The following is a 56,970-nucleotide window of genomic DNA, read 5'->3' on the forward strand; positions in this document are numbered from 1 at the left end:
TTTTCCAGGACATGAATGCCGCACTGCCCTCCCCTGCCCTTTCCTAACTTTCACTTCACCTAAACTCAAACACAGAAATAGGATCATGGAATACAGACAACTTGGCGGATCAGGCTTCAAAGTACCAGCACTGACCTTTGGCACGGGGACCTTCGGCGGCGGCACGGAGTTCTTCAAAGAATGGGGCGCATCGGATGTTTCCGAGGCCTCGCGACTGGTGGACATCTGCCTGGAGCATGGGCTGAACATGTTTGATACAGCGGACATTTACTCCATGGGCATGGCAGAGGAGATCCTCGGCGTGGCCATCAAAGGCCGGCGGGATGAAGTTCTCATTTCCACCAAAGGCACCTTCCGTTTTGGTGAAGGGCCTAACAACGTGGGGTCCTCCCGCTGGCACCTCACACGCTCCGTGGAAGCCAGCCTGAAGCGCCTGGGCACGGACTACATCGACCTTTACCAGCTTCACGGATACGATGCCATGACGCCCGTGGAAGAGGTGATGAACACCCTGGATCACCTCGTGCGTGCGGGGAAGATCCGGTACATCGGAGTATCCAATTTTTCCGGCTGGCACCTCATGAAAGCCCAGGCCTATGCGGACAAGCACGGCCTGACCCGGTATGTGGCCAACCAGACTTATTACTCGCTCATCGGGCGGGATTATGAATGGGAGCTCATGCCCCTCGGTCTGGATCAAAAGGTGGGCGCGGTGGTGTGGAGTCCGTTGGGCTGGGGGCGGCTGACCGGCAAGATCCGGCGCAATCAGCCACGGCCAGAAACCAGCCGCCTCAATCACAAACTCAGCAATCAAATGGGTCCGCAGGTGGACGATGAGTATCTTTACAAAGTGGTGGATGCCCTGGATGAAGTGGCGGCAGAGACCGGCAAAAGCGTGCCGCAGGTGGCGTTGAACTGGCTGCTTCAAAGGCCGACCGTCTCCACCGTCATCATCGGTGCCCGCACAGAGGAGCAACTGCGACAAAACCTGGGTGCGGTGGGGTGGAACCTGACTGTGGAGCAGGTGGCCAAGCTGGATGCCGCGAGTGACAAACCGAAGGCCTATCCTTACTGGCACCAGGCGGGATTTGAGGAGAGGAATCCGTTCCCGGCGGGGTGAGCCCATGCCGGAATTTGATGGCCACGCCTGAAAGGGCGTGGCTTTTTTGTTTATGCGCCCCTAACGAGTACCAAATAAAACAGCCGGGGCTTTCGCTCCGGCTGTTTCAGGTTTTGGGGATTAAGTTGTCTGGAGATTAAGCGGCAGCTTTGACCTGCTCGTTCTTTTTCTCGATGGCGGCCTTGGCCTGATTGGCGAGGGCGGCGAAAGCGGCTTCGTCCTGGATGGCGATGTCGGAAAGGACCTTGCGGTCGATTTCGATGCCGGCAAACTTCAGGCCTTCCATCAGGCGGCTGTAGGTGATGCCGACGTTACGCGCAGCAGCGTTGATACGCTGGATCCACAAGTTGCGGAAGGTGCGCTTGCGGACCTTGCGGTCGCGGTAGTTATACGTCATCGCCTTGCGGACAGCGTCCTTGGCGTAACGGAAATGGGTGGATCGGAACCCGCGGAAGCCCTTGGCTTTCGCGAGTGTGCGCTTGCGGCGTTTGCGGCTAGCGGGTGCGTTGGTGGCTCTTGGCATTTTCTATTTCTGTGAACAGGCTGTTGTTAAGGAGACGATGACCGGCCTCACCTGATCTGAGGCCTTCACGTGAGTGAAGCCAGACCGGAGCATCGGGGTCCCGCTAGGGGACCGTGGATTAACCGCGATGGGAGAACGGCATGTTGGCCAGGACTCCTGCTTTATCCACTTCTGCCACAAGGGCGACTTTACCGAGGTTGCGCTTCCGTTTGCGGCTCTTGTTCTGCAAGATGTGGCGCTTGCCTTGTTTGCGGCGAAGCACCTTACCTGTTGCAGTTACTTTGAACCGTTTAGAGTAAGCTTTTCTCGTTTTGGCTATACCAGCGTTTTTGGACATAGGGGCCGCGAAGGTGGCGGCAAATGAATAAACGGCAAGGCTTTTTTAGAGGAAGAGTGAATATCCTGGCAGAAAACGGGCAGTTTTGTCAAAGATGGGCATTCAGGTTGCCAGTTCCGCCGCCTCCTTTAGGGTCTGCCCCTCCTTTTCTCCCGAATCCATGCTCATTAAAACCAAAGCCTATGCCCGCGCCGGACTGGTGGGCAACCCTTCGGACGGCTATTTTGGCAAGACGATCTCGTTCATCATCCGCAACTTCGCGGCGGAAATCACGCTTTTTGAAAGCCCTGAGTTGACGATTGAGCCTAATCAGCGGGATCATTCCGCATTTTGCAGCATCGAAGAGCTGGTCCGGGATGTGCGGCAGAACGGCTATTACGGAGGGATCCGCCTGTTGAAGGCGAGTGTGAAGCGATTCTTTGAATATTGCACGAAAGAAGGCCTGGAACTGCATGGGCGTAATTTCACCCTGCGCTATCACAGCGACGTACCTCCGCAGGTGGGTATGGCAGGAAGCAGCGCGATCATCACGGCCTGCTGGCGGGCGCTGATGCAATTTTATCAAGTGGAGATCCCCACTCATATTCTGCCGGGCCTGGTGCTGAGCGTAGAAAATGATGAGCTTTGCATCCCGGCGGGCCTGCAGGACCGGGTGATCCAGGCCTATGAGGGAGTGGTTTTCATGGATTTCAACCGGGCTTCCATTGAGAAGCTGGGTTATGGCATTTATGAACCGCTGGACCCGGCCCTGATGCCGCCAGTGTATGTGGCCTATACCTCCAAGCTCAGCGAGGGAACGGAGGTTTTTCACAACGACATCCGGGGCCGCTGGAACCGGGGCGACCGGGAGATTGTGAGCGCGATGTACCAGTGGGCAAATCTGGCCCAGCGGGTGCGCGACCTGATGCTGGAAAAGCGAGGCCACGAGATGGGGCCCCTGCTGAATGAGAACTTTGACCTGCGGCGGCGCTTGTACAAGCTGAGCCAGGGGAATCTGGACATGGTGGATGCAGCGCGGGACTGCGGAGCAAGTGCCAAATTCACGGGAAGTGGCGGCGCCATCGTGGGCACTTACGAGGATGAGGCGATGTTTGAGCGGCTGAAGGCAGCTCTGGAGCCGATGCATGTCACGGTGATCAAACCGCAGATTTTACCGGAGACTTGAGATACGGATCATAGCAGAACTTCCACGGCAGAGCTTTCTGGCACCTGCTGATCCGGCTCCAGGCGCAGCAGGGCATTGGCCTGGCTGAGGGCAAAGAGGGCGTGGCTTTGCTGCAGGCCCGTGACCGTGAACTGGCCATTTTTGAGGATTCCACGCAGGTAGTGCGGGCGGTCGCCGTCGTTATGGAGGGCCTTGGTCGTCATGGCAGGAGTACGGACGAGATCCAACTCCTGGGCTCCCATCCATTTGAGCAGAGCAGGACGGACGAATAGCTGATAGGTGATGTAGCTGGAAACAGGATTACCGGGCAGGCCGAAGATGCATTTGCCTTCATGCCGGGCGAAGAGGAAGGGCTTGCCGGGTTTCACTTTGACCCGCCAGAGATCCGGGGTGATGCCGAGGGCGTGCAGGGCGGGTTTGATCTGGTCGTGATCACCCACGGAGACTCCTCCGCTGAGGAGGATGACATCGTATGAGGCCAGGAGCTGGCGAAGGGTGGCGATGGTGGATTCCAGATCGTCTGCGCAATGGACGGCAGTGGTCTCGTGGATCCCCTGCCCTGCCAGGAGGGCCTGAAGCATGAGGCCGTTGCTATTGTAAATCTGCCCAGGGGCCAGGGGCTGCCCGGCGGGGACGAGTTCATCCCCGGTGCTCAATACGGCGACGCGCGGCGCTCTGTGCACCTGCACGCTGGCAAGGCCTTGGGAGGCAAGCACGCCGAGGCGACCTGGGGTGAATTTTTCCCCCTGGCGCAGGATGATCTGGCCAGTGCAGAGATCGGCACCGGCGCGGCGGATGTTTTCGCCAGGAAGCACGGGTTCGCGGCAACGGATGCCATCCCCATCGCGCTCCACATCCTCCTGCATGATGACGGCATCCGCCCCGGCGGGCATGGGGGCACCGGTGAAAATGCGGATGGCCTCGCCAGGGGCACAGTGAAGCTGGCGGTCTTTTCCGGCGGGCTGCTCATCGGCCACACGGATAACAGAGTCAGAATCTGTTGTGTCCGCTGCACGCACCGCATAGCCATCCATCATGGAATTGTCGAAGCCAGGCAGCGGCACGGTGGCAAGAACGTCCGCTGCGGAATAAAGACCCAAGGCATTTAATAAAGGAACCTTTACGGCAGGGCCAGGAGAGATGGCCGCAAGGACGCGGGTGCGGGCTTCAGTTTCGGAGATCATTGCGCCGGTGGCGGGGATTCAGAAGGTGAAGAAAAAGGCAAGGGGGCCAAAGAAGGCAACGTTGGCTGCAAAGGCGACGGCGGAGAAGCCAGCGGATCCAGGGGGATGGGTGCGATGGCCGGGACGGTGGGGATGGGATCCGGAGCGAAGGGGGTGTTTACAGGCGCATCCCCAGTAGTGCGATGCATGACAAAACTGCCCACTTTGGGCTGCCCGGATTTGATATCGGCGGTGAGATAGCGGCCTTTGCGCTCTGGTGTGAGCCGGATGGAGGACTCGCCACCCGCAGGATCCACGGCGACCAGCTCGGTGCCGGTGGGGAGCAGCGGCGGCTGCTCACACCGGATAAGCACATAACTCTGCTCTGGATTCACCATTTCGACGACACCGATGAGCGTAGTCTTTGGTCCAGTGGGGGCGGGCTTTTCTTCTTTCTTAAACAGGCCGCAACCTGGCAGCAGAAGGCCCAGGACCAGGAAGAAAAGAATGCATTTTGACTGCCTCATGGGGTGATCCTAAAGCAGACCGGGGCAGAATGCCAAGATTGCCGAAGAGTTTCGCCAAAATCTGTTCGCCTCGCCTGCGACACACGCTAGCATTGAGTCGTGAGTTATCAGGTCTTCGCCCGCAAGTATCGCCCCAAAACCTTTGCCGACGTGCTCGGCCAGGAACATGTTGTCCGCACGCTGCGCAATGCCATCGCGCAGAACCGGCTGGCACACGCCTATCTTTTTGTGGGCCCCCGTGGGACGGGCAAAACCTCCACGGCCCGTATCTTTGCCAAAGCACTGAACTGCCCGAATGGCCCCAGCGTGGACTTTGACCCGGAGGATGAGCTGTGCCGGGAGATCGCTGAGGGTCGCAGCCTGGATGTGCTGGAAATTGACGGTGCCAGCAACAACGGCGTGGACCAGGTGCGAGACCTGCGGGAAAGCGTGAAGTATGCGCCATCCCGCTGCCGCTATAAAATTTATTACATTGATGAGGTGCACATGCTGTCCACGGCAGCCTTCAATGCACTGCTGAAGACGCTCGAGGAGCCGCCGGATCATGTGAAGTTTATTTTCGCCACCACGGAGGCGAACAAGATCCTGCCGACGATCATCAGCCGCTGCCAGCGCTTTGACCTGCGTCGTATCCCGAACACGATCATCGCCAAGCATCTGCTGCACATCGCCATGCTGGAAAAGGTGGATCTGGATGAGAAAGCGGCCTTCGCCATCGCCAAAGGTGCCGATGGAGGGATGCGGGATGCGCAGTCCATGCTGGACCAGCTTGTGGCCTTCTGCGGTGACAAAATCCGCGAAAATGACGTGCTGGAGATTTTTGGTTTCACCGCCGTGCAATCCGTCAGCCAGATGGTGCAGCACATCCTGGAAAGCGACACCGTTAACGCCCTCCGCCTGGTCCACGATACGAGCGAAGCCGGCAAGGACCTGGGCCGCATGCTGGGAGATCTGATCCAGCATTTCCGCACGCTTTTAGTCAGCCAGGCAGATCCAGATGCAGCCGCAGAAGATCTGGAACCGGAAATTGCGGACCAGGTGAGCATCCAGTCGCAAATGGCCAGCACGGAACAGCTTCTGCGCATTGTGGACGGTCTGGCCGAGGTGGATGCCCGCATGCGCTGGGCCACGAACAAGCGGCTGCACTTTGAGCTGGGCGTGATCCAGGCCGTGCAGCATTACAATGAGATCAGCATCAGCGATGTGATCGAAGCGCTGGATGGCGGCGGTGCCGCCTCCCTGCCTCGCCCGGCCCCGCGCCCGCAGCCCACGCCAGTCGCCCGGCGCGCAGCCCCGGTGACCCTGGCAGCGCCAGAACCGATTCAAGCTCCGGTGGCAAAACCACAGCCAGCTCCGGCTCCTGCCCCCGAGCCAGAACCGACGCTAAAAGTGGCAGTGGCGGAAGCCAGCCCGGAGCCGTCACTGCTGATGGAAGAGCTGGAACCTGAGCCTGCATCGCCACCACCTGCACCCGATCCTGATCCAGAGCCCGAACCTCCTCCGGCTCCAGCACCCGAACCGCCGCCTGAACCTGAACCGGCCCCCCAAGCTGCGCCCGTTGTCAGGCCGCAGCCGCTGCCCGAGCCTGCGCCTCCCACCGCCCCCTCCCTGACCAATGAGGAATTCCGACTGGAACTGGTGAATTTGGTGAAGCAAAAGCGACCGCTGGCCGTGTCCTGGCTGGAGCCAACGACGGTGTTGTCCATGGCTAGGGGGATCATCAAACTGGGCTTCCCCACGAGCGAGAGCCACGCCAAAGAAAGCCTGGACCGCGACAACCAGCGCACCTTTTTGGAAGGCCTGGCCAATGAGATCCTTGGCACCCCGATGCGCTTTGAGATGGTGGTGGACCCCAGCTTGAAACCGCCTCCAGCAGCGGAGCTTTTTGCGGGTTTTGACCTGCCCGTTTCTGCACCACCCACCGCCCCCAAACCCGCCACGGCCCCGGTGCCGGTCTCCGAGCGGGCGGCCATTTCATCTACAGTGAAGGCAGCCCCGGAAAATGAAGCGCCCCCGGCACCGACGCCGGACAGCATCACCGAAGATTTCCAGAATGATCCGCTGATCAAAAGCGCCATCGAAAAATTCAAGCTCAAGCTGGCCGCCAGCGGTGCGCCCCAGGCCTGAGCCCAGTTTAACCTAACCAACTATTCTTTTATTTCATGAACATCCAGAAGATGATGAAGCAGGTGCAGGACATGCAGAGCCAGATGCAGAAGTCCCAGGCCCAGCTCGGCTCGCAGGTTTTTGAATCAACCGTCGCCGGTGGCAAGATTGTGGTGACCGCGAACGGTCATGGCGACATCCAGAGCCTGAAGATCGCCAAAGAAGTGGTGGATCCTGAGGATGTGGACATGCTGCAGGACCTGATCCTTTCCGCCGTGCAACAGGTGCAGAAGAAAGTGAAGGACACCCAGGCTGCCGAGATGAGCAAGATGACCGGTGGGCTTGGCCTGCCGCCCGGACTTGGGTTTTAAGCGCAGTCTTCATTACTCAGCACCCTTGCCATCATACGCCACCCGCCAGATGCGGTTCCCTGAGTCATCGCTGACCAGCAAAGCGCCGTCTTTGGCGACGGTGACGCCGACGGGGCGGCCCCAGACATCCCCTTCATCGGTAACGAAGCCGGTGAGAAAGTCCACGTATTCGCCAGTAGCCTTGCCATCCTTTGTGGGGATGTGGATGACTTTATAGCCGGTGCGGCGGCTGCGGTTCCATGAGCCATGCTCGGCGGCGAAGGCGTTGTTACGGTATTCTTCAGGGAACTGCTTGCCGTCATAAAAGACCATGTCCAGGGAGGCGGAGTGAGCCTGGATAAGGACATCAGGCGTGATGACCTTGTCTTTCAGTTCCGGCTTGGCACCCTGGTGGCGGGGGTCCTGGTGACCGCCCATGTAGTACCAGGGCCAGCCATAAAAACCGCCTTCGGTCACACGGGTGACATAATCAGGCACGAGGTCGTCACCGATGGCATCACGCTCATTGACGGAGGTCCAGAGATCACCCGTGATGGGATGAATGGCCAGACCGACGGGGTTGCGGACACCCCAAGCATAAACGCGCTTGTCCTGCCCCTCCGGACCAGTTTCAAAAATACGTGCCCGGTCTTCCTCCTCTTTGGTCCAATCCACGTTCGATTTGGAACCGATGGCGATGTAGAGCTTTTTGCCGTCTTTGGAAAAAACAATGTCGCGGGTCCAATGGCCACCGCCAGTAAGCTGACCACCTTCGGAAAGGGGCACCAGTTCGTCAGGCTTGCCCTCGGCCTTGGTCTGGCCGTTTTGATAAGGCATACGGACCACTGCATCAGTATTGCCGATGTAGATGTGGGTGGGATTATCTCCGGGAGGATAAAAGGCGATTCCGAAGGGCTGGTTGAGGCCGTCGGCGAAGACCTCGTTCAGCTCGGGTTTGCCGTCACCATCGGCATCCCGCAAGATGGTGATCTGGTCAGACTTGCTCTCGGCCACAAAGATGTCGCCATTTGGCGCGGTGACGATGACACGCGGCTTTTTCAGGTCAGCGGCGAATTCGGTGACGGTAAATCCTTTGGGGGCCTTGGGCCAGGCACCTTCGGGTTGTTTGACCTCTTTGGGCTTGTTGGTGACGGATTCCTTTTCGTTAGGTGGCGGCAGGTCGCCCACACGGAGATGCCGGCGGACACCCGGCGCATCGGTAGTCCAGTCGCCCATGGCGGCTTTACCGGTCAGGAGCTCCTGGGCTGAGGAGAGGGTGACGAAGGCTGCGAAGGAGAGCCAGGCAATCTGTATCGTTTTCATCCATCGCATTCGAATGAGGCCTGCCATCTGCGGGCACAAAAAAGCTCCGGCCGGTGAAGGACGCGGAGCATTTTTAGTGGTGCCCAGGGAGGGATTCGAACCCACGACCAATTGGTTAAGAGCCAACTGCTCTACCACTGAGCTACCTGGGCATTGAAACTGACATCCACAAGGTGGTGCGCGGGGTGGGATTCGAACCCACGACCAATTGGTTAAAAGCCAACTGCTCTACCACTGAGCTACCCGCGCTTGTGGGGCGGATTACCTACCCTTTACAGCGCTGTGCGCAAGCTTGAATTTGCCTGTGAACGGACTTTTTCCACAAAATGCATCAGGTTCCGCCCTGGACGGTCCACCGCAAACGCCTGCCAGCCAGAGTTTTCAGCGCCCTGGACATCGCAGCGCAGGTCATCACCCACATGCCAGCTTGTGGCGGCATCGGCATTCATGAGATGCAAAGCCGTATCGAACATGCGGGGCTGCGGCTTGGAAGCACCGACCTCGCTGGAAAGAATGATGTGCTCAAAAAAGCTGTCCAGGCCATGCCCGCTGAGAACGCTGCGCAGTCTCCGGTCAAAGTTGGACAGCACGCAGAGGCGGTGATCACGCGACAGATCGGTGAGCGCAGGCAAGACATCATCAAAAACTATCCAGGCATCTGGGCGGGCAAAGTGCGCATAAAGCTCATCGAACAGCGGATCGAGAGTTGAGTCCGGCACAGCATCATCAGCGGCCAGGGTGAAGACTTCGCCCACCAGCCCCCGCCACCAGGAGCGGTCATCATCGGGTGAGCGCTGCCCTTCCGGCCAAAAGGGGACATTCAGGCCGCCCCAGACCCTGCGGAAGGCCTGCTTGAGCGCGACTTCCTCCACCACGATGCCGTGCTGGCTGGCAAATTGGGCATAGGTTTTACCCACCGGCTCCCGAACCTGGATGAGAGTGCCTGCGGCATCGAAGGAAATGAGTGGAAGGAGCATGATCTAAAAGAGAGGAGGCTTGATCCCATAAGAATCAAGCCTCCGTCGCTGAGCAGGGAGCAAATCTCAGATGGCGCGTGCTTTAGCGCGGGGTCTTTTGACAGGTTTCGGAGTGGTAGTAGGACGGAAAGCTTCGCCAAAGAGATATTGGCGAGCGCTGTCCACCTGGCCCATCACGCGGTTCATCCACTTGGTGAAGTCTTTGCCGAAGTGGTCATCCGCTTCTGGATCCAGCAGTGCCTCATTCAGGCTGGCGTGCTGGCTGCGCAGCTCGATCTCAAGCTGGAAGCCGATCTCGGGAATGTAGAGTTCCACAGCTTCAAACATGTCCATCACGCGGGCGGCGTAGCTGGTGTCCCAGACCTTGTCATCATCCTCGTAGCTGCTGGTGATGAGATGGGCGATGGTGTATTCAGCGTGGTCAGAATAAACCTCGGCGGCTTCCAAGACGGAATCAAAGCTGTCATGCTCGCTGGTGACGGGGATCACCACGGAGAGGCTGACGCTGGCCTCAGTGAAGACGAGGTCCAACTGTTCCATCTGGTACAGTTTTTCAAAAAATTCCCCCATGCCGGTGGCGATCTCCAGGATGGTGACATGACTCTCATCCAGGCGGTCCAGAAGACTGTCGGTGGTGAGGGTGGAGGCATCAAAGACCCGGCCAGAGGCGTCCTCGCCAGCATCTTCCACCAGGGAAAGAAGCTGATGGGGGGCACCATACTGCGTGAGATAACGGGCGCAGCAATGAGCCAGCGTGCTCTTGCCAGTGGAAGGATAGTCGTTCTGGATGAGGATCAGCTTTTTCATAATTTAATAAGGATGCATTGATATTTTATGAATTATTCAAATTATTGCAAGCATAATTAACATAATTTCTATAATTCATTGGTTTTTGTCGCTGAGTTTCCTGCTCCAGAAAGGACCTTCCCCGTATGCAAAAGGGATACGCGGCGTTTATGATCAGCGACATGAAATGCTTTATCTTCCTCTGGGTGCTGAGTGCCGGTCTCTATGCACAAACACCCCCACCGCCCCCTGCCCTGCAGGAATACCAGGGCCGGGTGATCGCCCAGACCATGCACTGGCAGGGAGCCGGCTGGCTGATCCGCAACAAGCGTGACCGCGAAGAAGCGACGCTGCGGATGCGCGAGGAATTAAAGCTGAAGCCAGGAATGGCCGTGTGTGACATGGGCAGCGGCAATGGCTACCACACCCTCCCCATCGCCGAGGCCGTGGGCAAAGACGGCAAGGTCTATGCCGTGGAAGTGCAGCCGGAGATGATCGCCATGCTAAAAAAGCGCGCAGAGGCAAAAGGCATCACCCACATTGAAAGCATCATTGGTGAGCCGCATGATCCAAAGCTCCCCCCGGCCTCCTGTGACATGATCCTGCTGGTGGATGTGTATCATGAATTTTCCCACCCGGAAGAGATGCTGGCCGGAATGCGGCAGGCGCTGAAGCCCGAAGGCGTGATCGTGATGGTGGAATACCGGGCGGAGGATGACAGCGTGCCGATCAAGCCAGAACACAAGATGACCAAGGAGCAGATCAACAAGGAGCTGACCAGCAATGGCTTTAAACTGGTGCGTGAATTTGATGAACTGCCCTGGCAGCACATGATGTTTTTCGGCCTGGCGGAAAACCAGTAGTTCAGTTGGGCTCCAACTGAGGTTCCCGAAACAGTTCCGCATTGGCTAAGGCGTTCCTAAGTTCTTGAATGCCAGTCCGTTTTAAAGGTTACCACCATGATGAAGCTCCAGTTGCCCAGTCTCGTCGCCTGCCTGTGCCTGGCCAGCCTGCTGCCCGCCCCCGCCGCAGAGGAATTCGCCTTCTTTGAAAGCAAAATCCGGCCCGTGCTGGTCAAGCACTGCTACGAATGCCACTCCACCGAATCCGGCAAGGCCAAGGGCGGCCTGCTGGTGGATACCAAGCAGGGCCTTCAAACAGGCGGCGATACCGGCCCTGCCGTGGTGCCGATGGAGGTGAGCAAGAGCTTGCTGCTGATGGCGATCAAACACGCAGATCCCGACCTGGAAATGCCTCCCAAAAGCCCGCCGCTACCGAAGGCGGTGATTGCGGATTTTGAGACGTGGATCAAAGCCGGCGCCCCTGATCCCCGCGAGACCTCTATGCAGGTGGCGGAAAGACCGCCAGTAGATGTGAAGTCCGGACGTGAATTCTGGAGCTACCGCAAACCCCAGCCGCAGCCTGCACCTGAGGTGAAGGACAAGGCCTGGGCCAAACGCCCGCTGGACCGCTTCATCCTGGCGCAGTTGGAAAAGAATGACCTGGCCCCTTCCCCGGATGCGAAACCTGGCGTGCTGCTGCGGAGGCTGCACTTTGATCTCACGGGCCTGCCTCCGACACCAAAGGAGATGACCACCTTTGCCCAGGGCTGGCGGGATGAGGCAGGCCGGGAGGCGCTGCTTGAGAAGACCGTGGATGCCTTGTTAAAGAGCCCCCGTTTTGGAGAACGCTGGGGCCGGCACTGGCTGGATGTGGCGCGTTTTGCCGAATCCAACGGCCGTGAATCCAACCTGACCTTTCCCCATGCCTGGCGCTATCGTGATTATGTCATTGATGCCCTCAATGCAGACAAGCCGTATGACCGCTTCATTACCGAGCAGATCGCGGGGGATCTTTTGCCTGCCAAGGATGATGCGGAGCGCGCGCAACTGCACATTGCCACCACCTTTCTGGCCATGGGGGCGAAGGGGCTGAATGAAATGAACTCGCTGCAATTTGCCGCCGACCTGGTGGATGAGCAGCTGGATACTGTCACCCGTGCCATCACGGCCACCTCCGTGGCCTGCGCCCGCTGTCACGACCATAAAAGCGAACCCTTTAGCATGGAGGATTATTACGCGCTGGCAGGCATCTTTAAGAGCACGAAGACGCATTACGGGAACTGGATAGACTCGGAGAACAACAATCCCAGCGATCTCATCCGCCTGCCGGATCTGCCCGGACAGCTCATCCAAAACAAGTCCATCACAGCCGCGAAGGTGAAGGAACTGAAAGCCAGCCGGGCCAAGCTGGATGCGGAGGAAAAAGCCCAGAACGAATTCATAGCCAAAGCCCGTGAAGAAGGGCGGGACATCGGTGACGAAGGCTTCAAGCTGCTGGCCACCGCCATCCGCATCTACTGGTCACGGGGCGGCATTGACGGCCAGCTCATGACCGTGGATGACCAGGGCCGGGCGCTGCCGCTGAGCATGGGGGTGTCGGAAGCACCGAAGGTGCAGGAAGCGATGCTGCTGAACCGGGGGGAGATCACCCAGCCGGTGAAGGCGGTGAAACGCGGTTTTCCCGAGGTGCTTAAAATCCAGGGCGTGGAACCGGCAGCCAAGCAAAGTGGACGGCTGGAGCTGGCCCAGTGGCTGACCCACCCGGAAAATCCGCTCACCTCGCGCGTGATCGCGAACCGCATCTGGAAGCACCTCTTCGGCGTGGGCCTGGTGCGCACCACGGACAACCTGGGCTACAGCGGCGAGCGGCCCACGCATCCTGAGCTGCTGGATTATCTGGCCCTGGAAATGACCCGCCGGGACTGGTCTGTCAAAGCTCTGATACGGGAAGTGGCCCTGTCCCGCAGCTACCGCCAGTCCTCCGGCTACCGGGAAGCCTGTTTTGAGAAAGACCCGGACAACCGTCTGCTGTGGCGGGCCAACAAACGCAGGCTGGATGCCGAGGTGATCCGGGATTCGATGCTGGCGGTTTCAGGGGAGCTGGACGTGACCCGACGCCCGGGATCCCTGGTCTCTGAAATCAGCAGCCAGTCGGTCTCTCTGATCGGCTTTAACAAAGCGCTCCCGGCAGATCTGGACGGCAGCCTGCGGCGCTCCGTTTACCTGCCGGTGCTGCGCGACCACCTGCCGGATGTGCTGGAGCTTTTTGACTTTGCTGAACCCAGCCTGGTCACGGGTCACCGCGATGTGACCAATGTCCCCATGCAGGCGCTTTACCTGATGAACGGCCCATGGGTGCAGGCCCGCGCCGCAGCCCTGGCCGCCCGTGTTTCCAAAGAAAAAGCCACCCGGCCTGAACAGTTGCGGAGAGCTTTTACACTGTGTTTTAACCGACCACCAGACCAGGCCGAAACAGAGCTGGCTGAGACTTTTTTCCAAAAGACCCAAAGCAGTATTGAGGGAGCCCCTGCCGAGGATGAGACCATGATGCTGGCGCTCTACTGCCAGGCCCTGCTGGCCAGTGCGGAGTTCCGTTATGTGGATTAACGCCGGCCTGAATGATCCCGGTCCGGACTCTCGGTACTGGCGCCACCACCGATGAGCTCATTTTCATCCAGGTCATAACCCACGACCTCCACCTCTCCCCGGCGGATCTTTTTCTGCGACATGGCCACGGACACCCAGCGGAATTCCTCGCTGTTATCCAGGAGCACTTTGATGACCATGGTCAGCGGCACGGCCAGGAACATGCCCAGAGGCCCCCACAACCAGCCCCAGAAAATGGCAGAAAGCACCACCACGAGCGCCGAGATGCCAAAGCGGTTCCCGAGAAGCTGAGGCTGCACAAAGTTATCGAGGGCAAAGTTGATGCCGCCGTAACCGATGGCAATGCCTATGGCGGTGCCGCCGCCATGCGTCACCAGCGCTTCAATGATGGCCGGGATGCTGGCGGCGGTGCTGCCCACGGCCGGAATATAGTTGAAAACAAATGCCAGGATGGCCCACAGCAGCGGATATTGCAGATCAAAGAACCAGCACCAGGCGCCTGCCATCAGGCCCGTCAAAGCACTGATGAGGGTTTTGACGCCGAGATATTTCTGGATGTCCGTGACACTGCGCAGGAGACCGCTGAGATCCGGACCGCCGGCCTGCTTCACCGCCACCATGCGGCGGTGCGTACCGGGGGCCTCCATCAGCACAAACATCATCAGGATCAAAATCATGACCAGCCCGGCAAAGATGGTCGCCAAGGTCCCGAAGGTGCTGCCCAGCATGGCCCCAATGCGGGACAGCACGTCTTGCTGGTAGGCATAACCAATGATGTTGTTCCAGTCGAAGAACGTGGTCGTCAGTTCCTTGGCTCCTTCGACGCCATTTTCCTCGAGCCACACGCCAAAATCCGTGATGTAGCGCTGCAGACCTCGAAGATAACGCGGGAGGTCCGCATTAAAACTGATCAACATCCGCACGGCCAGGGTGATCAGCCCCGCCAGCACGCTCAGGTTCACCAGCAGGGTGATGCCCAAGGCCACAGGGCCAGGAATGCGATGCCGGGTCAGCCAGCGCATTAACGGAAAACTCAGGACAGCCAGGAAAAAGGCATAGACGACCGGCACCAAAATCCCCGCCGCCGCCCGCATCCCGGCGATGAGCACGATCAGACAGGCCAGGGTGAGAAGCATCTGCGAGCCTTTACGGCCCCAGTCCACACTCTTATTTTCCTCAGGCAGGATGGTCATGTCCATCCATCCTTGATGATAGGAATCTTCTCAAGAAGAAAGAGGCGGGGGATGCGGCACTGAGACTGTTTCTGAGAAGAAAAAAGAAAGTCCATTTTCATACAACATCTCAGTTGCAAACATGACAGCCAAACGCCAGTATCCTCTTCCCCAGCCGGACTCCAACGAGTCTCGCTAAAAGGTCGGGCCGTAGTTCAGCCTGGTAGAACGCTTGCATGGGGTGCAAGAGGTCGTGAGTTCGAATCTCGCCGGCCCGACCACTTCCAGCCTCAAACAGAGGCTTTATACGGCCTTCATCTGTCCCTGACGGAGGTTCCTGAAACCTGGCCGACACAGGGTCCGTACCATTGATTACCCCCCACGTATTTGATGCTCCAGAACTCCACATCTCCGGCGCTTGGCCGCCGCCAGTTTCTCCGCAGTGCCTCCGCTCTCATCGCCCTGCCAGCCTTGGAAGCTCTCGGTGGCGCGAGCGCTTCGGCCGCTGCTGCCACGACAGCCGCCCACAAGCCAAAAAACTTTGTCGCCATTGGTTCATATCTGGGCTGGCATCAACCGGCATTCTTCCCCAAATCCGCTGGCAAGGATTATGCGATGCCGGCGATCTTGCAGCCGATGGAGCCGCATCGAGACAGTTTCACGATTTTCTCCGGCCTGGACCACCGCGCACCCAACGGCCACAAGGCCTGGTCGAATTTCATTTGCGGCAACTCGCCAGGGTCTTATTCGCTTGACCAGCAGGTCGCAGATCAGGCGGGTGGAAAGACGCGTTTTGCCTCGCTGGAGCTGGCCACGGGCATGGGTGAAGGGGCCAAGTCCATGAGCTTTACCAAACAGGGAGTGGGCCTGCCGACGACGATCCGGCCAAGTGTGCTCTATCGCCAGCTCTTTGCCACGCAGGCTTCCCGTGCGCGGACGGAGTATCTGATCAAGAGCGGCCAGAGCTCCCTGGACAGTGTGCTCGATGACGCGAAACGGCTTCAGGCTGGGCTGCCTCAGCGGGACAAAGACAAGCTGAACGAATACTTTGATTCCTTCCGCAGTGTGGAAAAGAAAATGGCTCGCCAGCTTGCGGCGCTGGACCAGCCTGTGCCGGAGCCGGATTACAAGCTGCCAAGCTATGACCCCATCACGCCGAACCTGCAGATGGAGGCGGGCACCATCATGTATGATCTGATGACGCTGGCCCTGGAGACGGAATCCACCCATGTGATCTCGCTTTTCCTGGATGGTCTGGGGCAGGTCTTCGCCATCAATGGCGAGGTGCTGAAGGCGGGTTACCATGCGCTGTCGCATCACGGCAATGATCCGGAAATGATCCGCGACCTCATCGCCATCGAGCGGGCGCACATGGAGTGCTTTGCGGGGTTTTTAAAGCAGCTTTCTGAGAAGAAAAACCCGGAAGGCCGGACGCTGCTGGATGATACGGTGATCCTGGTGGGCACGGGCATGGGAGATGCCAGCCGGCATAGCAATGCCAACCTGCCAATCCTGGTGGCAGGCGGCGGATTCAAGCACGGCCAGCACATCGCGATTGATGCCAAGGCCAGGGACGCGCCCTTGCTGGGCGACCTGTACATCACCCTGAAGCAGCGGCTGGGTGTGGAGTCTGACTCCTTTTCAAACGCCTACCGCAATCTCAATCATCTTTTCTCATAATGCTGTTCCACCCAATGGTGATGCGATATTTTTTGTTAGGCTTGGCGGTCTGTGCGGCCATGCCCGCCATGGGGGCGGAGTTAAAAAAGACCGCGCCCCTGCCCGAGCCGGTGGTGAATGTTTTGGAGCAGCATTGTTATCGCTGCCACGACTCCGAGGATGGAGAAGGCGGGATCAATTTGAACCTTGCCGAAATTGACTGGAGTGCGGAAGGAGCGACCGGTGTGTGGGAGAAGACCTTCAACGTGGTTGCCCATAAGCAGATGCCGCCGGTCAACCGGCCGGCACTGACGCCGAAGCAAAAACAGACGCTGCTCGACTATCTGGACGGGCAGCTCACACAGCACACAGCCATCGGCGGCACGCTGCCCCGCAGGCTGAACCGGACGGAGTATCGAAACTCTATCCGCACGGTTTTTCAGATGCCGGATTTTGAACTGCCCTTGGGTTTCCCACGGGATACGCGGGAGCATGGCTTTGATACGGTGAGCGAGGCGCTGGTGCTTTCGCCGCCATTGCTGGAAGCCTATCAGCAGGTGGCCTGGCAGATCGCCGATGAGATCTTCCCGCCAGTGAAAAAAAAACCTCCGGTGACGACCTGGAAGGCAGGCGTGGAGGACCTGGTGCTGAGCTTTTCCGCCTCCACCATTCATGGCGATGCGCTGCGGCTGGCCTCGCGCAGCCCGGACATCATGAGGAGTTGCACCTGGCCGAGCAAAATCGAGATCATGGCTTCGGGCACATACCGCATCAGCGTCAGCACCTCCGCCTTCCGCCCAAAGAAAGGCGCAACTCCCATGATCCTGCATGTGCATGCCCGCGATGTGGCGGCGAGCGACCGTTCCCGCACGAAAATCTTCCGCCTGCTCAAAGAGATCCAGGTCACCAGCGAGACCCCTGAGACGGTCACCTTTGATGCCGAGCTTTATGAGGGCCAGACGCCCTTGTTTCATTGGACCAATGCGGAGCTGGATCATGAGCCGGAGCCCTTTTCCACCCTGCTGGAGGCGAAGTTCCAAGACCCGCGTTTCCTCGCCGCCTGGCAGGAGATGCTTTTTCCAGGCGCCCCCAGGAAAAGGATCTCCATCACGCCTCTGCGCGGCCGCAACGGGTGGAACATTTTCCAGCGCCATTATAACAATCCTCAGCTGAATCTTGCCGATGCCACCCTGGACAACCGGTTTGCCATTGCCGCCTTGGACATGGCAAAAAGCGAAGGCTCATCACGTGCTCTGGCGGACACCCTGGCTTATCATTATCACGAAAATGGCCCGGCTTTGCAGTTGCATGGCGTGACGGTGGAAGGCCCGTTTAAAATCGTGGATGGCCCGCAGGATCTGCAACGCCGTAAATGGCGGGAGTGGAATTTTGCAACGCAGAAAAAGGGAGAAACGAACGAAGCCTATGCCAGCCGTGCCCTGGAACTCCTTCTGCCGCGCTTGTTTCGTCGGCCTGTGACGGAGGATGTCCGCCGCAGCTTTGTGGACATCGCCAAGCATCACTGGGACGCCGGTCACAGCTTTGATGAAGGCATGCACCTGATGCTGCGCAGCACCCTTGTCTCGCCACGTTTTCTTTATCGTGAGACCACCCCCGGCAAATTGGATGCACACGATCTGGCCAGCCGCGTCTCCTATTTCCTGACCCGCGACACTCCCACGAACAACATTGTGCATCAAGCGCGCAGTGGAGAACTGGCCAAACCAGCGGTGTATCGTGCTGCGATCGAAAACCTGCTGCCCAGGTCGCCCGGCTCCCCGATGATCCGGGACTTCACGGAGCAATGGCTGGATACCCGGCTGCTGCCAGAAATCATGCCGGATGAGAAATTTGGATTTACGACGGATGAAATCGAAATCGCCAAGCGGGAAGTGGAGCATTTCTTTTTCACCATGCTGAAGGAAAACCGCCCGCTGCGGGACTTCATTGATCCGGATTTCATGACCACGTCGAAGCGCTTCGCCTTGGAAAACTACGGTTACACCGTGGCTGGCCTGAAGCCTGTGAAACCGGCCAGCACCTACCTCACCGAACATCACAAGATCGAGCGCCTGCCCATCAAGCGTGGCGGCGTCAGGGGCGGCCTGCTGGGGCAGTCCGCCATCATGATGGCCACGGCCAATGGCGTGGATACCCAGCCCGTGCTGCGCGGTGTCTGGGTGCTGGAAAACATCCTCGGCATTCCCTTGCCCCCGGTGCCCAGCAACGTGCCCGCCCTCACCCCCGATACCCAGGGTGCCAAAACTCCCCGCGACCTCCTGGCCGCACACACTAAGGCCGCCGACTGCCGGGGCTGCCATCAGCAGATAGACCCTATCGGATTTGTCTTGGAAAACTTTGATCCCGTCGGCGGCTGGCGCGAGCAATGGCCCGGCATCAACGTGGAGATTGACCCTTCAGGCGTGCTGCCTGACGGCACCGAGATCCTGGGTTATCCCGATCTCAAACGGTGGATTGTGGAGAACATCCACATCTTCGGTCAATGCCTCTCCGAGAAGCTCATGATCTATGCCACCGGCCGAATCCCTAGCTATGCCGAAAAGCAGGAGCTGAAGCAGATCGTGGCGAAAATCGAGCGTGAAAAAGGTGGCTTCCGCGACCTGCTCCTCACCCTGATGGAAAGCAAGACGTTCAGGACGAGGTGAAGGCCGGCTTCCGTGGCTGGCTGCGCGACTGACCCTCCGGTGCCGACATTTCCTGAGGCGTGAACATTCCTTATTCGTCATTTTCCATTCCCCTGCTAGCCTTCACCCAATGTCCAAACGTCTCTTCCTGCTCGATGGCATGGCGCTTCTCTACCGCGCCCACTTTGCTTTCATCAAAAATCCCATCCGCACAAGCGACGGGATGAACACCTCCGCCCTCTACGGCTTCACGAACACCCTGCTGGACATCATTAAAAACTGGCAGCCCACGCACCTCGCCGTCGTCCTGGACACCTCCGCCCCCACTCCCCGGCACGAGATTTTCCCCGAGTACAAAGCCCAGCGCGAGGAGATGCCCGAAGATCTCTCCCTCGCCATCCCGCAGATCCACCGCCTCTGCGCGGCCATGAACATCCCCCTCCTCACCCGCGACGGGTACGAGGCCGATGACATCATCGGCATCCTGGCCAAGCGCTCCGAAGGCAAGGACTACGAAACCTTCATGGTCACGCCGGACAAAGACTTTGGCCAGCTCGTTTCGGAAACCGTCAAAATCTACAAACCCGGCCGCCAGGGCAGCGATGTCGAGATCCTCGGCGTCTCAGAAGTCTGCGCCCGCTGGGGCATCGAGCGCCCGGAGCAGGTCGTGGATATCCTCGCCCTCATGGGCGACGCGGTGGACAACATCCCCGGCATCCCAGGCTTTGGCGAAAAGACTGCCACTGCCCTTATCCAGCAATACGGGAGCCTGGAAAACCTGCTCAACAATGCCGACAAGCTCAAAGGCAAGCAGAAGGAAAAGGTCGAGCAGAATGGAGACAAAGCCCGCCTCTCCTACCACCTCGCCACCATCATGCACGATGCGCCGCTGGAGGTGGAACTGGACAACCTCGCCGTCCGTCCACATGACGACGAGCTGCTGAAAGGCCTCTTCACCGAGTTCGAGTTCAACGCCCTCGGCAAGCGGATGTTTGGCGATGAATTCAAAGCCGGGCGTGGTCGCCAGCTCGCCAAAGACGCCGCCAGCGCCGCATCTGCATCCGCTTCTTCCGACCCCGCTTCCGGCGACCTCTTTTCCATGGAGGAAACCACCCAGCAGACCTCCCATAACCTGCGCACCATCGCTGATACCGAGCACGCCTACCACCTCGTCCGCACCCCGGAAGAGCGCACCAATTTCATCGTCGAGCTCCAGGCCCAGCCCCGCTTCTGCTTCGACCTCGAAACCACCTCCCTGGACCCCCGCGACACGCAGATCGTCGGCATCGCCTTCTCCTGGAAGGCCAACGAAGGCTGGTTCGTCCTCTTCCCTCGCGACAAAGCCCAGGCTGCCGCCGTCCTGGAGGAATTTCGCTGCGTCTTCACCAATTCCGCCCCCGCGCCGGAGTCCATTTCCGCCCCCTGGGATAGCGGCGACGATACCGCCCTTCCAGTGTCACCTCTGCCCGCAGGCATTGAGAAAATCGGACATAACCTCAAGTTTGACCTCAGTGTCCTCCTCGCCCACGGACTTGAAGTCACCGGCCCGTTCTTCGATACCATGCTCGCTCATTCCTTGATCGAGCCCGACCAGCGTCATGGCATGGATTACCTCGCGGAGTCCATGCTCAGTTATACCCCCGTGCCCATCACTGCCCTCATCGGCACGGAAAAAAACGACCTCTTCAGCCAGTCCACCATGGCCGACGTCGCCGAGGCCGATCCGCAAAAGATCACCGACTACGCCGCCGAGGACGCCGACATCACCTGGCAGCTTGCCGAAAAACTCCGCCCCCTGCTTCCCGTCCACGGTGCCGAGCGCGTGTTTTATGAGATCGAGTGCCCCCTCCTTCCCGTCCTGACCAAAATGGAAAACGAAGGCGTCGCCATTGATGTGCAGGCGCTACGCGAATTCGGCCTGGAGCTTGAAAAACGCGCCAATGAAATGCACCGCCGCATTCAGGAAGTCGCCGGCGGCCCCTTCAATCTCAACAGCCCCAAGCAGCTCGGCGAAGTCCTCTTTGACCGCCTCAAGCTGTCCGACAAACCCAAGAAAACTTCCACCGGCCAGTACCAGACCAATGAGCAGGTCCTGCAATCTCTCGCCGGTCTGCATCCCATCATCGCCGACATCCTCGAATATCGCGAGGTGACCAAGCTGAAGAACACCTATGTGGACACGCTACCTGGCACAGTTTCCAAAGTCACCGGCCGCGTCCACACCACCTTTCATCAGCTCCTGGCCGCCACCGGCCGCATGGCCTCCAGCAACCCGAACCTGCAGAACATCCCCATCCGCTCGGATTCTGGGAAGGAGATCCGCAAAGCATTCGTGCCTGGGCAGCCCGGTCATGTTCTCCTCAGTGCCGACTACAGCCAGGTGGAGCTGCGCGTGATGGCCGCCATCAGTGAAGACCCCGCCATGATTGAGGCCTTCCAAAACGGTCACGACATTCACCAGGCGACCGCCGCGCGCGTCTATGGAGTGCCGCTGGAGGGAGTGCTTCCGGAAATGCGCCGCACCGCCAAGATGGTCAATTTTGGCATTATCTACGGCATCAGTGCCTTTGGCCTGTCGCAGCGTCTCGGCATCCCGCGTAGCGAGGCCGCCACCATCATTGAGAACTACTTCAAACAGTTCCCCGGCATCCACAAATACATGGACCAGATCGTCCAGGATGCCAAACGCTACGGCTATGTCGAGACCATCACCGGCCGCCGCCGCGTCATCCGCGACATCACCAGCGGCAATGCCAGCATCCGTGGCGGTGCCGAGCGCATGGCCATGAACACCCCCATCCAGGGCACCGCCGCCGACATGATCAAGCTCGCCATGATCCACGTGGACAAAGCCCTCACCCGCAGCGGCCTCAAAACCAAAATGCTCCTCCAGGTGCACGATGAACTCCTCTTCGAAGTCCCCGAAGACGAAGTCCCCCAGGCCAAAGAAATCATCCTCACTGAAATGCGCAACGCCCTCTCCCTCGGCGACGTCCCTGTGGAAGTGGATGCAGGCACCGGCAGTAACTGGCTCCAAGCTCATTGAGGCCGCAGCCCCTGCAACTTTCCTCCTCCGACCTTCGTTGACGCCAGGACGCATGCCTTTCCGCCTCGTCATCCTCAGCTTCGTTCTGGCCGTCTCCACCGCCAGTGCCTGCACCATCCCGGTCTTCCGCTTCGCTCTGGACCGCTGGGAAGCGGACCCGTTCCATCTCGTCCTCCCTCCGTCCACATCTCAGGACCCCGCCGTCAGCGACCTGCTGCGTCCCCTCCGTGCCAACGGCAAGGCCAACCTCACCATCACCTCCGCCCCCGCAGCCACCATCTCGGAACTCAAATACTCTCGCGAAAGCGACCACCTCGTCTGGTCCGGCGACCTGAATGCCCAGACGCTCCCTGCCCTGCTCGATTCCCCTGCCCGCCAGCAGATCCTCCAGCACATCCTCGCCGGCGACTCCGTCGTCTGGGTCATCGCCGAAGGCGGCACCGATGCCGATGCAGCAGAAGCCGACCGCATCGAAAAGCGCCTCCGGTTTCTCGAACAGGTCGCTGCCCTGCCCGTGCAGAACCCCAATGATCCCGACAGCCAGCTCGGCCCCGGCCCGCCCTTGCTGCTGAAGTTCACCACCCTGCGCCTCAACCGCAATGACCCTGCCGAGCTGCCCCTCATTCAAATGCTCGCCGGGCCTAACCAAAAGGTGGACCCCAAGACCACCAGCTTTGCCGCCGCCGTCTTCGGCCGTGGCCGCGTCCTCGGAGCCTGGCCCCTGACGGATCTTGACGATGCCTCCTTGGAGGATGCCTGCATGTTCCTCGTCGGTCGCTGCTCCTGCCGCGTTAAAAATGAGAACCCCGGCTGGGACCTCCTCATGAATGTGGACTGGGAAAAATCCCTCACCGAGGTCAAAGCCACCCTCGCCAGCGCCCCCACCGTTGACATTGCCGAACCAGAAGTGCAACCACCAGCTCCCTCCATGGTGCCAATTACCGTCACCACACAGCCGCCTCCTGGTGCTCCATCCACCAGCGCCGGTGATCCAAACATTTGGATAGGTTCCTCACAGGATGACACGTATTTTATTGGTCTAAACAGGCCATTGCTCACCGGCATCGGCGCCTTTGTCCTGACCCTCCTCGCCTTCCTACTCCTCCGGAAAAAATAACCCCTCCTCGCCATGTTCCGAAAACTTCTCGCCATTGTCCTGCTCATCGCCGCCGGAGGACTGGCCTTTTACAGCCTGCGCACGGAATCATCTGCCTCAGGGAAGTCCCTCACCGTCTATTGCGCCGCCGGGCTGAAGAAACCGGTGGAAGCCATCGCCACGCAGTATGAAAAAGACACCGGCACGTCAATCGCCCTCCAGTTCGGAGGCACCGGCACCCTTCTCAGCCAGCTCCGTGTGGCCAACCGGGGAGACCTGTTCATCGCTGCGGATGACGCGGCCCTGGCCGATGCCCACAAGCTGGAAGTCACCCGGGAAGTCCTGCCCCTGGCCGTCCAGCATCCCGTCATCGCGGTTGCCAAAGGCAATCCCAAAAACATTCGCACCCTGGCCGATTTGGAAAAGCCGGACATCCGACTGGCCCTGACCAACCCGGAGGCCGCCAGCAACGGCAAGATTGCGCAAAAAATCCTCGGTGCCCGCTGGGAAGTCCTGGCCAAAAAAGCCGCCGTCATGAAACCCACTGTGACGGAAATCGCTGCCGATACCAAGCTTGGGGCCGTGGATGCCGCCCTTGTCTGGGACAGCACCGTCCCCCAGTTTAAAGGGCTTGAAGCAGTCAAAATCCCCGAACTCTCCACCCATGAAGAAAAGGCCAGTGCTGCCGTGCTGAGCAGCGCTGTTTCCTCCGTTGAAGCCCTGAAATTCGCCCGCTACCTCTCCGCCCCGGAAAAAGGTGGCACCCTCTTTAAAGAGCATGGCTTCCAGGCCGCAGGCGGTGATGCCTGGGTGGTGAAACCCGAACTCGTCCTCTACAGCGGCGGCGTCAACCGGCCCGCCATTGAAAAGCTGGTCCAGGACTTCGCCACCCGTGAAGGCATCAGCATCACCACCGTTTTCAACGGCTGCGGTATCCTCTGCGCCGCCATGAAGACCATGGAAGACAGCAGCAGCTCCAATTACCCGGATGTCTATTATGCCTGCGATGTCTGCTTCGTCCCGCCCGTGGCTGAAAACTTCCCGGAGGCCGTCCTGCTGACCGAGGCCGAAATCATCATCGCCGTGCCAAAGGGCAATCCCAAGAATATCAAGACCCTGGCCGACCTCGCCCGCCCCGGCCTGCGTGTCGGCATCTGCAATGCTGAGCAGTCCACCCTCGGCTTCATGACCCAGGGCATATTGAAGTCCATGAACCTGTTTGAGAGCGTCAGCAAAAACGCCTCCAGCCAGGTCCCCACTGGCGACTTCCTGGTCAATCAACTGCGCACCGGCTCCCTCGATGCCGCCGTCGTTTACCACATCAACATCCAGAACGAGATCGAGCACTTCGAATCCATCCCCCTGCCTGCCGACAAGGCCAAAGCCATCCAGCCCTTTGCCGTGCGGGTGAATTCCCCACGTCGTCAGCTTGGTTACCGCCTGCTGGCCTGGCTGAGGGCTAACCAAAAGAGCTTCACCGATGCCGGATTTGTCTGGCGTGGTGATGCTCCCGCCGTGAAAAGCAGCGAACTCGAGATTCCCGAATGGCTTCAACAGCGCTAAGCTGTCAGACAATGCGTATCCTTCTCCCGCTGCTCGGTCTCGGCTTCTGTCTCATCGGCTGCAAACCTGCGCCTGCCCTCCGGGTGGACCTGGAGCCACCCGCCGTCATCCTGCCCGCCTCAGTTCAGGAGTTCTCCCCCGCCGAAGCCGCTGCCTGGATGACCGAAAACCCTGGTGCCCTCATCCTGGACGCACGCATGGCGGAAGAAGTCACCCGCGAGGGAAAACTCCCCGGCTCCCAGCATCACGATTATCTCAAGCCCACCACCCAGGAATACCTGGCCACGCTGGACCGCCAAAAACCCTGCCTCATCTACTGCGCCCTCGGCGGCCGCTCCCGCCGCCTGGCCGTGCAGATGCATGAGCTAGGTTTCACCCGTCTTGCGGTTCTCAAAGACGGACTGAATGCCTGGCAGACAGAAGGCCGCGCTGTCGTCAAGTAAGTGCTTCAGTGTTCCAGATCTCCCATCTCACCACGCTCAAACTCCTCAAAGGCCGCTTGGATCTCCTCCATTGTGTTCATCACAAAAGGACCGTGACCCACCACAGGTTCGTTCAGCGGCTCACCATCCATGACCAGCAGCCTAGCCTCAGCGCGGGCATGAATGACGACGCGGTCGCCCTGCCGTTTGAACATCACCAGATCCGCCTCCCGTGCCTGGCCCTCATCATTGACCAGCAGTTCCCCCGCCAGCAGCAGCAAGGCAGTGGTATGGCCATCGGGCACCGGCAGTGTCACGGTCTTGCCTGCGCCCAGAGTTACGTCCCAAAGCTGGATCGGAGAGAAAGTCTGCGCACTTCCGGCATGACCGTCAAACTCCCCAGCGATCACCCGCAGGCTTCCGGCATCATCAGGTAAGGCTACGGAAGGGATGTCGGCTTTGAGCAAAGTTTGGTAGCGGGGAGGGGTGCCTTTGTCCTTCGCCCGCAGGTTGACCCAGAGCTGCACCATCTGCAAGGTTCCGCCCTGACGGGTGAATTCTTCCGAATGGAACTCCTCATGGATGATCCCCTTCCCGGCCGTCATCCACTGCACATCCCCCGGGCCGATCTTGCCGCCGCCGCCGCTGGAATCACGGTGCTCCAGTTCCCCCTGATAGGCGATAGTGACGGTTTCAAATCCCTTGTGCGGATGCGCCCCCACTCCCCGCTTCCCCTTGCCAGGGGCAAAGAGATGAGGGGCGGCATAGTCGAGCAAAAGAAACGGGCTCAGTTCCCGGCCCAGTCCGTTGTAATCAAAAACCGAGCGGACCGGAAAGCCGTTGCCCACCCAGTGCATGGCGGAGCTGTGTTGAATGCGTTGAATCGTTTTCATATAAGATGATCGTCAGGTGTGAAGCGTGTGGATTTGATTTAGGCTTGGATCAGGGACTCAAGGTCCAGGTGACGCGAATACATGGCCAGGCTGCCGTCGGCATTGCGCGGCCATTCGGATTCGGGGCGGTCCCAGTAAAGCTCGACGCCGTTTTGATCCGGGTCGCGAAGGTATAAGGCCTGGCTCACGCCATGATCGGATGCGCCATCCAGGGGAATGCCCGCCGCCTGGACCCGGCGAAAAGCATCCGCCAGAGCCGCGCGGGAGGGATAGAGGATGGCGGTATGGTAGAGACCGGTAGAGCCAGGCGGCGGTGGAGATCCGCCCCGGCTTTCCCAGGTATTTAGAGCGATGTGGTGATGATAACCGCCTGCGGAAACAAAAGCTGCTTCCTTGCCGTAACGCTGCGTGACGGTGAAGCCGAGCACACCCGAGTAGAACTGAAGCGCCCGCTCCAGGTCCGCCACCTTCAGGTGGACATGGCCGATACGGGTTTGAGGGTGGAGTGGCTCGGGGTTCATGACTACAAAGTGCATCTGAACTGAGGTTTATAAAATGCCAGAACGTTGGCCTCAGCATGTGCCAGGCTTGGTCTAGGGGCCTTTTACTTCAGCACGCCCCAGAAGTTCATGATGAAGCCACCTGTAAGAACGATCAGAACGGCGGCGGTGAGGCTGATGAGGATGGCGGTGCGGGCCATCTCGGCGGAGGTGAATTCACCACGCGCATAAGCGAGAGCATTGGGCGGGGTGCTGATGGGCAGCATCATGGTCATGGAGGCGACCATGGCAATGCTGAGAGCCATCTGCACGGGATGCAGACCACCTCCCGCGACGGCGGTGGCGGAGGAGATGCCGAGGGGAAGGAAAAGATTCGCCGCTGCGGTATTAGACATGAAGGTGCCCACCACCAACGTCGCGGCGACGAGGACGGTGAGCAGCCAGATGCCGCTGCCGGAGGTGGGAAGGAAGGTGGAGATCATCTGGTCCAGCCCCGTCATCTGCATGCCCATGCCCAGAGAGATGCCACCGGCGATGAGAATGAGGATGCGCCATTCAAGACGACCGAGATCCTCGCGCGTAAAGACTCCTGCCCCGGTCAGAACAATGGCGGGAAAAAGGGCCACCACGGAAGCAGGCAGGCCATGCCACTGGTCGCTCATCCAGAGCAATACCGTGATAGTAAAGACGCAGACCACCAGCCAGCCACGGCGGCTCAAGGGCTCACTGGTGAGCTTTAGACGAAGGCCTGAAGCCACAGGCTTGTATAGCCGGTAAAGCAGCCACCAGGCAAACAGGGTCAAAAACACGGCCAATGGGATGGCGATGAGCATCCAGTCCAGGAAGGTCACCGCATGCCCGGCATCCGCCAGAAAGCCGACGGCCACGGCATTGGGCGGCGAGGAGATGGGGGTGCTCATACCGCCGATGTTGGCGGAAAAGGCGATGCCCAGGAGCAGGGCTTTGCGGAAGGGCTCGCCTGGCGGAAGGGCGGCCAGCAAGGGCGTGGCCAGCGCCAGCATCATGGCGGCGGTGGCGGTATTGCTCATCCACATGCTGAAGATCAGGGTGACGAGCATCATTCCCAGCAGCACCTGCCGGGGTTTACCACCAAACGGTTTTAAAAGGATCAGGGACATGGAGCGGTCCACACCTTCATTGACGGCGGTCTGAGCCAGGACAAAACCACCGAAGAACAGCAGCAGTACGGGATCTGCCGCTATGTTAAAGATGTCCCGGTAAGAGGGTGATTCACCCGATTCAAAACCCAGGCCGGGCCAGTTTCCTGGGTTGGCCAGAAGCAGGGCTTCAAGACCGATGACCAGAAGAGAGGTGGCGAAAAGGGGGATGGCTTCAGTCACCCACAGGAGGAGTGCAAGAACGAAGATGCCTGACATGAATCCAGCCTCACGAGGAGCCGCACCCGTGCTGATGAGGCCCCAGGAGACAGCGCCCGCAAGGACGAGGGCGGTGATGGCGATACGCCAGGAGGGAGCACCATGCGGCAGCAAGCTGGCAGGAGCGGGAGTTGGCTGGGGGGCTGGCATCAGTGTTTTTATACCCAATCTTATGGATTGGCCATGAGCTTCCTTGGCTGGGGAAAATTGACTGTCAGATTGGGGCATCCTGCCCGTTTCAACAGGCTCATGAAATCTGCGCGCCTCCTTTCATTTGCCCTTTCCCTTCTGCTGTCGTTTATCCCGGCCCTGGGGGCTGAGCGGCCTAACATGATCTTCATTCTCTGTGACGACCTGGCCCAAGGGGATCTGGGCTGCTATGGGCAGAAGCTGATCCAGACGCCTAACCTGGACAAGATGGCAGCGGAAGGGACAATGTTTCCGCAACTGTATTCAGGCACGAGTGTCTGCGCTCCATCACGCAGCTCTCTGATGACGGGTATGCACATGGGCAACTGCCCCATCCGGGCCAACCGGGAAGTGCAGCCGGAGGGCCAGATGCCGCTGCCGGAAGGCACGCTGACGGTGGCGCAGGTTCTGAAGGAGGCAGGGTATGCAACGGCCTGCATGGGCAAGTGGGGGATGGGCATGTTTGATACTCCCGGCAGTCCGCTGAAGGTGGGGTTCGACCACTTTTATGGTTACAACTGCCAGCGCCATGCGCATAGCTACTTCCCCACCTACCTTTGGAATGATGACCAGAGAATCCCGCTGGACGGGAAGACGTATGCGCAGGAACTCATCGCCCAGGATACGCTGAACTGGGTGCGCAAACAGGCCGACAAACCCTTCTTCCTTTTCTATGCCATCACCCTGCCGCATGGCAAATTTGAGATTGATGACCAGGGCCTTTACAAGGACAAACCATGGACCGAGTTGCAGAAGAACTATGCGGCCATGGTGACGCGGCTGGACAGCGATGTGGGCCGCCTGATGGACCTGCTGAAGGAACTGAAGGTCGATGAGAAAACGCTGGTGATTTTTTCCGGTGACAACGGTGCCTCATTTGCGCCGGACTCCGAGGTAGGGAGCTTGTTTGACCAGTCCATGGGCGGCAAGCTGCGGGGCTACAAACGAGGGTTGTATGAAGGCGGTCTGCGTGAGGCCGGGATCGCCCGCTGGCCCGGTAAAGTGCCTGCCGGGCAGGTGAATGAAGCGCCGTGGGCTTTCTGGGATTTCCTGCCAACTGCGGCAGAACTGGCGGACGCCAAACTGCCTGCGAATGCGCCCAAGGACGGTCATTCCGTAGTGTCGCTGCTCAAGGGCGGCGAGGCACCGGAGCGAGAGTACTTTTACTGGGAGCTGCACGAAAAAGCGTCCATTCAGGCGCTGCGGTTTGGAGACTGGAAGGCTGTTAAAAACGGGCCGATGAGCCCAACAGAACTCTATGATCTGAAGACGGATCTGAGTGAATCCAAGGACGTGGCGAAGGATCATCCGGAACTGGTGGCGAAGGCGGAAGCGATGATGAAAGTGGCACGCACCGAGGATCCCAACTGGCCGATGGTGCAGAACCGCGCGGGCAAAGGCAAGGGCAAGAAAAAGGCAGCGAAGTGAACCCCGTCCATTGCAGGAAGCAATGCATCGTTGCCGTTTTCCATGCACTTTGCAGAGAATTCAATGGTTAGACTCGTGGTGATTTTTACACAATTGATTTGTAATCAACAGATTACGAATACCTGACTCATTGTGGCATCGTCTGTGCACTAGCAAAGCTATCCAGTCGTCTCCGACAACTTGCCGTTTAGCACCGTGAAAAGCGGCAAGTTGTAAGTTTCGATTGGTAAATTTTCAAAACCCTTTCGTCGCTCCGTGCCTGTGGGTCAGCCTGATTTGATTCGGGAGATCTTTCAAAGCTGCCCCATGGGCCGGACCGGCGACTCCTAACCCTCTTGTCTTTCCATATAGCCATGATTTTCGACCTCGCTTTGATCGTCGCGCTTTCTGGAGTTTTTGGCATTACAGCAGCCTATACGCTGACCCCTTGAGGAGAGGTTTATTTCGCGGATGATGCCGGGCGGTACTTGTCAAAGGTCTGCTGATGATGACGCATGATATCATCGCCCTTCACTTCATAACTGCCGGTGGCGGTATGGGCCACATCGAGAATGGAAAGAAAGGTATGCTCAACGCCAAGCTCCTTGAGATAGGCCGAGTACTTGAGATTGTATTCGTAATTGAAGCACTTGGTGCCGTCCCAGATGAGGATGCTCAATGGCAGGCGGTCGGATTTTGAAGCGTATTCCTTGGCCAGATCCCAGGTATTCGTGCCGACCGGAAGGAAACGTAGGCTAGGAGATTCATACCCGTCGTTTTCCTGGATGACTTTTTCCGGTTTATAGCCTGAGCCGCCAGGGGCGACGGAAAGAAAGAGCTGCGGATAACGGAACATCATGCGGGTAGTGCCGCGGCCGCCCTGGGAATACCCTTCGAGGGCACGGCCTTCGCGGGTGCCCCAGGTGCGATAAGTCGCGTCTATGTGAGGGATGACCTCGTTGACGAAGACGGATTCACCCAGGCCGTGCTTGATGTCCGGCATGTCATACCAGCTCACCGGGCCGCCATTCGGGAAGATATATAGGGTGGGTTCGATGATGCCTGCAGCGATGGCTTTATCCACGTATTCAGCCAGCCGTACCGCCTTATTCTCCGCACCGGGGCGGCCACCGTGGAGATGATAAACGACGGGGTACCGCCCTTTTCCCTCTTCATAGCCGGGAGGGAGGTAAATGTAATATCCGACATCGATACCCATGGAGGGACTTTTGAAGGTGGCATGCCTGACACCAGACGGAAGAACTTTTTTAGCATACTCCTGGTTAGCCATCGGTGCGACCCAGCTAAAGGGGCTGCTTTTGGCTGGAGCGGCTTTGGATGCCTTTTGTGTCTGGGCAGGCAGCAGGCTGGCGGAAGCGGTGAGAAGGATGAGAATAAAAGCGGTACAGCGCATCAGGGGTGAACGGCGGCGGATGACCGATCTTCCGCGAAGATGCTCACGGTGCCGCAGTGGCTCCGCCTTTGGCATGCTGCTTGAAAAACTTCACGATGAGCGGCGGGGTATCCTTGCGGTATTCGTGGCCCCCTGGATGCAGTGCGGTGACGACGGGATGCCCGGTGGCGGAGGGATAAAGGGTGCAGTTTTCATCCTGGTCCCAGGCGCGGCCTTTGCCGCACTGGTTTAGGCGGATGAGCGAATCAATGGTGACTTTCTGCCAGGCAAATTTGACCAATGGATCGTTCTCGCCTGCGATGTGCATGACGGGTTTGGGCTTCAGCAACGGGAGGGTCTTGGAGGCTGCGGAGGCTGATGGGGCCATGGCGGCAAAGACATCCCCACGGGCCCCCCATAGCAAGTAAGTGAAGCCGCCGCCATTGGAGTGGCCGGTGGAATAGATGCGGTTGGCATCCACTTTGTAATCGGCTTTGAGGCTGGCGAGGACGGCATCGAAGAATTTCAAATCGCGGTCATCCTGATCTCCAAGACCGTGCTGCCAGCCAGGCTTTTTGCCTTCAGGATCGGTCAGGCGGCCAGGGGTATTTAAGCCCTGCATGTAAACGACCAGAGCCTCTGGCCAAAGGGCAGGAAAAGGAAAGGTACGGACGGAATTTCGCATATTCCCCCCATGACCGTGAAAGGCAAAAATGACCGGGGTGGTCTCCTTGGCAGCCTGCGGCGGGATGTAAAGGAGAGCCTCACGTTTGACACCATCCACCATCCAGTCCCGCGGGGTGATGACGGGGTCTGCGGCATGCAGGCTGATGCTGAGGATGAAGAGCAGCAGAAGAGGAACCAGTCGTTTCATGACGGCATCAAACCCCGCACGAATGAAATAGTTGTGATGGAAGATGCTGGCAGGTCAGGGCATTTTGAGGTCCATTTTCCATGTCATGACACTCGCTGACTTCTGTGCTCACTGCCTTTCCCTGCCCCATGTGGAGGAGACGACGCCCTTTGGCCCGGATGTGCTGGTGTATAAAGTGGCGGGAAAGATGTTTGCCCTGGCCACCCCGGATGATTACCCGCCCTCAGTAAACCTGAAATGTGAGCCAGAACGGGCCATTGAACTGCGCGACCGGTATGAGGAAATCCAGCCAGGGTATCACATGAACAAGCGCCACTGGAACACAGTGATGCTGGAGGGCCGGCTGCCGGAAAAGCTGTTGAAGGAACTCATCCACCATTCCTATGAACTGGTGGTGGCAGGGCTGCCAAAGAAAACGCGGGAGGCGCTGGCGGCAGATGGCTGACGGGGGGAGAATCTGCATCATACGCCATACCTCACCACAAAAAACCCCTGTCTGGCATGGCCGGACAGAGGTTTTTGAGGAGGTTACAGATCAGGCCTGCATGAGGTCTGCATCCTCTTCCTGCTCGACGACGGGAGACTTCTCAGTCTCGACGATGTCAAAGTTGCGGTGGCTGATGAAGCCGGTGCCCGCAGGAATGAGGTGACCCATGATGACGTTTTCCTTGAAGCCACGGAGGTAATCCGATTTCGCCAAGGTGGCGGCTTCGGTGAGAACACGGGTGGTGTCCTGGAAGGAGGCGGCGGAGATGAAGGACTCGGTTTCGAGGGAGGCCTTGGTGATGCCGAGGAGGACGGGTTCAGCCTCTGCAGGCTTGCCACCTTCTTCGGACACACGCTCGTTCTCACGCTCGAACTCCGTGCGGTCCACCTGGTCGCCCCAGAGGAACTCGGTATCGCCCGTGTCCGTGATCTTCACTTTGCGCAGCATCTGGCGGATGATGATTTCGACGTGCTTGTCGTTAATTTCCACCCCCTGGGCGCGGTAAACTTCCTGCACTTCGTTCACCAAATGCTCGCGCAGGGCCTGAGGGCCAAGAATCTCGAGGATCTCATGCGGGACAACGGGGCCGTCGGTGAGCTGGTCACCTTTGGTCACGATGTCGCCATTGAAGACGAGGATGTGCTTGCTGCGGGGAATAAGATGCTCTTCCTGCTGGCCGGTCTTCTGGTCGGTGACGATGACGCGGCGCTTGCCACGGACGAGGCCGCCGATTTCAACGGTGCCGTCAATGCGGGCGATTTCGCAGGCGTCCTTCGGCTTACGAGCTTCGAAAAGCTCGGCCACACGTGGGAGACCCCCGGTGATGTCCTTGGTCTTGCTGGCCTTACGAGGGGTCTTGGCAAGCGTGGTACCGGCCTCGACCTTCTCGCCGTTCTTCACGTTGATGTGAGCCCCGGCAGGGATGGTGTAGCTGGCGAGGACTTCGTGAGTCTTGGCATTGGTGACGACCACCTGGGGGTGAAGGTCTTCCTTGTGCTCAATGACGACGGTTTCTTCGTTGCCGGTGGATTCGTTCTTCTCCTTGGTGAAGGTGATGCCGGCGATCATGTCGCGGAACTCGATCTTACCTGCCTTCTCGGTGATGATGGGCATGTTGTAAGGATCCCAGGTGGCGACCTGCTCACCCTTCTTGATGGTAGAGCCATCAGGCTTGGCGATAATGGCGCCGAGCATGAGCTTGTGGCTTTCCAGCTCGCGGCCGTCTTCATCAATGATGGAGAGGATGCCGTTCTTGGTCAGGGCGATCCACTGGCCTTCCGGTGTCTGCACCATGCGCATGTCGGAGATCTTGAGGATACCAGCATTCTTCACATTGATGAAGGGCTGCTTGAAGCTGCTCATGGCGGCACCACCGACGTGGAAGGTACGCATGGTGAGCTGGGTTCCAGGCTCGCCGATGGACTGGGCGGCAACGATGCCGACGGCTTCACCGATCTTCACCAGGCGGCTGGTGGCGAGGCTGAGGCCGTAGCACATGGCGCAGCAGCCGCGCTTGCTTTCGCAAGTGAGCACGGAGCGGATCTTTAGCTTCTCCACACCGATCTTGGTGAGGTGGGCGGCTTCCTTTTCCAGCACAAGCTGGTTGGCGGCGATGATGGTTTCCTTGGTAACAGGATCGTGGATGGTCTCACAGCTTGTGCGGCCATAAACGCGGGTCTTGAGGTCCACCACTTCTTCATCACCCTGATAGATGGAGGCGAGTGTGATGCCATTGACGGTGCCACAATCGTTTTCCGTGACGATGACGTCCTGGGAAACGTCCACCAGCTTACGGGTCATGTAACCGGAGTCAGCCGTCTTCAGAGCCGTATCCGCGAGCCCCTTACGGGCACCGTGGGTGGAGATGAAGTATTCGAGCACGCTGAGGCCTTCACGGAAGTTCGAGGTAATCGGGCGCTCAATGATCTCACCGGACGGCTTGGCCATGAGACCGCGCATCCCTGCGAGCTGCTTGATCTGCGTCTTGTTACCACGGGCGCCGGAGTTCACCATCACGTAAAGCGGGTTGTGGAACTTCTTGCCGTCGTTGTACTCCAGGGTGCGGAACACTTCGTCAGCCGTCTGGTCACCAACCTGGGTCCAAACGTCCACGATCTTCTGGTAACGCTCACCATGGGTGATGAGACCACGACGGTAAAGTTTTTCCACGTCTTCGATCTCCTTGTAGGCGCGCTCAAGGCCGACCTTTTTGGCGGTCGGGATGACCATGTCGGTGATACCGATGGAACAGCCGGAGCGGGTGGCTTCGCGGAAGCCGAGGTTTTTCAGGCGGTCAAGGCAGGCGACGGTTTCCTTCTGTCCGACGGTCTGGAAGCAGCGCCAGATGATGTCCGAGATCTGCTTCTTGCCGACGGTGTTGTTGATGAAACCGAGCTTCTCAGGCCAGATTTCATTGAAACGCACGCGGCCTGCGGTGGTCTCGATGAAGGTCTTGGTCGGGTCGCCGAAAGGACGCTTGGGCTGCTGGTAGTCCGGGTTAAGATAGCGGACCTTGTCATTGACGCCCAGGCCGCCTTCATCAAGAGCGAACTCGACTTCGGCAGGATCACTGAACATGGGCAGGCGGTCCGGTGCATCAGACTTCTTGGCCTTGGAATCCGGAGTGGGGAACTCGCGAAGGTAGGTGAGGAAGTAGCAACCCAGAGGAATGTCCTGGGAAGGCGTGGTGATAGGCTTGCCGCTGGCTGGGCTGAACAGGTTGTTAGGTGCCAGCATGAGCAGGCGGGCTTCCAACTGGGCCTCGACAGAAAGCGGGACGTGCACGGCCATCTGGTCACCATCGAAGTCGGCGTTGTAAGCCGTACAAACGAGGGGGTGGACGCGGATGGCATCACCTTCAATCAGCTTCGGCTCGAAAGCCTGGATGGAAAGGCGGTGGAGGGTCGGCGCACGGTTCAGGAGAACCGGGTGTCCGCGGGTCACTTCGTCCAGAATGTCCCACACTTCAGGAGTGCGGCGCTCAATCATCTTCTTGGCGGAGCGAACGGTGTGCACCAGGCCCATCTCTTTGAGACGGCGGATGATGAACGGCTCAAACAGGACGAGAGCCATCTTCTTGGGAAGACCGCACTGGTTCAGGGTGAGCTCAGGACCGATAACGATGACGGAACGTCCGGAGTAATCCACGCGCTTGCCGAGAAGGTTCTGACGGAAGCGGCCAGACTTGCCCTTGAGCATGTCGGAAAGGGACTTCAGCGGGCGGTTGCCGGCACCGGTGACAGGGCGGCCATGGCGGCCGTTGTCAAACAGGGCGTCCACCGCTTCCTGAAGCATGCGCTTCTCATTACGGATGATGACGTCCGGAGTGCGAAGCTGAAGGAGGTTCTTGAGACGGTTGTTACGGTTGATGACACGACGGTAGAGGTCGTTCAAGTCCGAGGTGGCGAAGCGGCCGCCTTCCAGAGGCACCAGAGGACGAAGGTCCGGTGGCACGACAGGAAGCACTTCCATGATCATTGCCTCAGGGCGGCTATGAGATTCGGCAAAGCCCTGGCAGAGCTTGAGACGCTTGGCCAGCTTTTTGCGGATCTGCTTGGAGCGGGTCTTGGTCATGGCCTCTTCGAGGTCCTTGATCGCATCCGTCAGATTGATCTGGCTGAAGATGTCGCGGATGGCCTCAGCACCCATGCCCACGCGGAAGGCGTCAGCACCGTACTGTTCTTCAGCTTCGCGGAGGTCCACCTCGGTCAGGAGCTGGCCGCGCAGCAGCGGGGTGCTGCCGGGATCCACGACCATGTAGTCTTCATAATAAATCACGCGCTCCAGGCTGCGGGCGGTCATGTCCAGCATGAGGCCGATGCGTGAAGGCATGCACTTGTAGAACCAAATGTGGGTGACCGGGACGGCCAGCTCGATGTGGCCCATGCGCTCACGGCGCACACGGGAGAGGGTCACTTCGACGCCGCAGCGGTCGCAGATGACGCCCTTGTGCTTGATGCGCTTGTATTTGCCGCAGGCACATTCCCAGTCACGGGTGGGTCCGAAGATACGCTCGCAGAAAAGGCCGCCCTTTTCCGGTTTGAACGTACGATAGTTGATGGTCTCAGGGTTCTTGACCTCCCCGTGGCTCCAGGACCGGATGCGGTCCGGAGAGGCGATGCAGATTGACACAGAGTCAAACTCCTCACCGGTGGGCTTTTCCCCGAAAATTTCTTTCAAGCTCGCGTCAGCATTCATAAGTCGTTAATTGATGCGTTAAAGGTTAATGGCTTGGTTCAGGGTTGGATCATGCACCGGCGGTGAAGCGCTCAATAGCCTCCACATCAGCGTCAATGTTGGCGCGTTTGTGAACCCGGACATCAAGGCCGAGGGACTGCATTTCCTTGATCAGCACGTTGAAGGATTCCGGCGTGCCGGCTTCAAGGGCATTGTCACCTTTGACGATCTGTTCATAGATGCGTGTGCGGCCCTGGACGTCATCCGACTTCACCGTGAGGAGTTCCTGCAGGGTGTAGGCGGCGCCGTAGGCCTCAAGGGCCCAGACTTCCATTTCCCCGAAACGCTGGCCACCATACTGGGCCTTGCCGCCGAGAGGCTGCTGCGTGACGAGCGAGTATGGACCGACAGCACGGGCGTGGATCTTGTCAGCGACAAGGTGGCCCAGCTTGAGCATGTAAATGTAACCCACAACGACATCCAGTGCGAAGGTATCGCCAGTGCGGCCGTCATAGAGGCGGGATTTGCCATTGAGGCCCATCCACTCATAACCGGGCTGCTTTTTGGCCTCCTGGATGTATTCCATGATCTTGGTCTCTGGAATGCCATCAAACACCGGGGTGGCAATGGTCATGCCCAGGGCCTTGGCGGCGAGGCCAAGGTGGGTCTCAAGCACCTGTCCGACGTTCATTCGGGAAGGCACGCCCAGAGGGTTCAGGACGATGTCAACCGGAGTTCCGTTTTCCAGGTAAGGCATGTCCTCTTCCGGAACGATGGTGGCGACGATGCCCTTGTTACCGTGACGGCCGGCCATCTTGTCACCGACGGAAAGCTTGCGCTTGCTGGCGACGAACACGCGGACCTGCTTGACGACGCCGTCTGCAGTGCCGTCTTCGCTGGTTTCAATGCGGTCCAGGTTGCGTTCGCGCTCCATGTCGGCATCGGCAAACTTCTGCTCGAAGGTCTGGATGATGTCGAAGATCTTGTTGCGGATCGGGCTTGGATCAATTTCCACCGAGTCGTAGCTCTCAGCGAGCTTGCGAAGGAGGGTCTTGGTGATCTTTTTGTTGGCACCGAGGATGATCTCGCCGGTCTGGCCGTTGACAACGTCCAGCGGGATTTTCTCGTTAAGCAGGATGTCGCTGAGCTTCTCAGTGAGCTGCTCAGTGAGGTCTTCCTTCTTGGCACGATAGTCTTCTTCGATCTGCTTGATCTGCTTCTTGGCTTCCGCCGGGGAAAGCTTCTCTTTGTCAGCACCATTGACGCCACCGCGCTGGGCGAGCTTGACGTCCATCACGATTCCGGTGCACCCGGAAGGCACACGCAGGGAGGTATCCTTCACGTCAGCGGCTTTTTCACCGAAGATGGCGCGCAGGAGGCGCTCTTCAGGGGCAAGCTCCGTTTCGGATTTCGGGGTGATTTTGCCGACGAGAATGTCGCCAGGCTTCACTTCCGCACCAACGCGGACGACGCCGTCCTGATCGAGGTTTTTGAGAGCCTCATCACCGACGTTGGGGATGTCCCGGGTGATTTCTTCAGGCCCAAGCTTGGTGTCACGGGCAATGACATCAAAATCCTCAATGTGAATGGAGGTGTAAATGTCATCCTTCACCACACGGCGGCTGATGACGATGGCATCTTCGAAGTTATAACCATTCCAAGGCATGAACGCGACGAGCATGTTCTTGCCGAGGGCGAGCTCGCCATTGTCCGTGCAAGGACCGTCAGCGAGGACATCGCCCTTTTTGATCTTCTGGCCGCGCTTGACCAGCGGACGCTGGTTGATGCAGGTGCCGGCGTTGGAGCGGCCAAACTTGCGGAGAGGATAGACATAGGTCCCCTTCTCCGTGTCAGTCTGGACGGACTTCATCGGATCAGCGAGGAACTGCTTGTCGCTGACAGGCAGGTTGCCGTCTTTAGTGATGATGATGACATCGGCAGTGGCGCTGGCCACGGTGCCGCTGGCATCGGCGACGATGACGGCGCGGGAATCACGCGCTGCCTTGCCTTCCATGCCGGTGCCGACGAGCGGCGCCTCTGCCTCCAGAAGCGGAACGCCCTGGCGCTGCATGTTCGAGCCCATCAACGCACGGTTGGCGTCATCGTGCTCAAGGAAAGGAATCAAGTTGGCCGCGATGGAGACGAGCTGCTTCGGAGACACGTCCATCAGGGTGGGCTTGCCTGGGTCCACTTCCAGGAAATCGCCGCGATAACGCACAGTCACCTTGGCGGAGCTGAAACGGCCCTTTTCATCCAGCACATTGTTTGCCTGGGCGATGTAATGATTTTCTTCCTGATCGGCGGTCAGGTATTCAATTTTGTCGGCGGTGACACCGTCTTTGACAGGACGGTAGGGGGTCTCAATGAAACCGAATTCATTGATCCGGGCGTAGGTGCCGAGGGAGTTGATCAGGCCGATGTTCGGACCTTCCGGAGTCTCAATCGGGCAGATACGGCCGTAGTGGGAAGGATGAACGTCACGAACTTCAAAGCCGGCGCGGTCACGGTTCAAACCACCAGGCCCAAGGGCGGAAAGACGGCGCTTGTGGGTGAGCTCGGCCAGAGGGTTGATCTGGTCCATGAACTGACTGAGCTGGCTGCGACCAAAGAAGTCACGCACCACTGCACTCAGGGCTTTTGGATTGATCAGCTTGGCGGGAGTCATCGTGTCCATGCTCACGTCGAACAGGGTCATGCGTTCCTTGACCAGGCGCTCCGTGCGGGCCAGGCCCACGCGGCACTGGTTGGCCAGAAGCTCACCAACGGCACGCACACGGCGGCTGCCAAGGTGGTCAATATCATCCAGGAGACCTTCACCGGCGCGCAGCTTGAAGAGGTAGCTCATGGCGCTGATGACGTCATTCGGGTCCAGAATTCGCATATCTGAATCGGTCTTCAGAGTGAGCTTCTGGTTGATCTTGTAACGGCCGACGCGGGTGAGGTCATAGCGCTTCGGATCAAAGAAAAGGCGCTTCACCAGGGCACGCGCATTAGGGATGGTCGGAGGATCACCAGGGCGGAGACGGCGGTAGATTTCCTTGAGGGCTTCATCTTCGTCCTTGGCAGGATCCTTGCGCAGGGAGGTGACGATGAGGTCGTCCTGGGAGGCCGTGATGACCTTGACGCTCTTGTGGCCAAGCTGGATGAGCTGGCGGATGACGCCAGCGGTCAGCGGCTCATAGGCACGGGCAACGATGAGTTCGCCGTCCAGGATGTCCTTGTAGAGGAGCTTTGTGGAGACTTCTTCTTCGCTGAGGTTTTCCTTCAGCTTCAGATCCTCAATGTTATAGAACAGCTTGAGGATGTCCTCATCGTGGGAATAACCAATGACACGGAGAAGCGTGGTGGCCAGGAACTTGCGACGACGACGGCGGCGGTCCAGGTAAACGTAGAGAAGATCATTCGTATCGAACTGGACTTCCAGCCAGGTGCCGCGGTCAGGAATGATTCGGAAACCATAGAGCCAGCGGCCGTTCAAGTGCTGGCTGCTTTCAAAGCAGATACCGGGGGAGCGGTGAAGCTGGCTGACGACGACACGCTCAGCACCGTTGATGACAAAGGTACCCCGGTCGGTCATGAGGGGGATTTCTCCCATGTAAACGCGCTCCTGCTTGGCACCGGCTTCATCGCGGAGCTCAAAGGTGACGTAAAGGGGGGCGCTGTAGGATTCCGCCTCGCGGATGGCTTCGAGGGCGGTCAGCTTGGGCTCGCCAATTTCGTACATGACGAAATCAAGAGTCATCTTGGCGTCATAGCTCTCAATGGGGAAAACTTCCTTGAAGACCGCCTGAAGACCGACTTCCTTGCGCTTGGAGGCGAGGATATTCTTTTGAAGGAATTCCTCATAGGAGCGGAGCTGAATCTCGATCAGATTCGGGGGCTCGGCGACTTCGTGAATTTTGCCAAAATTGGTGCGCTGGGACATAATCAGAGGTAAGGAGACGACGGGGTGGCAACGGCGGTGGCGGGGTGCAGGAGGTGAGCCTGCGGGCACTGAGGATCAAGAAATACGGCGGCCAGCGGTAAATTTGACGGATTCAGCGTGAAAATGACGAAGCCAGAACACGGACCGGAGTCCCCGTTCAGGCGGTGAGGCAGATATTACGCTTCCAGCGTCCAGTGCGGCGCTCTCGATTCCGAAGCAGGTGCTACGGGAAACAGGGAGCGGGCGAACCAGGAGGCGGGGCATGCGAGATTTGAAATTTTGCAGAAAGGAGGTTCTTTGAAAGACTCCTTTCAACCCTGGGCCGCCCTTTCGGACGGCCCAGAGGAAAGGACAGGAGGTTACTTGATCTCCACTTTGGCGCCAGCAGCTTCGAGCTTCTTCTTGATCTCTTCAGCTTCTTCTTTCTTGGCACCTTCTTTGACTTTCTGCGGAGCGCTCTCGACGAGCTTCTTCGCTTCAGCCAGGCCGAGCCCGGCAACAACGCCGCGCACTTCCTTAATGACGGAGATTTTGTTAGCGCCGGCATCCACAAGGATGACGTCGAACTCAGTCTTCTCTTCTGCGGCGGCTGCAGGAGCAGCACCACCACCGCCAGCAGCGGCGACAGCGACAGGAGCAGCGGCGCTGACGCCCCACTTCTCTTCGAGAGATTTGACGAGTTCTGCGACTTCGAGGACCGTAAGGCCGCTCAGTTCTTCAACGATTTTTGTAAGGTCTGCCATAATAGTGTGTCGGTATCGCCGTTTCCCGAAGCATCGGGTGATTTAAGAGAGAAAGCTTTCGCTCCGGCAAGGAACCATTGGGTGTTAGGTTCAGGCTCCTGTGGGGGAGCCATCTGATCAAAGGGGTTGGAATTATGCGGCGGCTGCGTCGGCCTTGGCCTGGAGCACGCGCGCCAGGGAGGCGGCAGGCTCGTTGAGGAGGCGGGCCAGCTTGGAAGCCGGGGCCTGAAGAACGCCAAGCAACTGGGACTGAAGCACTTCCTTGGAAGGCAGGTCAGCCAGGGCTTTGATACCGGCGGCATCCAGAAGGTTGCCATCCAGAACGCCGACCTTGACGACGGGCTTGGTGAATTCTGCGGTGAAGTTCTTGAGGATCTTGGCGGCGGCGCAGACGTCCTGGGCACCGGTGACGAAGGCGCTCTGGCCGACGAGGTGGGCTCCGAGGTCGCCAGGATAGCCAGCTTTTTCGGCGGCTTTCTTGACCAGCGTGTTTTTATACACGTGGATTTCGGCACCGCAGCCGGCGAGGCGCTTGCGCAGCTCGGCAAATTTGTCCACCTTCAACCCGGTGTAATCCACAACGAAGAGGAAGGGAGAGGCGTTGACCCGGCTAAGCAGGTCTTCAATGAGGAGTGTCTTTTCAGCTTTCATGGGTGTCTTTCCTCAGGATTACAGTTTCACATACTTGGAGACATCAATGCGCAGAGCAGGCGACATGGTCGCGGCAAGCGTGATGCTGTGGACGTACTTGCCACGGGCGGAAGCCGGCTTGGCACGGACGATGGAGTCAATGAGAGCGGTGCCGTTCTCGGCCAGGGCGCTGACATCAAAAGCGACTTTACCAATGGTGGCGGCGATGTTGCCGTTCTTGTCGAGCTTGAAGTCCACACGGCCAGCCTTGACGGCCTTCACCGCACCGGCCGTGTCGTCGGTGACGGTGCCAGTTCTTGGGTTCGGCATCAAACCGCGAGGTCCGAGCTGCTTACCAAGCTTACGCACTTCGTTCATCGCAGCCGGAGTGGCGATGGCGACGTCGAAATCCATGGAGCCTTCCTTAACTTTGGCGATGAGGTCTTCATAACCCACCAGATCCGCACCAGCGGCTTTGGCGGCATCAGCAGCAGCGCCAGTGGCGAAGACAGCGACGCGAACGCTTTTACCGGAACCGTGAGGGAGGGGGCAAGTGCCACGAACCATCTGGTCGCCCTTTTTAGGGTCCACGCCCATATGGAAGGAGAGGGTCACGGTCTGGTTAAACTTCGTGCCGGGGAGCTTGCGCACGAGTTCGGCGGCCTCTTCGAGAGAAAAGGTTTTTCCTGCCGGAACCATCTCGGCAGCTTTTTTGTATCTTTTGCTTCTTGTTATCATGGGTTGGATGCAGTGCTGGCGAACGGAGGCCGTTCTCCTGCGGTCAGGTTAATCAATGATTTCGATGCCCATCTGGCGGGCGGTTCCGGCCATGATGCGTGAGGCACGCTCAAGGTCAGGGGTATTGAGGTCCACCAGCTTCATCTTGGTGGCTTCCAGGAGTTGGGCCTTGGTGATTTTGGCGACTTTTTTCTTGGCGGACTCACCGGATCCGGAAGCGATGTTGGCCACCTTCTTGAGGATGTTGGAAGCAGGGGGCTGCTTGGTGATGAAAGTGAAGCTCTTGTCTTTGTAAACCGTGATGACCGTAGGAAGGACATCACCGCCGGCCTTCTGGGTGGCAGCGTTGAACTCCTTGCAGAAAGCCATGATGTTCACGCCAGCCTGACCGAGCGCAGGACCGATGGGCGGAGCGGGGTTAGCAGCACCAGCTTTGATCTGGAGCTTGATGAATTTGACGATTTCTTTGGCCATGTTGTTTGTTCGCTTGCTTGAGATTGAGGGGAAGGGCGCCGTTCACTGGAAGGCTGCCTGAGGATGCGATCAGGCTTTTTCGACCTGCCAGTATTCGAGGTCCACCGGAGTGGAGCGTCCGAAGATGTTTACCGAGACACGCAGCACGCCGCGCTCAGGATCAATTTCTTCAATGATGCCGTTCTGGCTCTCGAAAGGACCGTCAGCGACGCGGACGGTGTCACCAACAGTGAAGGCGATCTTCGGCACGACGGAATCGTCCTTGTCACGAACCTGGGCGAGCATGCCGTCCACTTCACGCTGGCGCATGGGAATCGGATGATCCTTGGTGCCGGCAAAGTTGAGGACGCCGTCGGTTTCCTTGACGAAGTACCAGGTGCGGTCAACAAGCTGGTTATGCTCGTTGAGCAGGTAGCAGTTGGCGATCACGTAACCAGGGAAAAATTTCCGATTGGTCTCGGAGCGCTTGCCTTTTTTGACTTCGGAGACACGCTCCGTAGGCACAAGCACTTCGAAGATGTAATCGCCCATCTCTTCTGTCTGGATACGGCGCAGCATGCTGTCACGGACCTTTTGTTCAAAGCCGGAGCGCACGTGAATCACGTACCATTGATCGCGAGGGGCGGGGATAGCTCCCATAAAGTCAATCGGTGAGTAAAAAATTAAAAAAAAGAAAGGTGACTGTAATCAGCCGGCGATCCACTTGGCCAAGGCTTCAAAAGCCCCGCGCAAAGCGGTGTCGAAAAAGGCCACGAAGGCGCCGAGCAGGAGCATCGCGATAAAAACGACGATGGTTGAATCAATCAGTTCCTTGTACTTCGTAAAACCCTTTTCTTTGGGGTCCCACGGCCAGTTGGCTTTTTTGAGTTCAATGTAAACTTCACCAAGGTAGGTGCGGATGCTGCTCATGTGAATCGGGACGTCAACGGAAAATTCTAACCAAAAGTGAGGAAGGATGGCAGGCCAGGAGGGACTCGAACCCCCGACACGCGGTTTTGGAGACCGCCGCTCTACCAACTGAGCTACTGACCTGTATGTGCATTCTTCCTGCGGATTGCGCTTATGTCTGCCTGCCACCCGATGAAGGGGCCGCCGTAAAATCTGTGCGCCAGATTTTACGGCGGCTCGGACAAGCGAACAAAGAACGCAGACTAGTCGAGGATGTCGGCCACACGACCGGCACCCACAGTCTTACCACCCTCACGGATGGCGAAGCGGATGGTTTTTTCCATGGCGATCGGGGTGATCAGCTCGACAGTGATCGAGACGTTATCACCAGGCATCACCATTTCAACACCCTCAGGGAGGGTCACGCTGCCAGTCACGTCCGTTGTGCGGAAGTAGAACTGTGGGCGGTAGTTGTTGAAGAAAGGCGTGTGACGGCCACCTTCATCCTTGGAAAGGACGTAGATTTCAGCCTTGAACTTGCGGTGAGGCTTCACAGAACCTGGCTTGGCGATCACCTGGCCACGCTCGATGTCGGTTTTCTTCACACCACGAAGGAGGAGACCGACGTTGTCACCCGCACGACCTTCGTCGAGCAACTTGCGGAACATTTCAATATCCGTGACGGTGGTCTTGATGGTGTCGCGGATGCCGATGATTTCGACTTCGGACATTTTCTTGATGATGCCACGCTCCACACGGCCAGTGCAGACAGTGCCACGACCTTCAATCGCGAACACGTCTTCAACCGGCATGAGGAAGTCCTGGTCGATCGGGCGCTCAGGAAGCGGGATGTAGTCATCCACAGCGTCCATAAGCTTAAGGATGTTGGCGCGCTGCTCTTCGTCACCTTCGAGGGCCTTCAGAGCGGAGCCTTTGACGATCGGAATGTCGTCACCAGGGAATTCATATTTGGAAAGGAGATCGCGAACTTCCATTTCGACGAGGTCGAGGAGTTCAGCGTCGTCCACCATGTCCACCTTGTTCAGGAAGACCACGATGGCAGGCACACCCACCTGACGGGCGAGCAGGATGTGCTCACGAGTCTGGGGCATTGGGCCGTCGGCAGCAGAGCAAACCAGGATCGCGCCGTCCATCTGGGCGGCACCGGTGATCATGTTCTTCACATAGTCAGCGTGTCCAGGGCAGTCAACGTGAGCGTAGTGACGCTTGTCGGTCTGGTATTCCACGTGAGCGGTGTTGATGGTGATGCCGCGAGCCTTTTCTTCAGGGGCTGCATCAATGTCAGCGTAATTTTTCGCTTCAGCGAAGCCCTTTGTTGCGAGGGTGGTCGTGATTGCCGCGGTCAGCGTGGTTTTGCCGTGGTCAACGTGGCCGATAGTGCCAATGTTGACGTGCGGCTTATTGCGTTGGAATGCTTCTTTAGCCATGAGTTAAGTTGAGGTTGTTGCGCTAGGACTTCTTGTTCGTTTGTCGTGTAACGGCGATTCCTGTGCATGACTCCGCTGGAGCTGATGAAGGGGATTGAACCCTCGACCTCGTCCTTACCAAGGACGTGCTCTACCACTGAGCTACATCAGCAAAATTTAACCGGCGGCGACTCGCGAAGAATCTCCTCCTCTTTCGACAACAAAACCGGGATACAATGTCCTGCCTGCATAACATCAGGCGACAATACACCCCGGCCCTTTTGGTGAAAAAGTGGATTGAGAGTAGTTGGTGATGCGGTCCTGTCAAAGATAATTTATCATCATTTCAGCTAAATATTGAAGAAAAAGTGTCCAGAGCTTGGCAAAAGGCACTTTCCGCAGCAAATAGCGCCTATGACCCGCCCAGAAGCCATTCAGCAAATTCGCGATGCCTGCAAGACGGTCGCACTCCAGTTTATGAAGATCCACCCTGCCCTGCCCCACCTGCAGCATGGAGAAACCATGGCCGACTGCCTCAAAGCGCTGCATGAGATGACGGTTCAGCTTGAGACCATCAAAAAAAAGGTGGGCAAACTGGAGAGGGAGGATGACAGCACGCTGCTCTGAGATTCTGCCACGCTGACCGGCCACCGCCGTCGTTTTGAGTCCTCATTATCAGTTATACCTGCATGCCTCCGCCTAACAAAGAACAGCCCCACCCGCTTACCGACCTTCTCCTGACCATCATCCTGCCATCGGTGATTCTGGAATTCCTGAGCAAACCTGACCGGTTAGGCCCGGCCTGGGCGCTGGTGGTGGCACTCATGCTGCCGCTTGGCTTCGGGATCTACTGCTTCATCAAAAAACGCGGATTGAATTTCTTTTCCGTCCTGGGGCTGGTGGCCATTTTGGTGACCGGCGGCCTGGGGCTGCTGAACCTGAGCGCCGTCTGGTTTGCGGTTAAAGAAGCGGCTTTCCCCGTGTTTCTCGGCCTGGCCTTTCCCTTGAGCTTTGCCTGGGGGAAACCGCTGGTGACAGAGCTTCTGCTGAATCCGCAAGTCATCAACCACAGCCTTTTGCAGGAGAGCCTTGACTCGACCGGAAAGCAGGTGGCTTTCCGCCAGCTTCTCAAAAAAGCATCCTGGGTGCTGATGGGCACGATGATGCTGTCTGCCGTGGCGAACGCGTTGCTGGTTCTCCATTACCTGGAGGGCACCGTGCCGGGGACGGAGGCTTATACGCAGGCCATCGGGCGGCAGAACTGGGTGGGGTTCATCGTCATTGGTGTTCCGATGATGGGGGCGATGATGGCGCTGCTTTTCTGGATGCTGGGACGGCTGCAGGCACTCACAGGGCTGGAGCGTGATGACCTCATGAATCCAGGCAACACCGTGCGGCGGCAGGTGGGAGAATAAAAAACGCACCTCCGGAAGGGAAGTGCGTTTTTGGAAAGGCCTGGGGAAAGCTGTCGGCTGTTACTGCGGACCACGGATGTATTCCGTCACGCGACCGCTGCGGAAGGAGACCGTGGCCGCCTTGTAGGGCACGTAGGTGACGGTAGGGCCGTAGCCGCCCCAGAAGGGATCCCAGGCACCATAATAGCCCCAACCACGTCCATAACCCCTGCCCCAGCCAAAGCCAGGCCCCCAGCCGAAATTGTCCACGAAGACGGGCTGCGTACCCACATAGGTCCATTTTTCCAGCTTGGCACCTTTTTGGCTGCCCTCAGCCACCTGGTCGGGACGCCCCCAGGCGAGGAAGACACCCTCTTTGTTCAGTCCTTCGCGAATCCTCCCCTGGGCGACCAGGGCTTTGTCGCTGTCGGTCAGCTTGCTGTAAATCTCGGGATTCCGCTCGATGCGCCGCTCAATGGGAGAAGCGCAACTGGCCAGGCCGAAAAGAAGGCACAGGCCCAATGCCGTCCGAAGAGCGGCTGAAGTAAAAAGTTTTGTTTTCATCACAATGGATATACGCTGGCGTGGAAGCAGTTGACCGCATGATTGGTGGGCAATCAAAGCAGCATTGCAAAATGCACCTGGCGGCCGATTTCTTCAAAACCGCAGCTCGGATATAAGTTCTGGCCGATGACATTGGAAGCCATGGTCTCAATCTTGGCCACTTTCATGTTCTGGTCCCGGAAGTAATCCATGGCATGATGAATAAGGCGCCGGCCCAGGCCAAGACCGCGGGCGGCCTCGACGACCGCCAGATTGGGGATGCGGCCGATGGAATTGATGCGGTCCACCCGGGTGGTGATGTAGCCCAGGATCTCACCACCGCGCTCTGCGACGAAACAGCCATCCGGGTTGGCCGTGCAGTCGTCATTGATGTTGTCCGCTTTGCGCGCTTTCCAGTCACGCTCGTTCCAGATGCCCAGGCGGTCCTCCAGCATCTGGTCAAGCGCCACGGCGCCAAATGAATCTACGGTGATCTGGCGGAGCAGTTCCAGATCCTCAGGACGGTAATGCCGGATGGCGACGGGAAGTTCGGGGGTCATGATGGGTTAGAAAGGCCAGCGATAGGGGGCGTTGTGGATGAGCTTGCTTTTTGGATACGGACTGATGCGCACCTGGTTTGCGGAGTTTCCGCTCAGCAGCCACACGTTGGTGGCATCCATGGCATGAAGAAAACCGATGTGACCGCTGCCGGCCTGGTCTGTCGTCAGGGGCTGAAGGATACAAATGGCCCCATAGGTGGCGGCGACGGGCCGGCCCCAGCCCCACCAGTCCGAGACGCGGGCGCTTTTCTGCCCTGGATAGCCTGATTTCCACAGGCACCAATAGGCGAAGGCCGCACACCACGGTGTCTCATCCTTTAGCATGGATCCTGTGAGGCCGACGTTGCGGAGGTATTCAATGATGCGCGGATGGTGCTGGGTGCCGGGCCACTCCTGGACACCCTGCTCCATAATGGCGATCTGCATCCAGGGAGGCGGGGCGTTAAAGCCCGCCGGCTGTGCCGTGGCAGGCTCGGCCGGCTGGCCGGTCACCACGCCAGCAACGTTTAAAATCTGCCCGGGAAAGAGGACTTTGCAGTTGTTGGTGCCATACTCGCAGAGGCCAGGATTGGCTTTCTGGAACTGCGCCAGGGACATCCCAAACTTCCGGGCAATCTTGGTTGGATTATCTCCAGGCTGGACGATGTATTGGGACATGCGGGAGGTTTTATCCGAGCTTTGGAGAAAAGCCAAGGTGAATGAAGCTCCTGCGAAAATCCCTGTTTCAAAATGCACATTCACGCAGTTCAGCTTGATCCGGTCTGGGAAAACAAGCAGGCCAGCTTTGCAAAGGTCCATGCGCTCCTGGCAGGGGCCCCTCCCCTGCCCGGCTCGCTGATTGTGCTGCCGGAAATGTTTGCCACCGGATTCAGCCATCAACTGGCTGTGACACGGGAGCCTGAGGGTGGTGAGACGGAAAGTTTTTTAAAGGCCGTGGCCGCCCAGTGGCAATGCGCCGTGCTGGGCGGGGTGGTGACACCCGGACCGGAGGGAAAAGGTTATAACCAGGCAGTGGCGGTGGCACCGGACAGCCGCATCCTCGCGCGCTACACCAAAGTGCATCCTTTTAGCTACGGACCTGAGGCGGAGGTCCACGCGCCAGGCATCGGCCCGGTGGTGTTTGAATGGGCGGGAATTAAAATGGTTCCGCTGATCTGCTATGATCTGCGGTTCCCAGAACTGGCCCGTGAGGCACTGAAGCAAGGCGCTGAGCTTTTCATCTACATCGCCGCCTGGCCAGCCCGGCGGACCGGCCACTGGCTGGCCCTGCTGCAGGCGCGGGCGATAGAAAACCAGGCCTATGTGCTGGGGGTGAACCGCTGTGGCCAGGAGCCGGAGACGGGCTACAGCGGGCGCAGTTCAGTCATAGACCCGCAAGGCGTGATCATCGCGGATGCCTCCGACGGAGAGAAGGTGCTCACGGCAGAACTGCGGCCGGAGACAGTCCGCAGCTGGCGGCGGGAGTTCCCGGCCGTCAAAGATTTTATCGCGAAGGCACAGGTTTGAAGCCGGACAAATTTACTGCCCCATGTAAACGGGTTTGGGCGCTTCAATGTCGGGCTCTTCACGGCTGAAAATTTTGCGAAGCATGGAGCTGATGCGGTTTCGTTTGGCGGGTTGCAAGGCGGCCTGCTTGGCGGCCTCAGCGGCCTGGCGGTCCATGTTTTTCTCGTGGTCAAAGAAGGCCATGGATTCCTGCCCGAAGGGGCTGGTACCAATGCCGTCCGCAGGCGTCGGAGGCAGGTCAAACTGGCTCTCGACAATGCGGGGCTGGATAAAAATGAGCAACTCACGGCGGTCCTTGTCATCACTGGTGGAGCCGGTGAGATACTTCAGGAGGGGAATGTTGGCCAGGAAGGGCACGTTGACGTTGTTCTTCTCCTGGCTTTCGCGGATCAGACCGCCAAGCAAAACGGTGGAGTTGTTTTTGCACATCACCACGGTGTTGAGCTGCTGCTTGGTCAGCACCGGGTAGGTGTTTTCAGCGATGACGGTGCTGCCGGCCACTTCGCTGTTTTCCTGGGAGATCTGCAAGGTCAGTTCATCTGAGGAATTGATGAGGGGAATGATGTTCAGACTGAGGACCACGTCCTGGTAGGCCACGTTGGATAGCAGGCCGTTGTTAGCGCCGCCACCGACAAACCCCTGGGTGGAAGTGGCGATGGGAAAGGAGGAACCGCTGCTGATGTTGGCAGGCGTGTTGTTCATGGTGAACACGGAAGGCCGGGAAATGACCTTGAAGTCATCACGGCTGTGCATGGCGCTGAGAATGACGTCAATTCCCTCACGAATGCCCCCGTAAAAAGTCAGCCCGGAACGTGAGGCCAGATCAGCCAGAGGGATGGGCAGCCGGGGGTCCAGAGGCGTAATTGAATTGCCAAGCTGACCGGCAAGACCTGCGGTGGCCCCGGTCTCGGTGCCATTGCGGCGTGCGCGGATGAGAGTTTCGATACCGAAAGACTCTTCACGGCCAAGCTGGATCTCCCCAATGACGGCGGAGATGAGGATCTGCTGCGGGCGGCGGTCCAGTTCATCCAGGATTTCATTCAGGATGCGCAGGTGCTCCGGCGGACCGGAAGCGAACAGGGAGTTGGCGGTAGGATCGCTAATGAGGAGCGTCTTCCCGACCACCAGAGAGGTAGGGCCGTTGTTAGTCCGCAGCGGCTGGAGATTGCCTCCTCCGGAGCCAAAACCGCCACCCGCGCCGCCAAAACCGCCGCCGCTGCTGCCGAAGCCGCCGCCGCTGTTGTTAAAGCCGCCACTGGAACTGCCAAGTCCGCCGCCAGTGTTATTGCCGAAACCGCTGCCGCCGGTGTTGCCAAAAAGGCCGCCACTGGTGCCACCGGTGCCTGTGCCGGTATTGTTACGGTTGTTGGTACCGCTGCTGGGCTGTCCCAGGCTGTTGACACCGCCGCCAGCGCCAGAGCCGCCCCCATCGCCTTCCGTGCGTGAGATGGCATCGCTGATGATGCCCATAGCCGCTTCGACTCCAAGATACTTCAGCGTGCGGGAAACAAAGGTGCGCAATTCGGAAGCAGAATCGAGCTCTGTCACCAGGGTTTCAATGTATTCGGCGGTCTCGGGCATGGCAATGACCAGGAGACGGTTCGTGCGGGGGATCGCCAGGATCTTTGGATCCACTTCGGCTGCGGCGGAGCCGGTGCTCTCGGTGGGAAGCGGGGCAAGCTGCTGCTGGGGAACCATGCCCGGCTGAGCCTGGATGTTAGCCCGGGTACCGGGTGCGCCGGAAGCATTGTCCTTCTCATCCAGTCCAAGGATCTCATCCAAAGCGGCTTTGACATCCTCCGCATCGGCACGGACAAGCTGGATGCGCTTGGTCACAGTGGCTCCGGGCTTGACGTCCAGACGGTCCAGCAGTTCCAGGATGGAGCGGATGGTGCTGCTGTTTTCGACAATGACGAGCGCCTTCGCATTCGGCACCGGTGTGATGGAACCATAGGAGTGACGCGGGATGATGGTATCAATCGCCTTGACCGCATCTTCGGGATTCAGATACTTGAGAATGGCGACGTAACTGACCACCTGGTCCGTTTCTGGAAGGTCGGCCATGGATTCAAAAAGCGGCGCGCCGTCGCTGGTGGGCTTTTTGTCAGAACCGAGGATCTTCACCATGCCGTCCCCTGCCGGAACGAAGGAATAACCGTTCAGCAAAAGGCTTTTTTCGATGAACATGATGGCGCGGTCCTTGGGCAGCTCACCGGTGGTCTCGATGGAGACGGTGGCCTGCTCAATGCTGGCATCGCGGATGATTTTAAGGCCGGTCAGCTCTTCATACACGAGGAGGATCTGGGAAAGCGGGGTGTTTGGAAACTGGAGTTCCACACCGCCGCCGGGCTTCACTGCATCTTCCGGACGGATGGCGGTGCGTTCTTCACCGGCAGCCGCCGGGGTTCCTGCGGGACGCTGGGCAGAAGAAGGAGGGGCTCCAGGCCGCTGACGGTTGAACCCGCTGCCGGGAGGTGGCGTCGCATTCGGGTTGGTGGGCCGCTGCAACTGCGGCGGAATCTGCGCCAGCAAAGGAGCCGCACCCACCAGAAGGCAGGCGATCAGAAAAACGCGATGGAAAAGATAAATCATGTCAAAGGGCTGGCGGAAAATGGCTTACTGGGGCGGAGACGGCGGCTGGGGAGGTGGCGCGGGAGGCACCGGTATCAAATTACGACGGCGGGAAATGGTGGGCGGGCTGGCCGGGGACTGCGGACTGACCGCAGGAGCGACCCCAGGCCGTGGTGGCAGCCCGGACGATGGCAAACCCTGCAAGCCGGGCTGCGCCACATTCACCGGCTGGCCAGGCTGACCTGGACGGGCGTTTGGATTGACTCCGGGCGGGGCGGTCGGCGCTTTGAAAGTCTGGTTGATGGTGACCGGCTTGGAGGTCAGATTTTCATCATACTTGAGCGTGCCCCTGACATTGCCTTTCTCGATCTCCACCGAAGCCTCATTGCGGTTGCGGTTAAAATTGGCCTGAACCAGGCGAAACTCGCTGTTAGGCCCATCTTCATTGGTGACGCGTTTAAAATCGCCTGTCTGCTTGTTCTGAAGCCCGATGGAGATCTTTCCCGTCTCGCTTTTGAACATGCTGGAAAGGGCCCAGTCCTCGGTCCAGTTCTTCGTCGGAGCAGCGGTTCTGGTCGTGATTTTGAGGAACGGATTGGTTTTCCAGGTGTTTTGATAACGGGTACCAGGGTAGGCTTCAGGAATGACTTTTTCATCCAGGACGGAGGGTGCCGTCCCGATGATTTCCCCGGTCTCTTCCTCGACTTCGTAAGCAGGGTCTTCCATGTCGTCCTGAGCGGATGCGCGATCCAGGCCCCAAGCACCCAGCACTAAAAGCAGAATGAATAATCTCATAACGGCAGGCGGAACCATTTCTGAATGTTCATGTTCACGGTGACCATCGTCGTGTCGTCGTCTTTGGGACTCATGGTCAGCGTGGGGATACTGATGTAGGCATCGGGCTTCTGCAACGCGTGCAACCACTTGTTCATATCTTCCCAGGTGGCAGTCGCCTGGATGGTGAAGGTGGAAGAGACAATGCCGGCTCTCTCGGACGGCTCGATGGGCTGGGTCTGGTCCAGTTCAATTCCGTACTCCGCAGCTGAATCAGTGAGCTGGTTCAAAAATTTATTATCCGTGTCACCGCGGCTGGTGAAAAGCGGCTGCTTTTCAGCCAACCAGGTGAAACGCTGATTCCAAAAATCTTTTTGAGCCAGCAGGTCTTCCGCCTCAACACGGCGGGTCTCCATCTCAATGGAACGAAGGTCCACCGTTTGTTTCCATGCCCTGAGTTTGGTCAGGCCGACAAAAGCACCGCCGAATACGACGACGGCACCGAGCCCAAGGGCGAGACGTTGTTCACTGGCGGTCATAGAGTGGTCACCTCCAGGTCCTGGTCCACATCCGGAAGACGCGCCTCAGCACGGAAAGTGGCCGTTCCATCATTGAGGTTAATAGGTTGGGGGAAGTCCCAGACCCAGCGTTTGAATGGTTCATGGGAGATGAGTTTTTCACGGAAGTCAATGCCGTGTCCGAGGCTGGAAGCCACTCCGTCAATGACCATGCCGTCTTCACGCACTTCAAAACGGGTGATGCGGATGTTTTGCTCAGGCAACAAGCCAACCAGCTGATGGAGGGACTCCACCGGATACTCCTCCGGGGAAATGGCAAAGCGCATGTCTTCCCAGGCAGCCTGGGCATCGCGGATGGTGGCCAGCTCCGGTTCCAGGGAATCCAGGCGGGCCAGTTCCTGCTCAACCGCATGATCACGCAAGGCCACGCGCGCCGCAAAGGCACCCAGTGCGGCCACCATAACGAAGGCGAATGCCAGCGCTCCCATCATGATCATGTGGCGCTGCTGGCGGTCCAGCCTGTCCTTCACTACAGGGGCGGGAATGAGACGCGAGGCATGGGCAGGGAGCGAAGGGATCTGCTCCTCCCGTAAAGTGACCGGGATGTCCAGTTCGTCGGTGAAACTTTCGGTTAGAATGTCCTCCATGGGAGGCACAGGTTCCTCACCCACGACGGCTTCCGGTTGCAGAGAGGTGCTGACGATGGCCAGCTTTTGGATGTCTGGTGACAGGCCGCCAAGCTCAAGCGATGCCAGGATGCAGCGGATCTCCGCAGCCGCATCGGCATCCAGCACGCGGGCGGCAAGTGCCTGGCAATGCAGCGGCGCCCCCGATTCATGCGGAATGGCCAGCACAAGGGTGCCTGCCTCGCGCCAGATGAGGGCCTCTCCAGGCTGCAACTGATGAAATGCCACGGACGGGGCGAACTTCGCATTGCCGCCTTCTTCAAGGATGTCCGCAGGGAGAGAGGACACCTGAATAAAGCTGATGGAGCGCTGGTCACGCTCGTCCTCACCCAGGTTCCAAAGGTCAAAGTTGTTCGTATCCGCTGTCTCCTGGCCAAAGCCGGCCGCTTCCAGCTCAAGCTGGGCCATGGCCTCGCGGCGTCCGGAGTCCACCCCCTGAAAGCGAAAGGGCACTGTGACGAGGCTGCGCGCGGGAAGGGCGATCCAGGCGGTGCCCCGGCGGGAGCGGGATTCATGTTCTGCCTTGGCAATACTGCCGCCACGCAGACGCCATGCACGAAATCCCTCCTCGTGGGGAATGAGCATGAGATCGTCAGAATTTTTCATGGGGCCGATTAGTAGAGCCTGAAGGATAACAAAAGCCTGTGCAGCATGCAAGGCAGGAAGGGGAGACAGCCGTTTCCCGGAGTCGGTTCAAACATTCATGTCTGCACCCGGCATCCGGAAACTATTCCTCAAGCGATTTCAGTTCCTCTTCGGCCCATTTGTCCCAGGCGGCATAGTCGTTTTCAAAGTCATCACCCGCCAGGATGGTCAACACATTGCGAACCTCCTCGTTTTGAGGATGCTCAGGATTTTTGAGGATGTTCATGAACAGCGGGAGCTGCAGGGCGCGGTCACGGTTCATCAAATCAGAGAAGAGCACCTCAATGACATCCGGGTTCATTTTGGGATCCACCAGGAAGCCTGAAATCAGGTTGTAATTTTCATCCTCAGTCAGGTTGACCAGGTGCTGGCTGGCATTCACCTGGGCTTCACCATTGAGCTTTTTAACCAGCTCATGCAGGTCACGGGCCATTTCAGGGATCTCTTTGTCGGTCCGCAAGATGGCATCAATCATTTCATCCCCTTCTTCCACCGTCGTGAGCTGGGTGGCGGTGCCGGTGGCTGGCGCGGGGGAAAGGGGCCGGGGTGCCAGAGGCTGGATGTCCGGTTTCGGTTCCGGATCCTGCCGCGTCTCGACGACAGCAGGAGCCCCTGGCTCAGAGCCGGCATACTGCCAGCCAAAGTAGAGCGCGGCGGCCAGAAAAAGACCGGCGGCACCGAAAATGATTTTTGTCTTAGGGGACATGGAGGCGGAAGGCATGGTCAGTATGACAAGCAGCAGATTGAAGTTTGTTCAAATCCATTCAGGCATTTCTGCCCGGATCAATTGCGAATTTCTTCTCCTGTAGCGGCATTGGCCAGTTTCATTTCTTCGCGGTGCAGGCTCGGATCGCTGCGGAAAGTGAGGCGGGCGCCGTATTTGCGCTCCAGGTCCACCAGCAGTTCCCCGTCCTCCGTTTTGAGGCGCTGCATGACCTCCGGATGGACGATGACCAGGAGGCTTTTTTGATCTTCCTTGCCCCGGCCGAGAATGGCGATGAGACGGCGCTGCAGTTCCACGCTCATGGTCATGGTGGTCTTCACCTGGCCATGGCCTTTACAATAGGGGCAGGGTTCATAAAGGGCGCTGCTGAGGCTTTCATGCAGGCGCTGGCGGGTCATTTCCATGAGGCCAAACTGGCTGATGGGCAGGACCTGGGTCTTGGCTTTGTCACGCTTCAGATGGTCGAGCATGAACTTGTACACCGCCTGCTGATCCTTGCGGTGCTTCATGTCAATGAAGTCCACGACGATGAGTCCGCCCATGTTGCGCAGGCGGAGCTGGCGGGCCACTTCCTGGGCGGCTTCCAGGTTGGTATCCAGCAGCAGCTTGTCTTGGTCCTTGGCACCTTTGTTACGTCCAGTGTTTACGTCAATGGAGACCAGGGCTTCGGTTTGATCAATGACGATGTAGCCGCCGCAAGGCAGCCAGACCTGGCGGTAAAAGGCGTTATCAATCTGCTTCTGGATGCCGTAGTGCTCAAAGAGGGCGGTCTGCCCCTGGTAATGGGTGATGCGACTCTTGGCACGGCGGGAAATCTGGGCCGCCATTTTCTGCATGCGCTCGACAGTGGCCTGGTCATCACAGGCCACTTCGTCAATTTCTTCGGTGAGGAAGTCACGCACGGTGCGCTCAATAAGCTCCGGCTCCTGGAAGCAGCAGACGGGGGCTTTCTGGCCGTCCCGCTTGGCGACGATGTCATTCCACTGCTCGATGAGAAGGCTGAGATCACGAATGATGTGGCGGGCACGTTTGCCTGCGGCCTCGGTGCGCATGATGAGGCCCATGCTTTCAGGCAGGTTGACCTTTTCGATGATTTTGCGCAGGCGGGCGCGCTCCTTGGGGTCTTCCACCTTGCGGGAAATGCCGAACTGGTCGTTCTGCGGCATGAGGACGAGAAGCCGGCCAGCCAGGGAGATGTTGGTCGTGACCCGCGGGCCTTTGTTGCCGATGGGACCTTTGGTGACCTGCACCATGATCTCTGAACCGACGGGATACAGATCCGGGATGTCCTTGGCCTCAATGCGCTTGCGCTTTTTCTGCTGGCCACCGCGCGTCACCTCTTCCATGCCCTGGTTGGAAAGGGCTTCAGGAATGGCATCCCAGAAATGCAGGAAGGCGTTTTTATCCAAGCCGATGTCAATGAACATGGCCTTCAGGCCCTGCTCGATGTTTTTGACGCGGCCCTTAAAGATGGATCCC

49 protein-coding genes and 5 tRNA genes (2 of these 54 cut by a window edge) are annotated in these 56,970 nt (G+C 58.6%); 19 read left to right on the forward strand and 35 right to left on the reverse strand.

All coding sequences use genetic code 11. The features are described 5' to 3' along the window. Both WJU23_RS05700 and WJU23_RS05705 read left to right on the forward strand, forming a co-directional pair. On the forward strand, positions 1–47 hold the 3' portion of the coding sequence (locus WJU23_RS05700; protein WP_346331580.1) for an LLM class flavin-dependent oxidoreductase. It extends 988 nt beyond the left edge of the window; only the last 47 of its 1,035 coding nucleotides appear in the window; the start codon falls outside the window, past its left edge; it ends in the stop codon at positions 45–47. Positions 48–85: 38 nt separating this feature from the next. Further along, the gene (locus WJU23_RS05705; RefSeq protein ID WP_346331581.1) at positions 86–1,120 is read left to right on the forward strand and encodes an aldo/keto reductase; all 1,035 of its coding nucleotides are present in this window, start codon (positions 86–88) and stop codon (positions 1,118–1,120) included. 136 nt (positions 1,121–1,256) lie between these two features. Here the strand turns inward: WJU23_RS05705 and rplT are convergent, their stop codons facing one another. Next, positions 1,257–1,643: a 50S ribosomal protein L20 gene (gene rplT / locus WJU23_RS05710; protein WP_346331582.1), complete on the reverse strand. Its 387-nt coding sequence runs from the start codon at positions 1,641–1,643 to the stop codon at positions 1,257–1,259. Between the two features lie 118 nt (positions 1,644–1,761). Further along, a complete protein-coding gene (gene rpmI / locus WJU23_RS05715) occupies positions 1,762–1,980 on the reverse strand; it encodes a 50S ribosomal protein L35 (RefSeq protein WP_133795685.1) in 219 nt (72 codons plus the stop codon). A 160-nt stretch (positions 1,981–2,140) separates the two neighbouring features. On the opposite strand from rpmI, the gene WJU23_RS05720 reads away from it, so the two are divergent. Next, positions 2,141–3,145 (forward strand): GHMP kinase, encoded by a 1,005-nt coding sequence (locus WJU23_RS05720; RefSeq protein ID WP_346331583.1) that lies wholly within the window; start codon positions 2,141–2,143, stop codon positions 3,143–3,145. Positions 3,146–3,153: 8 nt separating this feature from the next. Here the strand turns inward: WJU23_RS05720 and glp are convergent, their stop codons facing one another. Then, on the reverse strand, positions 3,154–4,329 hold the full coding sequence (gene glp / locus WJU23_RS05725; RefSeq protein WP_346331584.1) for a gephyrin-like molybdotransferase Glp: 1,176 nt from the start codon (positions 4,327–4,329) through the stop codon (positions 3,154–3,156). After that, the gene (locus WJU23_RS05730; RefSeq protein WP_346331585.1) at positions 4,326–4,835 is read right to left on the reverse strand and encodes a hypothetical protein; all 510 of its coding nucleotides are present in this window, start codon (positions 4,833–4,835) and stop codon (positions 4,326–4,328) included. Before WJU23_RS05730 ends, glp begins: the two co-directional genes overlap by 4 nt. A gap of 99 nt (positions 4,836–4,934) precedes the next feature. Here WJU23_RS05730 and dnaX point away from each other — a divergent pair, with 99 nt between their 5' ends. Both dnaX and WJU23_RS05740 read left to right on the forward strand, forming a co-directional pair. Further along, positions 4,935–6,962, forward strand: a complete 2,028-nt coding sequence (gene dnaX, locus WJU23_RS05735) for a DNA polymerase III subunit gamma/tau (protein ID WP_346331586.1) — start codon at positions 4,935–4,937, stop codon at positions 6,960–6,962. Between the two features lie 35 nt (positions 6,963–6,997). Then, positions 6,998–7,312, forward strand: a complete 315-nt coding sequence (locus WJU23_RS05740) for a YbaB/EbfC family nucleoid-associated protein (protein ID WP_346331587.1) — start codon at positions 6,998–7,000, stop codon at positions 7,310–7,312. A gap of 12 nt (positions 7,313–7,324) precedes the next feature. Here the strand turns inward: WJU23_RS05740 and WJU23_RS05745 are convergent, their stop codons facing one another. The 5 genes from WJU23_RS05745 to WJU23_RS05765 all read right to left on the reverse strand — a co-directional run bounded on the left by WJU23_RS05745 (position 7,325) and on the right by WJU23_RS05765 (position 10,398). Continuing rightward, positions 7,325–8,623: a sorbosone dehydrogenase family protein gene (locus tag WJU23_RS05745; RefSeq protein ID WP_346331588.1), complete on the reverse strand. Its 1,299-nt coding sequence runs from the start codon at positions 8,621–8,623 to the stop codon at positions 7,325–7,327. A 68-nt stretch (positions 8,624–8,691) separates the two neighbouring features. Then, a tRNA-Lys gene (locus tag WJU23_RS05750) sits at positions 8,692–8,766 on the reverse strand. 22 nt (positions 8,767–8,788) lie between these two features. Further along, a tRNA-Lys gene (locus WJU23_RS05755) sits at positions 8,789–8,863 on the reverse strand. A gap of 23 nt (positions 8,864–8,886) precedes the next feature. Further along, positions 8,887–9,591, reverse strand: coding sequence for an HAD-IA family hydrolase (locus WJU23_RS05760; protein WP_346331589.1), 705 nt, complete (start codon positions 9,589–9,591; stop codon positions 8,887–8,889). A 66-nt stretch (positions 9,592–9,657) separates the two neighbouring features. Beyond that, entirely contained in the window at positions 9,658–10,398 is a 741-nt protein-coding gene (locus tag WJU23_RS05765) for a hypothetical protein (protein WP_346331590.1), read from the reverse strand. Positions 10,399–10,559: 161 nt separating this feature from the next. On the opposite strand from WJU23_RS05765, the gene WJU23_RS05770 reads away from it, so the two are divergent. Both WJU23_RS05770 and WJU23_RS05775 read left to right on the forward strand, forming a co-directional pair. After that, positions 10,560–11,240, forward strand: a complete 681-nt coding sequence (locus WJU23_RS05770; protein WP_346331591.1) for a class I SAM-dependent methyltransferase — start codon at positions 10,560–10,562, stop codon at positions 11,238–11,240. A 96-nt stretch (positions 11,241–11,336) separates the two neighbouring features. Next, entirely contained in the window at positions 11,337–13,826 is a 2,490-nt protein-coding gene (locus WJU23_RS05775; RefSeq protein ID WP_346331592.1) for a PSD1 and planctomycete cytochrome C domain-containing protein, read from the forward strand. On the opposite strand, the gene WJU23_RS05780 is transcribed toward WJU23_RS05775, so the two are convergent. After that, positions 13,823–15,019 (reverse strand): AI-2E family transporter, encoded by a 1,197-nt coding sequence (locus WJU23_RS05780; protein WP_346331593.1) that lies wholly within the window; start codon positions 15,017–15,019, stop codon positions 13,823–13,825. The genes WJU23_RS05775 and WJU23_RS05780 overlap by 4 nt on opposite strands. A 183-nt stretch (positions 15,020–15,202) precedes the next feature. Here WJU23_RS05780 and WJU23_RS05785 point away from each other — a divergent pair. From WJU23_RS05785 to WJU23_RS05815, 7 genes are all read left to right on the forward strand, one after another. Next, positions 15,203–15,279 (forward strand) — tRNA-Pro (locus WJU23_RS05785). A 109-nt stretch (positions 15,280–15,388) separates the two neighbouring features. After that, positions 15,389–16,678, forward strand: coding sequence for a DUF1552 domain-containing protein (locus WJU23_RS05790; RefSeq protein WP_346331594.1), 1,290 nt, complete (start codon positions 15,389–15,391; stop codon positions 16,676–16,678). Then, complete coding sequence (locus tag WJU23_RS05795) at positions 16,678–19,323, forward strand: DUF1588 domain-containing protein (RefSeq protein ID WP_346331595.1); 2,646 nt, start codon at positions 16,678–16,680, stop codon at positions 19,321–19,323. Before WJU23_RS05790 ends, WJU23_RS05795 begins: the two co-directional genes overlap by 1 nt. Positions 19,324–19,432: 109 nt before the next feature. Then, a complete protein-coding gene (gene polA / locus WJU23_RS05800; protein WP_346331596.1) occupies positions 19,433–22,348 on the forward strand; it encodes a DNA polymerase I in 2,916 nt (971 codons plus the stop codon). A gap of 52 nt (positions 22,349–22,400) precedes the next feature. Continuing rightward, positions 22,401–23,465 carry a hypothetical protein gene (locus WJU23_RS05805; protein ID WP_346331597.1) on the forward strand — a complete coding sequence of 355 codons (1,065 nt, stop codon included), beginning with the start codon at positions 22,401–22,403 and terminating at the stop codon, positions 23,463–23,465. A gap of 12 nt (positions 23,466–23,477) precedes the next feature. Beyond that, positions 23,478–25,007, forward strand: coding sequence for a molybdate ABC transporter substrate-binding protein (modA, locus tag WJU23_RS05810; RefSeq protein ID WP_346331598.1), 1,530 nt, complete (start codon positions 23,478–23,480; stop codon positions 25,005–25,007). 11 nt (positions 25,008–25,018) lie between these two features. Next, a complete protein-coding gene (locus tag WJU23_RS05815) occupies positions 25,019–25,450 on the forward strand; it encodes a rhodanese-like domain-containing protein (RefSeq protein ID WP_346331599.1) in 432 nt (143 codons plus the stop codon). A gap of 5 nt (positions 25,451–25,455) precedes the next feature. Here the strand turns inward: WJU23_RS05815 and WJU23_RS05820 are convergent, their stop codons facing one another. From WJU23_RS05820 to WJU23_RS05830, 3 genes are all read right to left on the reverse strand, one after another. Continuing rightward, complete coding sequence (locus WJU23_RS05820) at positions 25,456–26,322, reverse strand: pirin family protein (RefSeq protein WP_346331600.1); 867 nt, start codon at positions 26,320–26,322, stop codon at positions 25,456–25,458. 38 nt (positions 26,323–26,360) lie between these two features. Next, complete coding sequence (locus WJU23_RS05825; RefSeq protein WP_346331601.1) at positions 26,361–26,843, reverse strand: VOC family protein; 483 nt, start codon at positions 26,841–26,843, stop codon at positions 26,361–26,363. Positions 26,844–26,926: 83 nt separating this feature from the next. Then, complete coding sequence (locus WJU23_RS05830; protein WP_346331602.1) at positions 26,927–28,369, reverse strand: DASS family sodium-coupled anion symporter; 1,443 nt, start codon at positions 28,367–28,369, stop codon at positions 26,927–26,929. Between the two features lie 99 nt (positions 28,370–28,468). On the opposite strand from WJU23_RS05830, the gene WJU23_RS05835 reads away from it, so the two are divergent. Then, on the forward strand, positions 28,469–29,836 hold the full coding sequence (locus WJU23_RS05835) for an arylsulfatase (RefSeq protein ID WP_346331603.1): 1,368 nt from the start codon (positions 28,469–28,471) through the stop codon (positions 29,834–29,836). Positions 29,837–30,275: 439 nt separating this feature from the next. Here WJU23_RS05835 and WJU23_RS05840 read toward each other — a convergent pair whose 3' ends face one another. After that, the gene (locus tag WJU23_RS05840) at positions 30,276–31,229 is read right to left on the reverse strand and encodes an alpha/beta hydrolase-fold protein (RefSeq protein ID WP_346331604.1); all 954 of its coding nucleotides are present in this window, start codon (positions 31,227–31,229) and stop codon (positions 30,276–30,278) included. 43 nt (positions 31,230–31,272) lie between these two features. Further along, a complete protein-coding gene (locus WJU23_RS05845) occupies positions 31,273–32,082 on the reverse strand; it encodes an acetylxylan esterase (RefSeq protein WP_346331605.1) in 810 nt (269 codons plus the stop codon). Between the two features lie 85 nt (positions 32,083–32,167). On the opposite strand from WJU23_RS05845, the gene WJU23_RS05850 reads away from it, so the two are divergent. Next, entirely contained in the window at positions 32,168–32,527 is a 360-nt protein-coding gene (locus WJU23_RS05850; protein WP_346331606.1) for an MmcQ/YjbR family DNA-binding protein, read from the forward strand. 90 nt (positions 32,528–32,617) lie between these two features. Here the strand turns inward: WJU23_RS05850 and rpoC are convergent, their stop codons facing one another. The 11 genes from rpoC to WJU23_RS05905 all read right to left on the reverse strand — a co-directional run bounded on the left by rpoC (position 32,618) and on the right by WJU23_RS05905 (position 45,742). After that, on the reverse strand, positions 32,618–36,766 hold the full coding sequence (gene rpoC / locus WJU23_RS05855) for a DNA-directed RNA polymerase subunit beta' (protein WP_346331607.1): 4,149 nt from the start codon (positions 36,764–36,766) through the stop codon (positions 32,618–32,620). Positions 36,767–36,815: 49 nt separating this feature from the next. Further along, positions 36,816–40,670: a DNA-directed RNA polymerase subunit beta gene (gene rpoB, locus WJU23_RS05860; RefSeq protein WP_346331608.1), complete on the reverse strand. Its 3,855-nt coding sequence runs from the start codon at positions 40,668–40,670 to the stop codon at positions 36,816–36,818. Between the two features lie 359 nt (positions 40,671–41,029). Continuing rightward, complete coding sequence (gene rplL / locus WJU23_RS05865) at positions 41,030–41,413, reverse strand: 50S ribosomal protein L7/L12 (protein WP_346331609.1); 384 nt, start codon at positions 41,411–41,413, stop codon at positions 41,030–41,032. A 132-nt stretch (positions 41,414–41,545) separates the two neighbouring features. Then, the gene (gene rplJ / locus WJU23_RS05870) at positions 41,546–42,064 is read right to left on the reverse strand and encodes a 50S ribosomal protein L10 (protein ID WP_346331610.1); all 519 of its coding nucleotides are present in this window, start codon (positions 42,062–42,064) and stop codon (positions 41,546–41,548) included. An 18-nt stretch (positions 42,065–42,082) separates the two neighbouring features. Next, complete coding sequence (gene rplA, locus WJU23_RS05875) at positions 42,083–42,781, reverse strand: 50S ribosomal protein L1 (RefSeq protein ID WP_346331611.1); 699 nt, start codon at positions 42,779–42,781, stop codon at positions 42,083–42,085. Positions 42,782–42,829: 48 nt separating this feature from the next. Beyond that, positions 42,830–43,255, reverse strand: a complete 426-nt coding sequence (gene rplK, locus WJU23_RS05880; protein ID WP_346331612.1) for a 50S ribosomal protein L11 — start codon at positions 43,253–43,255, stop codon at positions 42,830–42,832. 69 nt (positions 43,256–43,324) lie between these two features. After that, positions 43,325–43,894 carry a transcription termination/antitermination protein NusG gene (gene nusG, locus WJU23_RS05885; protein WP_346331613.1) on the reverse strand — a complete coding sequence of 190 codons (570 nt, stop codon included), beginning with the start codon at positions 43,892–43,894 and terminating at the stop codon, positions 43,325–43,327. Between the two features lie 48 nt (positions 43,895–43,942). After that, positions 43,943–44,164 carry a preprotein translocase subunit SecE gene (locus WJU23_RS05890; RefSeq protein WP_346331614.1) on the reverse strand — a complete coding sequence of 74 codons (222 nt, stop codon included), beginning with the start codon at positions 44,162–44,164 and terminating at the stop codon, positions 43,943–43,945. Positions 44,165–44,211: 47 nt separating this feature from the next. Then, a tRNA-Trp gene (locus WJU23_RS05895) sits at positions 44,212–44,287 on the reverse strand. Positions 44,288–44,406: 119 nt separating this feature from the next. Further along, a complete protein-coding gene (gene tuf / locus WJU23_RS05900; RefSeq protein ID WP_346331615.1) occupies positions 44,407–45,591 on the reverse strand; it encodes an elongation factor Tu in 1,185 nt (394 codons plus the stop codon). Between the two features lie 76 nt (positions 45,592–45,667). After that, positions 45,668–45,742, reverse strand: a tRNA-Thr gene (locus WJU23_RS05905). Between the two features lie 242 nt (positions 45,743–45,984). Here WJU23_RS05905 and WJU23_RS05910 point away from each other — a divergent pair. Continuing rightward, positions 45,985–46,197 carry a hypothetical protein gene (locus tag WJU23_RS05910; protein WP_346331616.1) on the forward strand — a complete coding sequence of 71 codons (213 nt, stop codon included), beginning with the start codon at positions 45,985–45,987 and terminating at the stop codon, positions 46,195–46,197. 62 nt (positions 46,198–46,259) lie between these two features. After that, positions 46,260–46,985, forward strand: coding sequence for a VC0807 family protein (locus WJU23_RS05915; RefSeq protein WP_346331617.1), 726 nt, complete (start codon positions 46,260–46,262; stop codon positions 46,983–46,985). 60 nt (positions 46,986–47,045) lie between these two features. Here WJU23_RS05915 and WJU23_RS05920 read toward each other — a convergent pair whose 3' ends face one another. Genes WJU23_RS05920 through WJU23_RS05930 form a run of 3 tightly spaced genes read right to left on the reverse strand, consistent with a single transcriptional unit; the run spans position 47,046 to position 48,724 of the window. Continuing rightward, positions 47,046–47,528, reverse strand: a complete 483-nt coding sequence (locus WJU23_RS05920; RefSeq protein WP_346331618.1) for a hypothetical protein — start codon at positions 47,526–47,528, stop codon at positions 47,046–47,048. Positions 47,529–47,581: 53 nt separating this feature from the next. Then, positions 47,582–48,067, reverse strand: a complete 486-nt coding sequence (locus WJU23_RS05925) for a GNAT family N-acetyltransferase (RefSeq protein ID WP_346331619.1) — start codon at positions 48,065–48,067, stop codon at positions 47,582–47,584. A 6-nt stretch (positions 48,068–48,073) separates the two neighbouring features. Next, entirely contained in the window at positions 48,074–48,724 is a 651-nt protein-coding gene (locus WJU23_RS05930) for a TIGR02594 family protein (RefSeq protein ID WP_346331620.1), read from the reverse strand. A 72-nt stretch (positions 48,725–48,796) separates the two neighbouring features. Here WJU23_RS05930 and WJU23_RS05935 point away from each other — a divergent pair, with 72 nt between their 5' ends. Further along, positions 48,797–49,573, forward strand: a complete 777-nt coding sequence (locus tag WJU23_RS05935) for a nitrilase-related carbon-nitrogen hydrolase (protein ID WP_346331621.1) — start codon at positions 48,797–48,799, stop codon at positions 49,571–49,573. Positions 49,574–49,585: 12 nt separating this feature from the next. Here WJU23_RS05935 and WJU23_RS05940 read toward each other — a convergent pair whose 3' ends face one another. From WJU23_RS05940 to WJU23_RS05965, 6 genes are all read right to left on the reverse strand, one after another. Then, positions 49,586–52,165 carry a secretin N-terminal domain-containing protein gene (locus WJU23_RS05940; protein ID WP_346331622.1) on the reverse strand — a complete coding sequence of 860 codons (2,580 nt, stop codon included), beginning with the start codon at positions 52,163–52,165 and terminating at the stop codon, positions 49,586–49,588. 24 nt (positions 52,166–52,189) lie between these two features. Then, a complete protein-coding gene (locus WJU23_RS05945) occupies positions 52,190–52,939 on the reverse strand; it encodes a hypothetical protein (protein WP_346331623.1) in 750 nt (249 codons plus the stop codon). After that, positions 52,936–53,457: a hypothetical protein gene (locus WJU23_RS05950; protein WP_346331624.1), complete on the reverse strand. Its 522-nt coding sequence runs from the start codon at positions 53,455–53,457 to the stop codon at positions 52,936–52,938. Before WJU23_RS05950 ends, WJU23_RS05945 begins: the two co-directional genes overlap by 4 nt. Beyond that, on the reverse strand, positions 53,454–54,728 hold the full coding sequence (locus WJU23_RS05955) for a hypothetical protein (protein ID WP_346331625.1): 1,275 nt from the start codon (positions 54,726–54,728) through the stop codon (positions 53,454–53,456). The genes WJU23_RS05950 and WJU23_RS05955 overlap by 4 nt, the downstream gene beginning before the upstream one ends. 121 nt (positions 54,729–54,849) lie before the next feature. Further along, complete coding sequence (locus WJU23_RS05960; RefSeq protein WP_346331626.1) at positions 54,850–55,473, reverse strand: hypothetical protein; 624 nt, start codon at positions 55,471–55,473, stop codon at positions 54,850–54,852. A 77-nt stretch (positions 55,474–55,550) separates the two neighbouring features. Beyond that, positions 55,551–56,970: the 3' portion of an Rne/Rng family ribonuclease gene (locus WJU23_RS05965; RefSeq protein WP_346331627.1), read on the reverse strand. The gene runs 173 nt beyond the window's last position; the window shows 1,420 of its 1,593 coding nt (coding positions 174–1,593); its start codon lies beyond the right edge, outside the window; it ends in the stop codon at positions 55,551–55,553.

It is taken from the genome of Prosthecobacter sp. SYSU 5D2 (assembly GCF_039655865.1).
Classification (GTDB): domain Bacteria; phylum Verrucomicrobiota; class Verrucomicrobiia; order Verrucomicrobiales; family Verrucomicrobiaceae; genus Prosthecobacter.

What these genes read in the sequence shown, in the direction of transcription:
- WJU23_RS05740 (WP_346331587.1), top strand. Translation starts at nt 6,998, where the DNA reads ATGAACATCCAGAAGATGATGAAGCAGGTGCAGGACATGCAGAGCCAG.
- WJU23_RS05940 (WP_346331622.1), bottom strand. Translation starts at nt 52,165, where the DNA reads ATGATTTATCTTTTCCATCGCGTTTTTCTGATCGCCTGCCTTCTGGTG.
- WJU23_RS05705 (WP_346331581.1), top strand. Translation starts at nt 86, where the DNA reads ATGGAATACAGACAACTTGGCGGATCAGGCTTCAAAGTACCAGCACTG.
- WJU23_RS05765 (WP_346331590.1), bottom strand. Translation starts at nt 10,398, where the DNA reads ATGAAAAAGCTGATCCTCATCCAGAACGACTATCCTTCCACTGGCAAG.
- WJU23_RS05760 (WP_346331589.1), bottom strand. Translation starts at nt 9,591, where the DNA reads ATGCTCCTTCCACTCATTTCCTTCGATGCCGCAGGCACTCTCATCCAG.
- WJU23_RS05815 (WP_346331599.1), top strand. Translation starts at nt 25,019, where the DNA reads ATGCGTATCCTTCTCCCGCTGCTCGGTCTCGGCTTCTGTCTCATCGGC.
- WJU23_RS05720 (WP_346331583.1), top strand. Translation starts at nt 2,141, where the DNA reads ATGCTCATTAAAACCAAAGCCTATGCCCGCGCCGGACTGGTGGGCAAC.
- rpoB (WP_346331608.1), bottom strand. Translation starts at nt 40,670, where the DNA reads ATGTCCCAGCGCACCAATTTTGGCAAAATTCACGAAGTCGCCGAGCCC.
- WJU23_RS05920 (WP_346331618.1), bottom strand. Translation starts at nt 47,528, where the DNA reads ATGAAAACAAAACTTTTTACTTCAGCCGCTCTTCGGACGGCATTGGGC.
- WJU23_RS05850 (WP_346331606.1), top strand. Translation starts at nt 32,168, where the DNA reads ATGACACTCGCTGACTTCTGTGCTCACTGCCTTTCCCTGCCCCATGTG.
- rplA (WP_346331611.1), bottom strand. Translation starts at nt 42,781, where the DNA reads ATGATAACAAGAAGCAAAAGATACAAAAAAGCTGCCGAGATGGTTCCG.
- WJU23_RS05730 (WP_346331585.1), bottom strand. Translation starts at nt 4,835, where the DNA reads ATGAGGCAGTCAAAATGCATTCTTTTCTTCCTGGTCCTGGGCCTTCTG.
- glp (WP_346331584.1), bottom strand. Translation starts at nt 4,329, where the DNA reads ATGATCTCCGAAACTGAAGCCCGCACCCGCGTCCTTGCGGCCATCTCT.
- nusG (WP_346331613.1), bottom strand. Translation starts at nt 43,894, where the DNA reads ATGGGAGCTATCCCCGCCCCTCGCGATCAATGGTACGTGATTCACGTG.
- WJU23_RS05915 (WP_346331617.1), top strand. Translation starts at nt 46,260, where the DNA reads ATGCCTCCGCCTAACAAAGAACAGCCCCACCCGCTTACCGACCTTCTC.
- WJU23_RS05770 (WP_346331591.1), top strand. Translation starts at nt 10,560, where the DNA reads ATGAAATGCTTTATCTTCCTCTGGGTGCTGAGTGCCGGTCTCTATGCA.
- WJU23_RS05960 (WP_346331626.1), bottom strand. Translation starts at nt 55,473, where the DNA reads ATGTCCCCTAAGACAAAAATCATTTTCGGTGCCGCCGGTCTTTTTCTG.
- WJU23_RS05820 (WP_346331600.1), bottom strand. Translation starts at nt 26,322, where the DNA reads ATGAAAACGATTCAACGCATTCAACACAGCTCCGCCATGCACTGGGTG.
- polA (WP_346331596.1), top strand. Translation starts at nt 19,433, where the DNA reads ATGTCCAAACGTCTCTTCCTGCTCGATGGCATGGCGCTTCTCTACCGC.
- WJU23_RS05890 (WP_346331614.1), bottom strand. Translation starts at nt 44,164, where the DNA reads ATGAGCAGCATCCGCACCTACCTTGGTGAAGTTTACATTGAACTCAAA.
- WJU23_RS05745 (WP_346331588.1), bottom strand. Translation starts at nt 8,623, where the DNA reads ATGCGATGGATGAAAACGATACAGATTGCCTGGCTCTCCTTCGCAGCC.
- WJU23_RS05835 (WP_346331603.1), top strand. Translation starts at nt 28,469, where the DNA reads ATGAAATCTGCGCGCCTCCTTTCATTTGCCCTTTCCCTTCTGCTGTCG.
- rpmI (WP_133795685.1), bottom strand. Translation starts at nt 1,980, where the DNA reads ATGTCCAAAAACGCTGGTATAGCCAAAACGAGAAAAGCTTACTCTAAA.
- WJU23_RS05840 (WP_346331604.1), bottom strand. Translation starts at nt 31,229, where the DNA reads ATGCGCTGTACCGCTTTTATTCTCATCCTTCTCACCGCTTCCGCCAGC.
- WJU23_RS05830 (WP_346331602.1), bottom strand. Translation starts at nt 28,369, where the DNA reads ATGCCAGCCCCCCAGCCAACTCCCGCTCCTGCCAGCTTGCTGCCGCAT.
- WJU23_RS05805 (WP_346331597.1), top strand. Translation starts at nt 22,401, where the DNA reads ATGCCTTTCCGCCTCGTCATCCTCAGCTTCGTTCTGGCCGTCTCCACC.
- WJU23_RS05845 (WP_346331605.1), bottom strand. Translation starts at nt 32,082, where the DNA reads ATGAAACGACTGGTTCCTCTTCTGCTGCTCTTCATCCTCAGCATCAGC.
- WJU23_RS05910 (WP_346331616.1), top strand. Translation starts at nt 45,985, where the DNA reads ATGACCCGCCCAGAAGCCATTCAGCAAATTCGCGATGCCTGCAAGACG.
- rplT (WP_346331582.1), bottom strand. Translation starts at nt 1,643, where the DNA reads ATGCCAAGAGCCACCAACGCACCCGCTAGCCGCAAACGCCGCAAGCGC.
- WJU23_RS05825 (WP_346331601.1), bottom strand. Translation starts at nt 26,843, where the DNA reads ATGAACCCCGAGCCACTCCACCCTCAAACCCGTATCGGCCATGTCCAC.
- WJU23_RS05935 (WP_346331621.1), top strand. Translation starts at nt 48,797, where the DNA reads ATGCACATTCACGCAGTTCAGCTTGATCCGGTCTGGGAAAACAAGCAG.
- rplJ (WP_346331610.1), bottom strand. Translation starts at nt 42,064, where the DNA reads ATGAAAGCTGAAAAGACACTCCTCATTGAAGACCTGCTTAGCCGGGTC.
- WJU23_RS05790 (WP_346331594.1), top strand. Translation starts at nt 15,389, where the DNA reads ATGCTCCAGAACTCCACATCTCCGGCGCTTGGCCGCCGCCAGTTTCTC.
- WJU23_RS05780 (WP_346331593.1), bottom strand. Translation starts at nt 15,019, where the DNA reads ATGACCATCCTGCCTGAGGAAAATAAGAGTGTGGACTGGGGCCGTAAA.
- WJU23_RS05795 (WP_346331595.1), top strand. Translation starts at nt 16,678, where the DNA reads ATGCTGTTCCACCCAATGGTGATGCGATATTTTTTGTTAGGCTTGGCG.
- rplK (WP_346331612.1), bottom strand. Translation starts at nt 43,255, where the DNA reads ATGGCCAAAGAAATCGTCAAATTCATCAAGCTCCAGATCAAAGCTGGT.
- WJU23_RS05950 (WP_346331624.1), bottom strand. Translation starts at nt 53,457, where the DNA reads ATGACCGCCAGTGAACAACGTCTCGCCCTTGGGCTCGGTGCCGTCGTC.
- WJU23_RS05955 (WP_346331625.1), bottom strand. Translation starts at nt 54,728, where the DNA reads ATGAAAAATTCTGACGATCTCATGCTCATTCCCCACGAGGAGGGATTT.
- modA (WP_346331598.1), top strand. Translation starts at nt 23,478, where the DNA reads ATGTTCCGAAAACTTCTCGCCATTGTCCTGCTCATCGCCGCCGGAGGA.
- WJU23_RS05945 (WP_346331623.1), bottom strand. Translation starts at nt 52,939, where the DNA reads ATGAGATTATTCATTCTGCTTTTAGTGCTGGGTGCTTGGGGCCTGGAT.
- WJU23_RS05930 (WP_346331620.1), bottom strand. Translation starts at nt 48,724, where the DNA reads ATGTCCCAATACATCGTCCAGCCTGGAGATAATCCAACCAAGATTGCC.
- rpoC (WP_346331607.1), bottom strand. Translation starts at nt 36,766, where the DNA reads ATGAATGCTGACGCGAGCTTGAAAGAAATTTTCGGGGAAAAGCCCACC.
- WJU23_RS05925 (WP_346331619.1), bottom strand. Translation starts at nt 48,067, where the DNA reads ATGACCCCCGAACTTCCCGTCGCCATCCGGCATTACCGTCCTGAGGAT.
- WJU23_RS05775 (WP_346331592.1), top strand. Translation starts at nt 11,337, where the DNA reads ATGATGAAGCTCCAGTTGCCCAGTCTCGTCGCCTGCCTGTGCCTGGCC.
- rplL (WP_346331609.1), bottom strand. Translation starts at nt 41,413, where the DNA reads ATGGCAGACCTTACAAAAATCGTTGAAGAACTGAGCGGCCTTACGGTC.
- tuf (WP_346331615.1), bottom strand. Translation starts at nt 45,591, where the DNA reads ATGGCTAAAGAAGCATTCCAACGCAATAAGCCGCACGTCAACATTGGC.